57 protein-coding genes (1 of these 57 running past the window's edge) are annotated in these 57,671 nt (G+C 45.2%); 42 read left to right on the top strand and 15 right to left on the bottom strand.

Going from position 1 to position 57,671, the window contains the following annotated elements; genetic code table 11:
* On the bottom strand, positions 1-159 hold the 5' portion of the coding sequence (locus ACE1CM_RS36335) for a hypothetical protein (RefSeq protein ID WP_374883798.1). Its footprint begins 30 nt before the window's first position; the window shows 159 of its 189 coding nt (coding positions 1-159); its start codon is at positions 157-159; its stop codon lies beyond the left edge, outside the window.
* 379 nt (positions 160-538) lie between these two features.
* Here ACE1CM_RS36335 and ACE1CM_RS36330 point away from each other — a divergent pair, with 379 nt between their 5' ends.
* The 8 genes from ACE1CM_RS36330 (at position 539) to ACE1CM_RS36295 (ending at position 4,779) form a co-directional block, all read left to right on the top strand.
* The gene (locus tag ACE1CM_RS36330) at positions 539-796 is read left to right on the top strand and encodes a DUF2281 domain-containing protein (protein WP_374883797.1); all 258 of its coding nucleotides are present in this window, start codon (positions 539-541) and stop codon (positions 794-796) included.
* Complete coding sequence (locus ACE1CM_RS36325) at positions 793-1,206, top strand: type II toxin-antitoxin system VapC family toxin (protein WP_374883796.1); 414 nt, start codon at positions 793-795, stop codon at positions 1,204-1,206. The genes ACE1CM_RS36330 and ACE1CM_RS36325 overlap by 4 nt, the downstream gene beginning before the upstream one ends.
* Before the next feature lie 88 nt (positions 1,207-1,294).
* Positions 1,295-1,678 carry a YkvA family protein gene (locus ACE1CM_RS36320; RefSeq protein WP_374883795.1) on the top strand — a complete coding sequence of 128 codons (384 nt, stop codon included), beginning with the start codon at positions 1,295-1,297 and terminating at the stop codon, positions 1,676-1,678.
* A gap of 21 nt (positions 1,679-1,699) precedes the next feature.
* Positions 1,700-2,593: a phosphotransferase gene (locus tag ACE1CM_RS36315; RefSeq protein WP_374883794.1), complete on the top strand. Its 894-nt coding sequence runs from the start codon at positions 1,700-1,702 to the stop codon at positions 2,591-2,593.
* 195 nt (positions 2,594-2,788) lie between these two features.
* Positions 2,789-2,983, top strand: a complete 195-nt coding sequence (locus ACE1CM_RS36310; protein ID WP_374883793.1) for a hypothetical protein — start codon at positions 2,789-2,791, stop codon at positions 2,981-2,983.
* Between the two features lie 159 nt (positions 2,984-3,142).
* On the top strand, positions 3,143-3,334 hold the full coding sequence (locus ACE1CM_RS36305; RefSeq protein WP_374883792.1) for a hypothetical protein: 192 nt from the start codon (positions 3,143-3,145) through the stop codon (positions 3,332-3,334).
* Positions 3,335-3,849: 515 nt separating this feature from the next.
* A complete protein-coding gene (locus ACE1CM_RS36300) occupies positions 3,850-4,173 on the top strand; it encodes a hypothetical protein (RefSeq protein ID WP_374883791.1) in 324 nt (107 codons plus the stop codon).
* Between the two features lie 54 nt (positions 4,174-4,227).
* On the top strand, positions 4,228-4,779 hold the full coding sequence (locus ACE1CM_RS36295; RefSeq protein ID WP_374883790.1) for a DUF3883 domain-containing protein: 552 nt from the start codon (positions 4,228-4,230) through the stop codon (positions 4,777-4,779).
* Between the two features lie 146 nt (positions 4,780-4,925).
* On the opposite strand, the gene ACE1CM_RS36290 is transcribed toward ACE1CM_RS36295, so the two are convergent.
* Together ACE1CM_RS36290 and ACE1CM_RS36285 are read right to left on the bottom strand one after the other, a co-directional pair.
* Positions 4,926-5,273, bottom strand: coding sequence for a XisI protein (locus ACE1CM_RS36290; protein WP_374883789.1), 348 nt, complete (start codon positions 5,271-5,273; stop codon positions 4,926-4,928).
* Positions 5,249-5,677 carry an element excision factor XisH family protein gene (locus ACE1CM_RS36285; protein ID WP_374883788.1) on the bottom strand — a complete coding sequence of 143 codons (429 nt, stop codon included), beginning with the start codon at positions 5,675-5,677 and terminating at the stop codon, positions 5,249-5,251. Before ACE1CM_RS36285 ends, ACE1CM_RS36290 begins: the two co-directional genes overlap by 25 nt.
* 50 nt (positions 5,678-5,727) lie before the next feature.
* On the opposite strand from ACE1CM_RS36285, the gene ACE1CM_RS36280 reads away from it, so the two are divergent.
* From ACE1CM_RS36280 to ACE1CM_RS36270, 3 genes are read left to right on the top strand one after another with little or no spacing between them, the layout of a single operon-like run.
* Positions 5,728-5,904, top strand: coding sequence for a hypothetical protein (locus tag ACE1CM_RS36280; RefSeq protein WP_374883787.1), 177 nt, complete (start codon positions 5,728-5,730; stop codon positions 5,902-5,904).
* On the top strand, positions 5,901-6,113 hold the full coding sequence (locus ACE1CM_RS36275; RefSeq protein WP_374883786.1) for a hypothetical protein: 213 nt from the start codon (positions 5,901-5,903) through the stop codon (positions 6,111-6,113). Before ACE1CM_RS36280 ends, ACE1CM_RS36275 begins: the two co-directional genes overlap by 4 nt.
* Positions 6,110-6,373, top strand: a complete 264-nt coding sequence (locus ACE1CM_RS36270) for a type II toxin-antitoxin system RelE/ParE family toxin (protein ID WP_374883785.1) — start codon at positions 6,110-6,112, stop codon at positions 6,371-6,373. The genes ACE1CM_RS36275 and ACE1CM_RS36270 overlap by 4 nt, the downstream gene beginning before the upstream one ends.
* Before the next feature lie 91 nt (positions 6,374-6,464).
* Here the strand turns inward: ACE1CM_RS36270 and pyk are convergent, their stop codons facing one another.
* Positions 6,465-7,877, bottom strand: coding sequence for a pyruvate kinase (gene pyk, locus ACE1CM_RS36265; protein WP_374883784.1), 1,413 nt, complete (start codon positions 7,875-7,877; stop codon positions 6,465-6,467).
* 141 nt (positions 7,878-8,018) lie between these two features.
* Here pyk and ACE1CM_RS36260 point away from each other — a divergent pair, with 141 nt between their 5' ends.
* Together ACE1CM_RS36260 and ACE1CM_RS36255 are read left to right on the top strand one after the other, a co-directional pair.
* Complete coding sequence (locus ACE1CM_RS36260; protein ID WP_374883783.1) at positions 8,019-8,324, top strand: DUF1778 domain-containing protein; 306 nt, start codon at positions 8,019-8,021, stop codon at positions 8,322-8,324.
* 6 nt (positions 8,325-8,330) lie between these two features.
* Positions 8,331-8,855, top strand: coding sequence for a GNAT family N-acetyltransferase (locus ACE1CM_RS36255; RefSeq protein ID WP_374883782.1), 525 nt, complete (start codon positions 8,331-8,333; stop codon positions 8,853-8,855).
* 227 nt (positions 8,856-9,082) lie between these two features.
* Here ACE1CM_RS36255 and ACE1CM_RS36250 read toward each other — a convergent pair whose 3' ends face one another.
* Positions 9,083-9,838: a WD40 repeat domain-containing protein gene (locus ACE1CM_RS36250; protein ID WP_374883781.1), complete on the bottom strand. Its 756-nt coding sequence runs from the start codon at positions 9,836-9,838 to the stop codon at positions 9,083-9,085.
* 34 nt (positions 9,839-9,872) lie between these two features.
* Positions 9,873-12,671, bottom strand: a complete 2,799-nt coding sequence (locus tag ACE1CM_RS36245; protein WP_374883780.1) for an NB-ARC domain-containing protein — start codon at positions 12,669-12,671, stop codon at positions 9,873-9,875.
* Positions 12,672-12,858: 187 nt separating this feature from the next.
* Between ACE1CM_RS36245 and ACE1CM_RS36240 the strand changes: the two genes are divergently transcribed.
* From ACE1CM_RS36240 to ACE1CM_RS36220, 5 genes are all read left to right on the top strand, one after another.
* Entirely contained in the window at positions 12,859-13,173 is a 315-nt protein-coding gene (locus ACE1CM_RS36240; RefSeq protein ID WP_374883779.1) for a hypothetical protein, read from the top strand.
* 80 nt (positions 13,174-13,253) lie between these two features.
* Positions 13,254-13,436 (top strand): hypothetical protein, encoded by a 183-nt coding sequence (locus ACE1CM_RS36235; RefSeq protein WP_374883778.1) that lies wholly within the window; start codon positions 13,254-13,256, stop codon positions 13,434-13,436.
* A 217-nt stretch (positions 13,437-13,653) separates the two neighbouring features.
* Entirely contained in the window at positions 13,654-15,228 is a 1,575-nt protein-coding gene (locus tag ACE1CM_RS36230) for a hypothetical protein (protein ID WP_374883777.1), read from the top strand.
* A 116-nt stretch (positions 15,229-15,344) separates the two neighbouring features.
* Positions 15,345-16,307, top strand: a complete 963-nt coding sequence (locus ACE1CM_RS36225) for an alcohol dehydrogenase catalytic domain-containing protein (RefSeq protein ID WP_374883776.1) — start codon at positions 15,345-15,347, stop codon at positions 16,305-16,307.
* Between the two features lie 337 nt (positions 16,308-16,644).
* Complete coding sequence (locus ACE1CM_RS36220; RefSeq protein WP_374883775.1) at positions 16,645-17,229, top strand: Uma2 family endonuclease; 585 nt, start codon at positions 16,645-16,647, stop codon at positions 17,227-17,229.
* Here the strand turns inward: ACE1CM_RS36220 and ACE1CM_RS36215 are convergent.
* The 6 genes from ACE1CM_RS36215 to ACE1CM_RS36190 form a co-directional block, all read right to left on the bottom strand.
* The gene (locus ACE1CM_RS36215; protein WP_374883774.1) at positions 17,218-17,802 is read right to left on the bottom strand and encodes a hypothetical protein; all 585 of its coding nucleotides are present in this window, start codon (positions 17,800-17,802) and stop codon (positions 17,218-17,220) included. The two genes, ACE1CM_RS36220 and ACE1CM_RS36215, sit on opposite strands and share 12 nt — an antisense overlap.
* A gap of 257 nt (positions 17,803-18,059) precedes the next feature.
* Positions 18,060-18,344 (bottom strand): hypothetical protein, encoded by a 285-nt coding sequence (locus ACE1CM_RS36210; protein WP_374883773.1) that lies wholly within the window; start codon positions 18,342-18,344, stop codon positions 18,060-18,062.
* 156 nt (positions 18,345-18,500) lie between these two features.
* Positions 18,501-19,538 carry a chlorophyll synthase ChlG gene (gene chlG / locus ACE1CM_RS36205; RefSeq protein ID WP_374883772.1) on the bottom strand — a complete coding sequence of 346 codons (1,038 nt, stop codon included), beginning with the start codon at positions 19,536-19,538 and terminating at the stop codon, positions 18,501-18,503.
* Positions 19,531-19,686 (bottom strand): hypothetical protein, encoded by a 156-nt coding sequence (locus ACE1CM_RS36200; RefSeq protein WP_374883771.1) that lies wholly within the window; start codon positions 19,684-19,686, stop codon positions 19,531-19,533. Before ACE1CM_RS36200 ends, chlG begins: the two co-directional genes overlap by 8 nt.
* Before the next feature lie 28 nt (positions 19,687-19,714).
* A complete protein-coding gene (locus ACE1CM_RS36195; RefSeq protein ID WP_374883770.1) occupies positions 19,715-20,884 on the bottom strand; it encodes an ArsA family ATPase in 1,170 nt (389 codons plus the stop codon).
* A 10-nt stretch (positions 20,885-20,894) separates the two neighbouring features.
* Positions 20,895-21,152 (bottom strand): DUF2862 domain-containing protein, encoded by a 258-nt coding sequence (locus ACE1CM_RS36190; protein WP_374883769.1) that lies wholly within the window; start codon positions 21,150-21,152, stop codon positions 20,895-20,897.
* Between the two features lie 562 nt (positions 21,153-21,714).
* Here ACE1CM_RS36190 and ACE1CM_RS36185 point away from each other — a divergent pair.
* The 9 genes from ACE1CM_RS36185 (at position 21,715) to ACE1CM_RS36145 (ending at position 36,455) form a co-directional block, all read left to right on the top strand.
* The gene (locus ACE1CM_RS36185) at positions 21,715-22,512 is read left to right on the top strand and encodes an ABC transporter permease (protein ID WP_374883806.1); all 798 of its coding nucleotides are present in this window, start codon (positions 21,715-21,717) and stop codon (positions 22,510-22,512) included.
* Positions 22,513-22,562: 50 nt separating this feature from the next.
* A complete protein-coding gene (locus tag ACE1CM_RS36180) occupies positions 22,563-23,963 on the top strand; it encodes an ABC transporter ATP-binding protein (RefSeq protein ID WP_374883768.1) in 1,401 nt (466 codons plus the stop codon).
* Positions 23,964-24,015: 52 nt separating this feature from the next.
* Positions 24,016-25,140 (top strand): class I SAM-dependent methyltransferase, encoded by a 1,125-nt coding sequence (locus ACE1CM_RS36175; RefSeq protein ID WP_374883767.1) that lies wholly within the window; start codon positions 24,016-24,018, stop codon positions 25,138-25,140.
* 72 nt (positions 25,141-25,212) lie between these two features.
* Positions 25,213-26,199: a phytanoyl-CoA dioxygenase family protein gene (locus tag ACE1CM_RS36170; protein ID WP_374883766.1), complete on the top strand. Its 987-nt coding sequence runs from the start codon at positions 25,213-25,215 to the stop codon at positions 26,197-26,199.
* 45 nt (positions 26,200-26,244) lie between these two features.
* Positions 26,245-31,191: a glycosyltransferase gene (locus ACE1CM_RS36165; protein WP_374883805.1), complete on the top strand. Its 4,947-nt coding sequence runs from the start codon at positions 26,245-26,247 to the stop codon at positions 31,189-31,191.
* Between the two features lie 94 nt (positions 31,192-31,285).
* On the top strand, positions 31,286-32,419 hold the full coding sequence (locus ACE1CM_RS36160; protein ID WP_374883765.1) for a class I SAM-dependent methyltransferase: 1,134 nt from the start codon (positions 31,286-31,288) through the stop codon (positions 32,417-32,419).
* The gene (locus ACE1CM_RS36155; protein ID WP_374883764.1) at positions 32,419-33,171 is read left to right on the top strand and encodes a sulfotransferase domain-containing protein; all 753 of its coding nucleotides are present in this window, start codon (positions 32,419-32,421) and stop codon (positions 33,169-33,171) included. The genes ACE1CM_RS36160 and ACE1CM_RS36155 overlap by 1 nt, the downstream gene beginning before the upstream one ends.
* A gap of 97 nt (positions 33,172-33,268) precedes the next feature.
* The gene (locus ACE1CM_RS36150; RefSeq protein WP_374883763.1) at positions 33,269-34,549 is read left to right on the top strand and encodes a glycosyltransferase family 4 protein; all 1,281 of its coding nucleotides are present in this window, start codon (positions 33,269-33,271) and stop codon (positions 34,547-34,549) included.
* 427 nt (positions 34,550-34,976) lie between these two features.
* Positions 34,977-36,455: a calcium-binding protein gene (locus ACE1CM_RS36145; RefSeq protein ID WP_374883762.1), complete on the top strand. Its 1,479-nt coding sequence runs from the start codon at positions 34,977-34,979 to the stop codon at positions 36,453-36,455.
* A 317-nt stretch (positions 36,456-36,772) separates the two neighbouring features.
* Here the strand turns inward: ACE1CM_RS36145 and ACE1CM_RS36140 are convergent, their stop codons facing one another.
* On the bottom strand, positions 36,773-39,478 hold the full coding sequence (locus ACE1CM_RS36140) for a methyltransferase domain-containing protein (RefSeq protein ID WP_374883761.1): 2,706 nt from the start codon (positions 39,476-39,478) through the stop codon (positions 36,773-36,775).
* Between the two features lie 472 nt (positions 39,479-39,950).
* Between ACE1CM_RS36140 and ACE1CM_RS36135 the strand changes: the two genes are divergently transcribed.
* The 3 genes from ACE1CM_RS36135 (at position 39,951) to ACE1CM_RS36125 (ending at position 46,052) form a co-directional block, all read left to right on the top strand.
* Complete coding sequence (locus ACE1CM_RS36135; protein ID WP_374883760.1) at positions 39,951-40,694, top strand: peptidylprolyl isomerase; 744 nt, start codon at positions 39,951-39,953, stop codon at positions 40,692-40,694.
* A 91-nt stretch (positions 40,695-40,785) separates the two neighbouring features.
* Positions 40,786-43,776 (top strand): peptidase domain-containing ABC transporter, encoded by a 2,991-nt coding sequence (locus tag ACE1CM_RS36130; RefSeq protein ID WP_374883759.1) that lies wholly within the window; start codon positions 40,786-40,788, stop codon positions 43,774-43,776.
* A 113-nt stretch (positions 43,777-43,889) separates the two neighbouring features.
* Entirely contained in the window at positions 43,890-46,052 is a 2,163-nt protein-coding gene (locus ACE1CM_RS36125) for an HlyD family efflux transporter periplasmic adaptor subunit (RefSeq protein ID WP_374883758.1), read from the top strand.
* 332 nt (positions 46,053-46,384) lie between these two features.
* Here the strand turns inward: ACE1CM_RS36125 and ACE1CM_RS36120 are convergent, their stop codons facing one another.
* On the bottom strand, positions 46,385-46,573 hold the full coding sequence (locus tag ACE1CM_RS36120) for a hypothetical protein (RefSeq protein ID WP_374883757.1): 189 nt from the start codon (positions 46,571-46,573) through the stop codon (positions 46,385-46,387).
* Between the two features lie 45 nt (positions 46,574-46,618).
* On the opposite strand from ACE1CM_RS36120, the gene ACE1CM_RS36115 reads away from it, so the two are divergent.
* The 11 genes from ACE1CM_RS36115 to ACE1CM_RS36065 all read left to right on the top strand — a co-directional run bounded on the left by ACE1CM_RS36115 (position 46,619) and on the right by ACE1CM_RS36065 (position 56,061).
* Positions 46,619-47,161, top strand: a complete 543-nt coding sequence (locus ACE1CM_RS36115; RefSeq protein ID WP_374883756.1) for a glycosyltransferase — start codon at positions 46,619-46,621, stop codon at positions 47,159-47,161.
* 35 nt (positions 47,162-47,196) lie between these two features.
* Positions 47,197-48,960, top strand: a complete 1,764-nt coding sequence (locus ACE1CM_RS36110; protein ID WP_374883755.1) for a hypothetical protein — start codon at positions 47,197-47,199, stop codon at positions 48,958-48,960.
* A gap of 43 nt (positions 48,961-49,003) precedes the next feature.
* Positions 49,004-49,549 (top strand): dTDP-4-dehydrorhamnose 3,5-epimerase, encoded by a 546-nt coding sequence (rfbC, locus tag ACE1CM_RS36105; RefSeq protein ID WP_374883754.1) that lies wholly within the window; start codon positions 49,004-49,006, stop codon positions 49,547-49,549.
* Positions 49,550-49,626: 77 nt separating this feature from the next.
* Positions 49,627-50,502 (top strand): dTDP-4-dehydrorhamnose reductase, encoded by an 876-nt coding sequence (rfbD, locus tag ACE1CM_RS36100; RefSeq protein ID WP_374883753.1) that lies wholly within the window; start codon positions 49,627-49,629, stop codon positions 50,500-50,502.
* Between the two features lie 7 nt (positions 50,503-50,509).
* A complete protein-coding gene (locus tag ACE1CM_RS36095) occupies positions 50,510-51,583 on the top strand; it encodes a glucose-1-phosphate thymidylyltransferase (RefSeq protein WP_374883752.1) in 1,074 nt (357 codons plus the stop codon).
* The gene (locus ACE1CM_RS36090; protein WP_374883751.1) at positions 51,580-52,431 is read left to right on the top strand and encodes a glycosyltransferase; all 852 of its coding nucleotides are present in this window, start codon (positions 51,580-51,582) and stop codon (positions 52,429-52,431) included. The genes ACE1CM_RS36095 and ACE1CM_RS36090 overlap by 4 nt, the downstream gene beginning before the upstream one ends.
* Positions 52,432-52,520: 89 nt before the next feature.
* A complete protein-coding gene (locus ACE1CM_RS36085) occupies positions 52,521-53,591 on the top strand; it encodes a glycosyltransferase family 4 protein (RefSeq protein WP_374883804.1) in 1,071 nt (356 codons plus the stop codon).
* 6 nt (positions 53,592-53,597) lie between these two features.
* Complete coding sequence (locus ACE1CM_RS36080) at positions 53,598-53,726, top strand: hypothetical protein (protein WP_374883750.1); 129 nt, start codon at positions 53,598-53,600, stop codon at positions 53,724-53,726.
* Positions 53,727-53,965: 239 nt separating this feature from the next.
* Complete coding sequence (locus tag ACE1CM_RS36075) at positions 53,966-54,163, top strand: DUF2283 domain-containing protein (RefSeq protein ID WP_374883749.1); 198 nt, start codon at positions 53,966-53,968, stop codon at positions 54,161-54,163.
* Positions 54,164-54,382: 219 nt separating this feature from the next.
* Positions 54,383-54,763, top strand: a complete 381-nt coding sequence (locus ACE1CM_RS36070) for a hypothetical protein (protein WP_374883748.1) — start codon at positions 54,383-54,385, stop codon at positions 54,761-54,763.
* An 8-nt stretch (positions 54,764-54,771) separates the two neighbouring features.
* Positions 54,772-56,061 carry a caspase domain-containing protein gene (locus tag ACE1CM_RS36065; RefSeq protein WP_374883747.1) on the top strand — a complete coding sequence of 430 codons (1,290 nt, stop codon included), beginning with the start codon at positions 54,772-54,774 and terminating at the stop codon, positions 56,059-56,061.
* 322 nt (positions 56,062-56,383) lie between these two features.
* On the opposite strand, the gene ACE1CM_RS36060 is transcribed toward ACE1CM_RS36065, so the two are convergent.
* On the bottom strand, positions 56,384-56,737 hold the full coding sequence (locus ACE1CM_RS36060) for a hypothetical protein (protein ID WP_374883746.1): 354 nt from the start codon (positions 56,735-56,737) through the stop codon (positions 56,384-56,386).
* A gap of 240 nt (positions 56,738-56,977) precedes the next feature.
* Here ACE1CM_RS36060 and ACE1CM_RS36055 point away from each other — a divergent pair, with 240 nt between their 5' ends.
* Entirely contained in the window at positions 56,978-57,481 is a 504-nt protein-coding gene (locus ACE1CM_RS36055) for a hypothetical protein (protein ID WP_374883745.1), read from the top strand.
* Positions 57,482-57,671 lie beyond the last annotated feature (190 nt).

Genomic DNA, 57,671 nt, shown 5'->3' with positions numbered 1-57,671 from the left:
AAAGTAAAAGTCTACTAACAACAGCTTTGTATAACTGCTTGTGCTGGCTTCGGGTTGATTCCGGTGGAAAAGGCTTTGAGTCAGCAGGTCGCTTGTGACCCATAGGGTCGTTGCTTCCAACGTCAAGTTTTCGGCGATTCTTACGGTCGGTGCTTCCAAGGGTGGATTCCGTATAGGTCTCCTGCAAACAATGGGTCATCGGAAGCGAGTACCTGTGCAATGGCAGCATCAGGAAATCAACTTGCCCAACTAATGGTTGCTGGTCAATGGATTGACTGTCGAAGGTACAGGTATCCTGACGTTCGTAGAGAGGGGCAAATGTTACAGCAGCGACTTAACAATACCATTAACAATCTTCGACAACCTTAGCTATAAATTTAAATAGCTGGTTTCTGGTGTTAACAATTGTTATCCCTTTTTCCTGAGAATACCAGGGAGAGCGGTGCTTGCCCCGTAGCGATCGCTATTGCCTTCCCTTAGAATGTAAAAAGACTATTATCACAGCAAGTCGAAACATTCCGATTGCGATGTTATTCATATGACTATTCTCGAATCAGCGATCGCCAAATTGCAGCAACTTCCAGAGTCAGCTTTGCCTGAAGTCAGCGACTTCATCGACTTTTTGATGCACAAGCATCAATCTAGAATAGCTGATGGCATCCAAGACGATATTGCTAAAGCTTGGGCAAAATGGTTCGAGGGGGTAGATCTTTTGGAAGTAACGACTACTGAGCAAAACAGCGAATATCAGCAACTGCTACTCAACAAGTATCGGCAACAAGGTCTAGAACTATGATCCTATGCGATGCAGGGGTTTTATTTTGTCTGGTAGATCGCACTCAGCCTCAGCACGTTGCTTACCAAAATGCGGTTATGCGTTTGGCAAAGCCTCTCCTTACAACCTGGTCATGCCTGACAGAAGCTATGTATCTTTCTCTGCATCGAGGCGGATGGATGATGCAAAAACAGTTGGGTCAGATTCTTTTAGATCAACTGCTAACAATTTACCATATTCAGGAAGGTGAATACAGCCGTTTACTGGAACTGATGGAACAGTACCGCGATCGACCAATGGATTTGGCTGATGCCACCCTAGTTTTGACGGCTGAAAAAACAGGGTATCGTCAAATTCTCACGCTTGATGCTGATTTCTTATTTTATCGTATTGGCAATCGGGATACCTTTGACATCATTCAAGTTCGCTGAAAACATTTCAATCCTTGCGGTTACCATTGTTTTTCATAGAAAGAAACCCGGTTTCTTGGCGTCAGTCCTGACTCAGATAAATTAACCCATGCAAGCATTAAAACAACAAGCGAGGAAACTTAAAAAAGAAACATATGCGATTTATTTAGCTTGTAAAGACCCCAGAGTTCCCTGGTATGCAAGGTTGTTGGCTGGGTGCGTTGTTGCCTATGCTTTTAGTCCGATTGACTTGATTCCAGATTTTATTCCAATCATTGGTTATTTAGACGATTTAATTATAGTGCCGCTCTTGATTTGGCTGGTATTAAAGATGATTCCCGCTGCTGTTTTAAACGAGTGCCGCCAGAAAGCAGAAGCAGCTATGAGCGCAGGTAAGCCTACCAGTAAGATAGCAGCGGTTATTATTGTTTTGATTTGGATAGGTTTGGGGATTTTAATTGTTGTTTGGATGGGGCGAATTTTGAAAGGTTGATTTGTCAAGATTGCAGAAAATATGAAGATACCAGACGATTACATTGAAAAAATTCGCGCTGTTTATCCCAACTCTTCATTAGAGCGCGTGGAGTTTAACCAGGATGGAATGAACAATGATGTAATTATCATTGACCAGCAATTAGTGTGTCGATTCCCTAAAACAAAGTGGGCAAAACAAACCTTGGCGATAGAAGTCAAGATTTTGCAGTTGGTACAATCGTTTATTGACCTACCTATTCCGCAGATCGAGCTTGTGGAAGAGGATTTTGTCAGCTATCCCTTTATTGAGGGTGAGCCACTTTCTCGAAATAAGTTACTGAGGTTAGAATCATCCGCTCAGGAAAAAGTAATTGCACAGTTAGGTGAGTTTTATCAGCAACTACACAGCATTCCCAACGATGTTCTCGAAACATCTGGAATTGCGGCTTCAGTTGCCGAACGCACTCGCGAAGATATGTTGCATCTTTATCAAAAAACTCAGGAAATTCTTTTCCCATATCTATGGAAACACCAACGCACTTGGGTTCACGAACACTTTGAGCCGCTGGTCGAGGGCAATTTAACGCTAGAGGCTTCTCCTGTTTTAATTCACGGCGATCTAGGGTGCTACCATATTCTGTTTAATTCAGAACAACAGAGGATTAGCGGCATTATTGATTTTGGCACAGCAGGTTTGGGGAATCCAGCGATTGATTTTGCCAGTTTACTGGATAATTATGGCGAACCTGTCGTGAAGCGGATGGCGCCATACTATTCAGATTTAGAGAGTTTGATCGATCAAGCTCGTTTCAGAGCTGGAACAGTTTGGTTACAGTGGGCGCTGATGGGGGTTCAACAGCAAGATACTGAGTTGCTATTAGCCCACATTGGCAGTTCGGCTAGAGATATACAGCCTTTAGGCGTTCCGTGGTGAACGGTGGCGCAATCATACCTTGAGCAGAGATGCTTGCAGAGGCAGCGATCGCTTTTCTTATTTTATCGTATTGGCAATCAAGATACCTTTGACATCATTCAAGTTCGCTGAAAACATTTCAATCCTTGCGGTTACCATTGTTTTTCATAAAAACCCGGTTTCTTGGCGTCAGTCCTGACTCAGATAAATTAACCCATGCAGGCATTAAAGTTTGGTGTCTGCGGCGGGTATCCTGTTGACGATGTTAGGTGTGGGTGGTTTGATGGGATGGATGGGTTAACAGAGAATCAAGAGTTACCAGGGAAAACATGGGTATCAAACAGAAGGCAGACGACGCGAGGAAGAAGGCATACCAGAAAGTTATTGCCACTAAGCTTCTTGATGGAATAGATCAGTTTCTTTTGTTAATAAATTTTTACCTTCTTAAAACAAGAATAAAAATCGACACTCTACAGTAAGAATAAAAATTTTTACAATCAGGAAGGCATATTCAAAAAAGAGGAATAACTTTATATTGACAACAATATTCCAGAATAATTAAAGGATGTTTTGTCAGCTTTAGATCGCGGTGGCAGAGGAAAGCTTTTGGATGTTGGAATTCGAGGTTTTGAGAATAATAGTAATCAGTTTACCGTCAAACAGGTTTCAGATATTATTAAAAAGCGTCTTCAAGAAGCAAAGGATAAGCAAGATTTAACGGAGTATTGGAGTTTCAGCGCTCCTATCTATAATATTTTCTAAATTCAGAACCAAACAATTCAAAAAAACTAGATATTTGGGCATTCGCAGATCGGTTTTACCCAGGCCAAATTCCACCTAAAAAATATCTACCTAATCTACAATAATTTTCATGGGATGCTTGTAATGAATGGCTGCTAAACTCGATAGCCAAGAATATCGATCATCTGGAAAAACTAGCAGATTTTATTAAATATATTAACTCCGAGGAAAATACAGCAATTGAATGGCTTGATAACTTTAGCTATTTTGTAGCCAACCAGTATGAGAAAATCCTTGAATTGTCTGCTATTCTACCTAATCAATCTGGGTTATTCATGCACAGGAAAGCTCTGAAAAAGGATGGCGTTATTCCAGAATATTTGAAGTAAATTATTGAGATTTTAACTTCTAATTACTCGAATTATTTTCGGATTGATAGAAGTTTGAAAAGAGTTGAATAGTTATTTGATAAAGAAGAAACAAAAACGATTGAAGACATCGCTATAGAAATTGACAAAGCCATAAAAGAGTGGGAAATGGAAGATAAAACAGGCGAGCCAAAATTTACCAAAGTCATTACTGGCATGATTGAATGGTCTAAAAATAAAACAGATAGGGAAGTTGAAAAACTATTTAGTTACTTTTATAGCCATAAAGCCGAACTTCTACTGAAGACATTGGATGATAGCGAAGTCAGTAGTGGAATTTTCACGATTCTTAATCATCGGGAGAAACTATCAGTTTTAACCTCTTTAGCAGAGAATCCTGACATATCAGAACAAGATTTGCAATACTTTGCTCAAAATCCGGCACAATTCAAAGAGTTTAAAGAATTTCGAGAACTGATTTATCAGGAATAATTTCAGGCTTTTAATGTTTTGAAACAATAATTTTACTGACAATAGATTAGTGAATTGGTAGAAAATAAGGATAAATTGGATGTCTTAAAACATTTACAGGATTCTGCTGAGGCTGGTGATATGTCAGCGTTGATTTGGGCGGAGGAATTGGGGGTTTATGAGGCGGTTGCCAACCTATTTAGGAGTACCACGAACAATGAAGTGGCAAGGGTTGTGAGTAAAAATGTAAGGGTAAACATATCTGAAAGGACGATCTACAAACAAGATATTGCAAATATTGGTCGGGAAGGAGAAGCATTTGTTTACCAGAAACTGGTTGATAAATTTGGTGAAAATCGCGTAATCTGGCTCAATAAAGATGGTGAGACTCGGAGTCCTTATGACTTTGTTGTTATCGATAATGATGGCGCAGAATCTCTCTATATTGACGCAAAAACAACTTTAACTGACGAGTATAACGCTGATAGGATTCCCTTCTATGTCGGCCTAACTGAGTGGGAATTTTCCGCAAACAACGATCGTTATTATTTAGCAAGGGTATTTAAAATTAGGAGTACAATGCCTACAGTTAAGTTTCTTAAATTTGTGCGATTGCTAGACGGTTGATGGTGAAAATTAGCCTAGCAAATATGGTATAAATTCGACGCGGCGCGAGATAACTTAACCGTCAGATATAGAATCTATGATTGCCAAATTGCAGCAACTTCCTCAGTTTTGCCTAAAGTCATTACAAGATTTTGCCAGAGCTTTCGCTATGCGATCGCATATCCAGTATGCTGTCGTAATTGGGGAGGATGGAAGGCAAGGACAATCCGATCTTTGGGAACTCCAGCGGCGACAAGTTCATCAGTGATACCGTCTTCAATCCCATCGTAGTGAATCCAGATTTTGTCGTTGCGAAGTTCAGCATGGACGATCAAGCCATGAACTCGTCGGTTATTTTCCCAGCCTTCGTGTACCAGCATAAAGTGGTTGTAATCGCGGCTGACAATAACATAGGTAATCACATCACCATAACGGTAAGGAAGAGCCGCATAATATTGCATAATTTTCTCCAAAATATCACGCCATTGCTCTAGGGGTTGATTCGAGGTTGCCATTCGACGATCTCCTCAATATTTGGGTCAAAAACTATGATGCGAAAACCAGGTTCTTCTAGTAGCAGTTTTCCGGCTTCCTCTTTGAACAAAGTCTCAAAGGTGTTGCGACTGACGGCTAGGTAAAGACGACGATCTGGATCTATTCTTTGGATCGCTCTGGTGTACATAAAGAATTGCCCCCATGCATTTTCGAGGTCTTTGATGGGAGAAGGACTCAGAAAGCTTTTAATTTCGACAGCTATTTTTTCAGAATCTCGTTCAGCAGCAATGAGTTTTTCAGCCCCCAGATCTACAAAGGCGGAGCGTTCCCCTATCTTGAGGATGAGGGGGTCATCAGTAATTGTCCAACCGTCTTTGATCGGGGCGGTGCGGACGGTATCGTGATACAGATCTTTGGCGGGCATTAAGGTTGTTCTGTTTACGCTCCATCTGTTTCTATTTTAGGCGATGGAACATGCGATCGCTGGCTCATGGACGGGTAGATTGGTTGCGAGGCTTCATTTTCCACAGAATTTCTCAAGAGAATCACTACATTGAAAAAGGATGGCTTCCCTTGGAGCGATCGCTCAACTTCGTTACCATAAAGTTAGAGCCTCGGATTTGGCAAAGCAAGAGTAGAAGACTACCATGACCATCAAAGAGCAATTCCTGCAAACGATCGAACAAGCCCCAGAACCTATTCTCAAAGAAGCTCTAAACTACCTGCATTACCTGATTGACAAATACAAGGACGAACAGGAAGAACAGCAAGACCTGGAAGACCTAAAGTTAGCCAGAGAAGACCTGCAAAACAACCGCACGATTTCTCTGGAACAACTCAGACAGGAATTGGGGCTGTGAACTACACTGTCGAAATTTCGTCCCTGGCTGCTCGCCAGATCAAAAAGCTGCCTCCAGAAACTCAAATACAGGTGCTTGCTCAACTTGCGGCTTTAGCCCAACAACCCCGACCTGATGGTGTCACCAAAATGAAAGGAGAGGAAAACACCTACAGATTGCGTGTGAAAAATTACCGCATCCTTTACGAGATTCTCGATCAACAGCTGATTGTTCTAATTGTCAAAGTGGGTCATCGCCGTGAGGGGTATCGCAAAAGTTAGCGAAGTGGCTTTAATGTCAGGAATTTCCTGCAAGGTATGGAAAAGGCGATCGCTCACACCATAACTTAGTTGAGTCGATCGCGATTCAATGCTAAATCGTGTGAATTTTCAGGAAATTAGTCCCGCCAGATTTTTGGGTGGGAATTCCTCCTACAATTAAAATGCGATCGCCGGGAGCAGCTAAATTGCGATCAACTAAAATAGTCTCGGCTTGCTGCACCAGATCCTCAAAAGATTCGACTTGAAAATCGAGTAACAGCGGCTTCACCCCCCAAACTAAATTTAAGCGGTGGTAAACTCGGATATTATCTGTTAAAGCAATCACAGGTGCTTTCGGTCGTTCTGCTGACGCCAGTCGCGCTGTATAACCCGAACTGGTAAAAGCAACAATACAGCGCAAATCGACAATTTTATCAATCGCGTTAAGTGCTTCGCTGAGGGCATGAGTTTCATCGCTATCCATCGGTGGATGGTTGACAAATTGGATATCTTTCTCCACTTCTTGTGCAATTCGCGCCATCATTTCCACCGCTTGAACTGGATATGCACCCACCGCTGACTCTCCCGAAAGCATTACCGCATCGGTGCCATCGATGATAGCATTGGCGACATCATTGGCTTCCGCACGGGTGGGGCGGGGATTTTGGATCATGCTTTCTAACATTTGGGTAGCGGTAATAACGGGAATTCCCTTTTGATTGCACAATCGAATAATTTGCTTTTGCAACATCGGTACTTTTTCCGGACTCATTTCTACTCCCAAGTCTCCCCGCGCTACCATTAAGCCATCGCATTCGTTGACAATTGCTTGCAGGTTGGCAATAGCTTGGGGGCGTTCAATTTTAGCGATCACCGGGATATCGACGCCTTTAGCAGCTAGCAGTTGTTTGAGGGAGTAGATATCTTCAGCGCGACGCACAAAGCTGAGGGAAACCCAGTCTATTCCTTGGGAAATGCCAAAGTCTAAATCTTTGATATCTTTTTCGGTGAGGGAAGGCAGTCGCAGGTTTAAACTGGGAAAGTTTACCCCTTTGCGACTTTTGAGAATGCCGCCTTTGATGACTTTACAGCGGACAGCTTTAGATGCGATCGCTTCCACCCTAAGTTCCAACAATCCATCATCCAACAGCACCTGCGCCCCTTTTTTGGCTTCATCCGCCAGATAGGGATAATCAATCGGTATTGTATCCGCTTGCTCCTTAAATTCGGCGATGGGTACTAAAGAGACGCTTTCTCCCGAATTTAAAGTTATCGCTTCTGTTAACTGCCCCACCCGAATCTTCGGGCCTTGCAAGTCTTGTAGGATGGTGACGGGGGTATCTAATTCCTGGGAGAGCGATCGCAGCAACGAGACAGTATGGGCATGATCTTCGTAGCTACCGTGAGAAAAGTTTAGCCTCGCTACGCTCATACCTGCTTGCACTAGATTGGCGATCGCTTCTTTAGTATTGCTTGCAGGACCAAGGGTTGCAACGATTTTCGTCCGGTGGAGTAGGTTTAGCATCACTAGCGTCTGTTCACACCTCTTGTACTTTAACCTCACCCAGTCCTGATTTTTGTGTGTACATTTGCCGGAAACGATGGTAATATAGTGTATATTGGAGTAAGCGATCGCCAAGCAATAGCTTGGAGTTGAAGGTTGATTATGGCGACCACTGCAACCAAAAAAGCAGCAACCAAAAAGCGAAAATACAGCAGAATTGACCTAAGAGTTACGCCCGAACAAAAAGATTTATTGGAGAAAGCGGCATCATTAGCAGGGCTGAGTTTGAGTGCTTATATGCTTTCCCAATGCCTAAAAGTTGCCAGGGAAAATATTGAAGCTCATCAGAGGTTAGTTCTGAGCGATCGCGATCGGGAACTGTTTTTATCATTGATGGAAAACCCACCAGAGCCATGCCAAGCTCTGAAGTCAGCTATGAGTAAATTTCAAGATGAATACGAAAACTAATAATCCGTGAAATGGCATATATCACCCCTAGACGAAAGTTTTCAGAAAGATGATTTTGACTGTGGAAAACCGCAGTTAAATGAGTACCTGAAGCAAATAGCTGGACAAGACGCAAGACGAGGGTATTCCAAGACTTTTGTTGCAACTACTGACTCAGAAAGTAAGGAAGTTGTTGGATATTACTGTACAAGTGCATCTACCATTGAATTCGAGAACATTCCAAAGCATGAGGATATCCCAAAACGCTTACCCAAGTATCCCGCTCCTGCTATGCTGATTGGCAGGCTGGCAGTAGACAAGCGGATGCAAGGTGAAGGATTGGGAGCAATACTCTTAATGCACGCCCTAAGTCTGGCGGTTCGAGTAAATTCGGAAATGGCTATTTTTGCAGTTAGAGTTGATCCACTTGATGAGGAAGCCAAAAGGTTTTATCTGCATTATGGTTTTGTGCCATTGCAAGATAAAGAACTCTCGCTTTTGCTCCCTATGGCAACAATCTTAAAGAGTCGCCGAGAGCATCAAGGAAGTTGAAGCAACATCAGTCTTGAAATAAATTTTAATACCAATTTCCGGGGATAATGCTACACATCAACAGATACGGATTGTAGGGGTGGGTTTTACCAATAACGGGGACACTTTCAAACAATTGAACTAAACCCGCCCCTTGTTTGGCGCATTGATGGGAAAATGGTATAAGCTGTAGAGGCGTTTTTGAGAAGTTGGGGATCTGGGTGTTATGTTTATTGCTACCCACTTACTTATTCCTGATTTTCCACTGCACCTAATGCCTTCAGAGTTGTTTTCTGAACCCCAGTCACGCCTGTAATATTCATTCCTTCATAAAGACGTTTAGCTTTAAGGGTTTTAATGCAGACACCTGTTTCAATATTCCACAGTTTAATTGTCTCATCTTCACTCCCACTTGCAAGCATTAATCCGTCAGGACTAAAAGCAACGGAGCGAACTCGATTTTCATGTTCTGTAAAAGTTTTGAGGCACTCACCACTTTTTACATCCCACAGCTTGATTGTACAGTCATCACTGCCGCTAGCAAGAAGATTACTGTTAGGACTAAACACAACCGATCTGATTTGATCTGTATGCTTTTTGAAAATATGCAGACATTCATGTGTTTGACTATCCCATAGCTTGATTGTGAGGTCATCACTTCCACTGGCTAGAATTTCACCATTAGGACTCCATGCAACTGAACGTATCAGTTTTTGATGTTCTCCTAAGTTGATTAGGTTTCCTGTTTCAATATTCAATAATTGTAATATTTTAGAATCGCTGGCGATCGCTATATTCTCGCTATCAGGACTCAGAGCAACTGACCAAATCCAATCTGGATAATCGTTTAATAAAATTTTCAAGCATTGTCTTGTATTAACATCCCATAATTTGATACTGCGATCGTCGCCAGCACTAATCAGTTTTGTTCCTTCCCGATTGAAAGCAACTAACCAAATCCAATCTCTGTGTTTTTGCGGTAAAGTTACGCAATTACCATCCATCTCCCATAACTTTACCCAACCATCGTTACCACTGCTAGCTATTTTCCCCTTTAGGATCGAAGGAAACTGACTGCACGCGCTTTGCATGTTTTCCCAAGATTTTGCATGTCTCTTTCTCAATATTCCAAAGTTTTACTGTGCGATCGTCGCTCCCACTAACAATGGTTTTTCCATCAGGTGAAAAAGCAATTGACCATACTCGTTGAGTATAGCCATAGATGGTCTTCAAAGATTCACCTTTGCAGAGATACCACAATCTGACACTTTGATCGTCACTACCAGTAATTAAAGTTTCACCATCAGGACTAAAAGCTATAGCTCGAATTCGGCGATCGCTTTCTGGTAAAGTAAGTAATAATTCACCAGTTTCAATGTTCCATAACTTCACAGTTTGATCGTCTCCACTAGCCAGAGTTTTACCGTCAGGACTAAAAGCAACTGACCAAACTCGTCCATCATGTCCTGAAAAAGTCTTGCGGCATTTACCAGTCTTAATATCGGACAATCTGACAAGTTTGTCATCGCTACCAGTTGCTAGAGTTTCACCATCAGAACTAAAGGCTATTGAGCGAACTATATGCTCAACGTTTTGCCAAGTGATGCGACATTGACCTGTCTTAACATCCCATAATTTCACAGTTTGATCGACACTCCCACTGGCTAAAGTTGTTCCTTGAGCATTGAAAGCAACTTTGAATACCCAGCAACTATGTTCCTGTAAAATGCGACAGCATTGATGAGAGTCAACATCCCACAATCTTACGGTGCCATCGCGACCAGCACTCGCTAAAATATTACCATCAGGATGGAAAGCAACTGACCAAACTTCATGAGTGTGTCCCTCTAATATGGCAAGACATTCACCTGTATTAATATTCCATAACCTAACAGTGCCATCGTTACTAGCACTGGCTAAAATTTGTTTTTGAGGATGAAAGGCAATAGACCTTATCCAATTAGTATGACCTACACAAGTAGTTACGAGTTGACCATCGGCTACTCGCCAAATATAAAGATTTTTATCGGCATCGCCTGTCGCCCATAATTTGCCATCATGGCTAAATGCTACTGAGAGAATGCTGCCTAATGGTTCAGAAAAAACCGATTTAGATAAGTCAGAGTAGGCCAAATTAACTTGATGTAAATTAACTCCCTGAAGATAAGCTTGACGAATGGTTAAATCTGAAAAGTCATAGTTGCTTAAATCTGTATTTAGCTGGCACAAAATGTTGAGGATATTGCCTGCTAAATACCCTGGAGCTAGAGGATATTGTTGTTGCCAGCTTAAGATAATTTGTTTAAGTTTATTTTCGACATTTCTGTTACCGCCAAGTTCCTGACGCAATCTTTCCAACAATGGCTGTAAGATGAGGCGAACTTGAGTTTCTCTGATATAGTCTATGGATGTTGCTTTGCTGAGAGAGTAGCTGTTCAAAAATGCTATTTGCCCTGTCTTAATTTCTTGGCAGACTTCATCTATTAATCGATTGATAATGTATTCCCTCAATACTGGTAGTTGTGTATATCCCAATTGGGTGTTTTTGATAAGCGCTCGCCGATTCAAAGATGCCAGCGATTGGACTAATTCTTGTTTAGCTTGCCATGAAATAATATCTTTTTTTAGTTGCCAGTCTGAAACTGGCTCATAATTAATTGCCAGCCAGTACATAATTTCTTGCGCTGAGGGAGATAGACGGTCAAACTGACGTTTTAATAAATCGTTAATTCCATTAAAAATTAATTGACCTTGCGTTAAATGATTTTTGACTAAAATAGATAAATTTCCGCCTAATGACTCTTGTGTTCCTGCTGCTACTACTTTTAAAGCAAAAGGATTACCTGCATAGTGTTCAATAACCAATTGCCATTCATCTTCCGATGCGGAAAATTTTCCGTATTCGGTAAATATTTTTCTACCATCTTCTACCTTTAACCCATCTAAGACTAATGATTCTATAGGTTGAGTTTTATTTGCCATTAAGTCAATTGCTTCTGGTTTCTCTTTGCTGATAATTACTAAACAGCTTTGATGAGATGATTGAGCTACTCGTTTTAGCAAATCACCATAGTCTTGATATCCTTCCAGATATTTATCTAGATGATTACCACTTTGAAGAATTGACTCTGCATTATCTAGTATGAGCAAAGAGCGTGAAGATTCTAAGTAATGAATCAGTCTCTCTATTTGCTCCTCTAAATTATCTGGTAGTATAGTTTCTTGCTGATTAGATAATAATTTGATGGTATCTGCTAGGATTTTTTCTAATGCTGGAGATTTCTCAAGACTTCGCCAGATTATATAGTCAAAATGATGCTGAATCTCTTTTGCTAATTCTCTTGATAGAGTAGTTTTACCTATACCGCCTTGCCCCAGTAGCAGAATTAACTGACATTTATCCTGAAAAATCCATTTTTTTAGTGTATCTAGTTCCTGAGTGCGTCCGTAGCAATAGGAGACGGGTAGTGCTAGTGCTTCTCCCCAGTCTCGGTACGGGGTGACGACTAGCTGTTCGCATTGTTCTCGAACTTGGGACTGCGGAACTTCGTGTGACTGCGGAACTTCGTGTGACTGCGATCGCCTCTCCAATTCCGCCCGGAAGGTTTTTTTGCTAACTGGGACTTCTAAAACTTCTGAAAGTAGCTTAAACAATAGTGAAGCTTCATTTTTTATATACTCCTCTTTGTATGGATATCTATAGTTTTCAAGCAGCTGTTTGTATGTCCAGTTTTCCCAAGATGCCTGAATTATTGCCTTTTCCAGGCCACTAAGATGTTCTCCTCTGGCGTCAAAAACTAAATCATCAGCGATTTTTAGGGCTTCCTCAAATTCCATAGCTTACGGAAGAGTCAGGTTTTATCCTCCAGTTTACCGCAATGTGACTTTTGTGACTAATCTGGGCATTAAAACACTTACTTTTGTGACTTTTATTACTGTACAGATTTCAGTGGTCAAGATTATCTTGTAAATGTCCCCGCAAATCAGAGGTTTGCTAAGACTTTGTAAAATTCTTGGAGGATTTATGATCGACCCGATTAGCATTTTTGTAATTTCAAGTATTGTAGGTGCTATTTCTGGCGCTGTTGCTGCTGGAGATGAACCCAAAAAAAGCGTGCGAATTGGTAAGAGTTTAACAGGTGGATTGGGTGCAGCGGCAGCTACAAGCGCTCTGCTTAATGCAGCTAACGCAGCTCAACAAAATCAACAAGCGTCCAATCCCACATCTTCTCTGCCGCCTAGCTTATCAAATTTGCCCAATATCAATAGTGGCAGTCTTGGCAACTTTAACAACCTTGGTGGCGGTGGATTTGGTGGCTTTGGTGGAGGAGGTTGCTAGTTGAGTAGGGTGCGTCAGACCTCAAAGTTAGGCGTTAAATAATTCACTTTAACATCTGACGCACCCTACACTTCTGCACAATGCTTGGTGCTGCTGCTGTTGGTGCAGCAGGCTATGGAGTCTGGTGGTTGGCAACCAAAGAAGAGCGAGATCAAAAGAGGCGAGAAGAAGAAAGAAGGGATCAGCAAGAACGGGAGCGCCGGGAACGGGAAGTTAAAGAACAGGTGAAACAGAAAGTTGAAGCACTTCTATATCGCATGTGAGCTTCCTAACGTTTGAAGATTACAGAGGATTGCCAGCGAGTGAGCTACAGCCAAAAGGCTGAGTTTGTCAAGCGCGCACCCTTAAGGGTGCGCGCTTGACAAACCTTCGGTGTACCTCATACGGCTGCAATCCGCTATAAACCGTTTCCCTCTCAAAAGTAAGCAAAGTTAATTAGCTTAGTTCAACGAAACTTTTCACATAAATAAGGAGAAACCTATGGCGAGTTCCTTTTCTGGCTTTAACATGACTTCCTCAGTCAGTAATTCTTCTACTTTGGGAGGCATGAATATGAATAACAATCTCTCGCTCACTACCTCTTCAAGTCTGCCAGGAATGAATGGCAATTTATCCATTGATATGTCTTCCTTTATGGATATGGGAAGCATGAATATGAATACCACTCTGAACGCCAATTCATTGATGAATAATATGTCTTCTTCCACTTCTTCTACTGGCGTTTCTGGAGTCAATTTTAATATTTGGGGTAACGGTTCGATCAACCGTTCCGGGCGCATCAATACTGACGCACCAACCTATGTCATCATACATGGCTGGAATAACACAGGTGGCAATGCTGGTAACAACTACAAGCCTGCCGACTGGATGGCTAACCAAGCCCAAACCCTTCGGCAGCGGGAGTCTAACGCTAATATCATTCTGGTGGATTGGGAAGATGGAGCGCGTAATCCCTTGTATCTCCCTTCTGTTGGTAAAACAGACGTTGTTGGTAATCAATTAGCTGCTTACTTGAGAAATAGCGGCGTAGATCCTAACTACACCAATATAATCGGACACAGCCTGGGAGCGCATATCGCTGGATTTGCTGGCTCTGCCTATCGTCAATCCACCGGACGCTCTATATCGCAAATTGTGGGACTAGACCCTGCTGGACCTGCATTTGAAGGTAAACCTGCTAAGGATCGCCTAGATCCGACTGACGCTACTCGCGTTGTAAGTTTTCATACCAGTCAGACATTGGGTTACGACGATCGGTTAGCTACTCTCGATGTCTACGCCAACTGGAACGACTTGTTCCAACCCGGACAGATTAGTTTTATCGGCAACCACACTTATGCCACGACTCTATTTACAGAATTGCTCCAAGGCAACAGTTTTACCCAGTCCAATGGGTCTCTCCTCAACCTCAACACGGTAGTTAACGCGGGATTTTCTGGGCAGAACAATGCTAGGACTAAAAACAATAAATCCGTTGTTGCCCTCAATTTGTCGGGTACTGCTAACAACGATAACCTGGCAGGTGGCGCAACCAATGACACCATCCGTGGCGGCGCCGGAAATGACTACATTACTGGTGGCGACGGCAACGATGCCCTGTTTGGGGATAGTAGCAACGATATCCTTAATGGTGGACGCGGTAATGATTCTGTCTTCGGTGGCGCTGGTGGCGATCGCATATTTGGAGATGATGGCGACGACGTGCTGACGGGCGCAGATGCCGCAGCAGGCAGAGGTTTTGGCGAAATTGACCGCTTTACAGGTGGTGCTGGGGGCGATCGCTTTGTGCTAGGCGCTACTGGGGGAGCCTTCTACAGCGATGGTAATACTAGCACTTCCGGCATCAGCGATTATGCTCTGATTGCTGACTTCAATGCCTTGGAGGACACGATCCAACTGTCTGGTGCCAAATCGAGATATAGTTTGGGAGCGTCACCGACTGGTTTAGCTGCGGGTACAGCGATTTTCCTGAATGAAAGCCGTCTGGAACTGATTGCGATCGTTCAAGGTTCTACTAATATCAACCTCAACGCTAACTATTTCGTCAGTGTCTAGTAGGAGGAATCTTTTTACCTGAATGCCCCGACGCCTGAAGGCGCGGCTACACAAACAAAGCCTGCCTACGCAGGCTTTAACCATAAAATATTCCTAAACTCCCGACAAAACCAACTATGAAAGCTATCTGGTTAGAAAACAACCAACTGCAACTCCGCACCGATGTCCCCATTCCTGAAGCGCCACCAGGGGAAGCACTCGTCCGCGTTGTGCGTGCGGGTATTTGCAATACCGACTTGGAACTAATTCGCGGCTACTATCCTTACACAGGCATTTTAGGTCATGAATTTGTCGGCATCGTCGAACAAGGGTCATCTGGGTTACTCGGTAAGCGAGTCGTGGGAGAAATTAACGCCGCTTGCGGTCAATGCCGCTTTTGCAAGAGCCAACAACCTACCCACTGCGAAAACCGTACCGTACTTGGTATCGTTAATCGCAACGGTGCGTTTGCCGAATATCTCACCTTACCAGAACAGAACTTGCATCCCGTACCGGATAGCGTTCCCACCGATGTCGCAACTTTTACCGAGCCTGTAGCGGCGGCTTTGGAAATTCAGCAACAAGTCTCGATTCGCCCCGAAGACCGAGTTTTGGTAGTGGGAGATGGCAAGTTAGGGCAACTCGTAGCGCAGACACTGGCGCTGACTGGCTGCGATTTATTGGCTGTGGGGCGACATGAGCATAAATTGGCTAATTTGGCGGCGCGGGGTATTAAAACGGGGCTGGCAGATGCTGTGACTGACCGCGCTTTTGACCTATCTGTGGAGTGTACCGGAAATCAGGAAGGGTTTGCGATCGCGCGCCGCGCCCTCCGTCCTCGCGGTACCTTGGTACTCAAAAGCACCTACGCCGGTCACCTCACCTTCGATGCCTCGTCTTTAGTCGTAGACGAAATTACCCTCATCGGTTCCCGTTGTGGCCCCTTTGCCGCCGCCCTAGAAGTGCTAGCCGCAGGCAAGGTGGATGTAGAACCGCTAATTCAAGCCCGCTATCCCTTATCTGAAGGACTGACGGCGTTTGCACGCGCCCAAGAACGGGGTGTTTTAAAAGTTTTGCTAGAAATAGATGCCAAGTCTTGATTAAACTTTTGGCAAAAGTCAGAAAGGAAATTAACTTCACAACTTTCTAAAACCCGTTTAAACTGGTTTTAGCTTTTAGCCTGAAATTTATTTCAAGGCATTGATGCTGGCAAAATTACCTGTCATATCATCTCCTTAAGCAAAGGTTGTGTATGGTAGGGGCGGGTTTTACGAGAGATATTTGCTACCAGCGCTATGGTTAAATAAACCCTTCCTTAGCAAAGGCTACCGATGCCTAAGGACATGATATCAGAGATCGTGTTTTCTAGTAACCTATTTATCAAACAGAGGTTACAATCGGATAAATTGAAATAACTATAGTAATCGAGCGATCGCTATGACGGTAGCCACCAAGAAACTAACCTTTGCAGAGTATCTCAAGTATGACGATGGTACGGATACCCGTTACGAACTTGTGGATGGAGAATTAATCCCCATGAGTCTAGGTACTGGTAAGCATGGTGCAGTCACTAAGTTCTTAGAATTCACATTTGATGGAGAAATCGCCAAATTAGGAACTGCTTGGACAGCACAAAGGTTTTCCGTAGGTATTCGTTCCCCTCGCGCTGGGCGTTGGGATACTTCACGCATTCCCGATGTCACTGTTTTAACGATAGAACAGTGGGAATCTCTAGCTAACCGAGAAGCGGTAATTGAACTTTCCGATCCGCCCCCAATTTTAGTCGTGGAAGTCGTCAGCGAGTCTACCAAAACCACCGACTACCGCAGCAAACGTTCTGAATATGCCGTACTCAATATTCCTGAATTCTGGATTGTCGATCCACTCTCGGATTTGGTAACAGTATGCACCCTAGCAGAAGGCTTCTACGATGCTGTGGAATTCCGAGAAAGCGATCGCATCGTTTCTCCCACTTTTCCCCAGCTAGAATTAACAGCCGCCCAAGTATTACTACAAATCTGATTCCCCGCTTTCTAGTCGCTTCATTTCCCCTTGTACAGCTTGTGCTGCTTCTAATGCTTCGTTCAGCAACTTTGTATATTCTCGTGCCTCATAACTGATTTGTAACGCTTGCACAGCCGCCAAGTTAGTGGCTAAAAGTTCTTTGTTGCGGGCAATAAATGCGCGATTTTCTCGCAAAATTCGCTCTGTTTTTAAGGCGCAAATTAAATTTTCTCTAGTTGTTTCCAGAGTTGAAATCAGTTTTTCTCTATCCGTTAAACTGGCTGATTTATTTCCGGCGGCTACTAGCTGGTCGTTAATTTCTATGCCTTGAATAACTGTATTATATTTATCAATTTCTTCCAACAGGCTTTTCTGCCGCTTTCTTAACCATTTCCACTTAATTAAATATCCCAGGGGAATCAATCCCCAGCCTAACAGCAAGATGCGTTCTACGTAACTGCCGATTGTCATTAATAAGGCTAAGCGGGGATATTTTAATTGTTCGTAGGCTTTCAAATCTCTCTGACTAACTGCCGCTATTGTTTTTAAGTCTTCTGGGGTAATATATAATTTTTGCAAGTTCGATTGCATTGGTTTGAGGTTTAGAGGCGCAAGACTATTCTATTTTACTCGCTTTGTGCTAGAAGAGTAGGTAATTAATGAACCACAGAGGCACAGAGTACGCAGAGGTAAGAGAAAAGAAGAGATATGTAATCAAGTTATGAGAGGGCGACAACAGCGTCTGGCGTTCGCGCCCGTCACAGAGACCCAATTTTAGATTTTAGATTTTAGATTTTAGATTTTATTTTATTTTTATCTGCAATCTGCAATCTGCCATCTAACTTGAGTTAATACAATAGATTTGTTTTCGAGCAATAATCTGGACAATTAATTGCTGCTTCAGAATTGGCTATTCGGGGATGTACGGTACATTTAAGCCGATGGTCGTTGGTGAAAAATTGACAGTTAGAACAGGGAATTTCGTGCATCACTTTTGCCCTGGTGGCGGTTTCGGCGATCGCTGACCAAATCCCCCAAGTTAAAACCGCTACAAATGCCCAGGCAAAGAAAAAGCAAACCGGCGCTAAAAACGGTTGAATTGCACGCACTAAAGGATACAGGAGTTCAAACACGGCTATTTTCCGAACAAAATGGAACTAATAGGTTAAATGTAAAGAAATATAATCGGCTATTTTGTCTATCTAACGATAGATTGATTGGCAAATGGTAATGAGTACTAGGAAATAAATTTACCAATTACCCATTACCAATTACCAATTACCGATTACCTAAACACCAGCATGACCCAAAGCCAAACCTGCCACCAGCATTCCTAAAACTAGGAAAGGCTGGGCGCTTGCTTGATACTTTACGTCATTTTTCAGCGGGTCGCGCAGGAAGTACATATCTTGAAACACAATTTGAGGAATCACTAACAGCACCAGGATTGTCGCGTAAAGATTTTGGTGAATGTAGACTAGGTAACCAGCGATCGCTCCTTGAAATATATCGATCATCAGCACGCAAATCCAAGCGGCTGTGGTGACGCCAAACATCACCGGCATCGACTTCAAGCCTAATTGTCTGTCTCCTTCGATACTCTTGAAGTCGTTAACAATCGCAATCCCCAATCCGGAGAAACTGTAGAACAGAGTGAGAACGACAATTGTCAGATTGAGGTCGCCAAATAAAGCATGACCAGTCCACCAAGGGAGGGCGATGTAGCTGGAACCCAAAGCATAAGTACCCAGCCAGCCGTTTTGCTTTAATTTCAACGGCGGTGCAGAGTAAATATAGGCGAGGAATGCACCGCCGATGGCGATACAAGTAATAGTGGGAAATTCGTGTCCTGCCCATTGGTCTAGAACAAATGCCAAACCAATTCCAGCGAGTAACAGTACCCAAACTTGAGCAATGACTTGGGGAAGGGAAATTGCTCCCGATGGGATGGGGCGATAGGGTTCGTTAATCGCATCGATCTCGCGATCGTAGTACTCATTCACCACTTGGGTATAACCTGTCATTAACGGCCCCGACAGCAACATGCACGCCGCCGATATCAGCACGTTTTCTAACGTCCAAGTATAGTTACCTGAAGAAGCCGCACCGCAGATCACGCCCCACATCAGGGGTATCCAGGTGATCGGCTTCATTAATTGCAGGCGAATTTTCCAGATATTGGTTTCCTTTGCTGCCCCTTTCATCCCTAGCATTTGCCGCATCTTGGCATTGCCACTGGCATCGAGGGGCGCTGCGGTATTCGGTTGTACATCCACCTCAGCCGTTGTGGCGTCCGTGGGAAGTTGCGAGGAAGGCGAATCAGACATAGGGATTTTGGATTTGAGATGAGAGGATTTGGGATTGAACGCTTTTATCGTTTACTCGCTGCGGTGCCAGAACACTACCTATCTCTTCCTTCTCCTCTTCCTTGGCGTCCTTGGCTTCTTGGCGGTTAAATAAGTATTCTTCAGTCACCGAAACGAGTAGGGGGATCGCTGCCTTGCTAGAACGAAATCGTCAAATAATTATTTTGGAACTTGGCGCCTTTGACAGGTTGCCCGCTGAGTTGGGGGGGTAGAAAGATATTGCGGCGTTGGTCGCCAGCTTCGATGGTGACTTCTGGGCCGTACTGAGTAAGTTTGACCTGTTTTTTGTCAAATCCGGGTAAGAACAGGCGCACTTGACGCCCAGCGATGTCGATCTCGATGGGTTTGGGGGCGCCCGCTGCTTTGAGAAAATCGGGTAGGGCGTCGATTAGGGGTTGCCAATCGTCGCCGATGCGAACGGGAACGGTACTAACCGCGAGGGGTGAAAACTCTGAGTTGGCGATGTCGGTTGCCGATGTTTCCCGGTCGTAAGTCGCGTAGACTTGTTCCAGGGTTTGAGCTTGCTGTGCGGCAAAGGTATCCGCCATCACGGTCTGGTTGAGAATCACCCCGGAAACGGTCAGACCGATTTGTTGGGCGCTACCCCAAAGGTATTTGGCTGTTGCGATTGCATTTGGGTCGCCTGTCGTCACCAAATAAGCCGCTACCCGCTTGGGGTCGGACATTGCTGCCTTTCCCTGGTCGAGTAAGTTATTCACCTGGTTGGTGGGTTGAGCAAAGTTATCCCCGATTAAGTTGACATTCAAGATGGCGCTGGTGACGGGTTGAATGAACGGCGACAGGGTTTTGCCCAGATCCGAATTGATAAAAACATCCCGAAATCGGCGGATATACCAGCTCATAATTTCCGGGGTTCCCAGCATCCGCAGCAAAGCTTTGTCTCCCGTCCCGTCGTAGACGATCGCGTCGTATTTGCCTGAAGCTTCGTACTCGCGCAGGGCGTTCAGCGCTAACGCACTGTCCATCCCCGGCAATACTCCTAGTTCTTGACCGTAGACTTCTTTTATGATAGGCGTTCGCAGGTATTGCGCTTCCAAATCTTTCACTTGTTCCCAGCTGCGTTCTAGCAGGACGGTAGTCTGAAACTGCACCGCCTGTAAGTTAGCAGCCAGTTGTTGGGGATCTGGACCAATTGTCGCACCTAAGAGCGAACTGGATACTGGTTCGGTGTCGCCAAAAGCCAGCAGGACTCGCGCACCAGAGGCGGCAAGTCGTTTAGCTGTTGCAATGGCGATCGTCGTGCGGCCCACGCCACCTTTACCTAAAAATGTCAAAATCAGGGACATCGTTGCTTCCTTATGCTTTGAGGAGTTCTATTTCGTCTTCAAAGAACCAGGTGGAAAATTTGTCATCAAACTGTACAACAACACCCACTCCGCTGGCATCTACCATTTTGAAGGCTTGAATGATGCCGGTTTGACCTAACCGTTTGACCACCTCCGCAGATGAGCGATCCCGCAGACGACGCACGCGCACTTTTTGACCGATTTCCATTTGAACTCCAACTAGATAAACCACTCCACAGCGTGGAGAACCGCTATTGACGCTTTGCATACAATACCGGCTTCTGCGCTTCACAAGCTAGCGCCTCCCCCACCGCCGTGGGGCAATAGAGATTGAAATGCGGGTGTTATTAGCCCCACATTACAGTTTACGGAATTCTCGATCCGGCGCTGACTCGCAGCGAAGGCAGAAAATCACACCTTGGGCACTTGACTAAGAAGACGCTCCCGACACGGGGACGCTCCCGACGCGGGGAATACAACAAGAACTCGACCCGTCCTCTTCAACAATGTTTTGCCCAAATTGCAGAAATTTGAATAAAATCTTAACCTGAGACTGGAAAACTCAGGGAGTAGGTTATGAACTGTTTGGGAGCTCTGGAGTGTCTTTGACGCCCTTTGCCCCAAGCGATCGCATTCATGGAGAACTAAAGTACCATCTAACAAAGAAAAAACGTTTCCGTCTCTCAAGTGCAGCTAACCGTGCTGCATATCCCGATCTGATTTATTTTTTGTGTGTGGTGGTGTGTTGATAGTGAGCGAGGAAACAGAAATTGCTGAGATCGGTCAAAGGAGTTGAAAGAAAAACCCAAAGGGTGAGTCACTCTAATCAAGTGCAGCACCCTTTTGTGGCGAAGTTAGACCTCCTGAAAACATTGGTAGTAAGAGATTTAGAAGCTCGACATAAAGGTTCGGTGTTGGGCAATTTGTGGCCTTTGCTAAATCAGCTATCCCAATTGCTGATTTACACCTATGTTTTTTCGATTGTTTTGCAGGTCAAACTTAGCCTCCAAGGGTTACCAGCAAATAACTTAACCTTTGGTTTGTGGATTTTTGCCGGATTGTTATCTTGGAATGCTTTTACCATGGCCTTGGTAGCAGCATCTGTATCGGTAATTAACCAAACTAACTTGGTAAAAAAGGTAGTATTTCCACTTGCATTGTTACCTTTAGTGCCGGTTTTTAGCGCCTTTGTGGAAAGCTCTTTCGGGTTAATTGCGTTGATTGTAATGGTAGGGTTTCTCGCCGGGACGGTGAAAATTACCCTATTGCTGCTACCGCTGATTTGGTTGCCTCAGTTGCTGCTAACAATTGGCTTGAGTTATCTGGTAGCTGGGTTAACGGTATTTCTGCGGGATGTTCCTCAAACTTTGGGGGTTTTACTCAATTTGTGGTTCTACCTCACCCCACTTGTTTATCCCGCCTCGGTGATTCCAGAAAAATGGCAAAGTTGGGTATTTGTATTAAACCCAATGGCAGCGATCGCCGAAACTTATCGCGACTTAATTTTAGTCGGAGAAGTCAGGCATGGGCAGGCATGGGGAATTGTTTCCCTCGTTTCTGTCGTTGTCTGTTACGGAGGTTTCTGGGTATATCAGCGCTTGCGGAAAGCATTTGCTGATGTACTTTGAACTTGTCATCGATTAACTCTCAAAGAAAGCCGTTTATTTTCAGCAGTACCATGACTGAGATAGCAATTGCCATCAACAACGTTTCCAAGTGCTTTAAGCGTTATGCAAATCCGGCAGATCGCTTGAAAGAATTATTACTTCCTGGCAGAGTTAAAGCCAAGGAATTTTGGGCTTTGCGCGATGTTAGCTTAGAAATTCCCAAAGGAAAAACTATTGGGATTGTCGGACGCAATGGGTCGGGGAAAAGTACGCTCCTGCAAATTATTGCCGGAACTCTCACGCCTACCAGCGGCGAGGTGCAAGCTAAGGGCAGAATCGCGGCATTATTAGAACTGGGGAGCGGTTTTAATCCCGAATTCACCGGCAGGCAAAATGTATTTTTTAACGGTCAATTGTTGGGGTTAAGTTACCAAGAAATAGAAGCAAGGTATGATGCGATCGCCGCCTTTGCAGACATTGGCGATTTTATCGACCAACCCGTCAAAACCTACTCCAGCGGGATGTTTGTCCGCTTAGCTTTTGCCGTCGCTACCAGCGTCGATCCCGATATTTTAGTCGTAGACGAAGCCCTGTCAGTCGGAGATGAAGCTTTCCAACGCAAATGTTTTGCTCGCATTCAAGCTATTAAAGATAAAGGCGGCACGATTCTGTTTGTTTCCCATTCTCCCACCTCAGTCGTATCGCTTTGCGACTCGGCTATATTAATGGATCGAGGAGAATTATTACTCGTCGATAGCCCCAAATTAGTCATCGCCAAATACCAAGAACTAATTTACGCTCCCGCCGACAAAGCTCAGGCAATTCGCGAAGAAATCTGCACCCTACATAAATCAAGCCAGCCCGATAATGTTTTACCGCTGAACCGGACTAAGGGACAAAATAAAGTTGTTGTAAATCAATCGATCAAACTCCCAGAAATCCGCGAGTTTTACGAGCCAGAAATGATACCTTGTACAACCATTTCTTATAAATCTAGGGGAGCCAAAATAATCGACCCCCGCATTACAACCCTGGATGGAACCGTTGTCAATCACTTAATCAATCGCAGAGAATATATCTACACCTACTCGGTGATTTTCTCTAAACCCGCTGACAAAGTTCGTTTCGGTATGCTAATTAAAAATCCCAGCGGAATAGAAATTGGCGGGGCATCTTTTGCCACCCAATCTCAGTCTATCGATCGGATCGAATCGGAAACTTTGGTAGTAATGCAATTTCGGTTTAAATGTTTGCTTCACCCCGGTTTATACTTTTTAAATGCCGGAGTTTCTGGCATCGTCGATGGAGATTTTACCTACTTAGCCCGTTGTATCGATGCTGCGATGTTCAGAGTTAAACCCGAAACCGACTCTTGCGGCACCGGCGCAGTTGACTTTTTGATCGAACCAAGTATTAGAATTACCTACGACTTGGTGAAAGCCGAACCAGAACAAGAAATGAAAGTCATCTAAATTTATCAGAATTTAGAAACAGCTTCGAGAGTGGAAAATGTGAGGAAAACCTGTGGAAACAACCTTAGAAACATTAAAAACCAATCCAATTATCCAGAATTTTATTCAGGATAGGGTGAAATTTCCTCACAAATTCCCTACGGCAATTCACCCAGATGACGAAATGTACCTCTTTAGCCTGAAAAACTTAAACGGCGATAAACAGGCAGCTTGCATTCGCTACTACTCCCTAGGTCAACGCATCTTTGATGCCGTCAAACAAATTGTTGAATGGCAATTTCAGAACTTTGATAATAATGTATCGTCTTTTTTAGATTTTGCCTGTGGCTACGGACGTTTTAGTCGCTACTTGCTACAGGAATTGTCACCGCAGCAAATTTGGGTTTCTGATATTTCTGCCAACGCTGTTAAATTCCAAACCGAACAGTTTAATGTCAACGGCATTGTTTCAACAAACTATCCAAAAGATTATCCTGGCGAAGGAAAGTTTGATTGTATTTTAGCGGCTTCTTTTTTCAGCCACGTTCCCAAAAACACCTTTGCCGACTGGGTGGAAAAGCTTTATAGTTTACTCTCACCTCAAGGGATTTTGATTTTTAGCGTTCACGATCTCACGCTTTTACCCGCTGATGTGGCCCAAAAGTCAGAGGGTTTTTATTTTGTACCAGAAAGCGAAAACACAACCCTCGATCGACAACTTTACGGAACCACCTATGTCAGCGAGGCATTTGTTAGTCAAGTTTTGGCCGAAAAGCTGGGTGCGGCAGTTACTTATTACAGAATTGAAAAAGGGCTTTGTAGGCATCAAGATATTTACATCGCAGTCAAGCATCCGGTGCAAGAATTTTCTAGTTTGAATTTTAGCCATCATCCTGAAGGAGGTTTGGAAACCTGCCAAATTACCACCGACGGCAAAATTTATCTGGCAGGTTGGGCATTAGACTTTAATCGGGATAGTAAAGTTGAGCAAATTCAAATCATCGTTAATGGTAAGCTTGTTCAAAGCTGTATTCCAGATTGCGATCGCAACAAAACTACAGATCTCCGTTCGGGCTGGACTTGTTACTCGGAAACAGATACAATTCGTCCCGATGATGTTTTAATCGTCAAAGCGATTAATAGCCGCGAACTTGAACGGGTACTAGCAGCAAATAAATTGGCAGCGATGTTCTGCTAACAGCCAAGATAATGATATAATTTCAGCCAGCAGGCTCCCTTGGACAAATCCATAACTATCTGTCAACGATTTATGAATTTATTAAACTCAATCAAATCCGTACAACATAGGTTTAAACAGTTACTAAGTAATTCCGAACCAGCCCAAGCAATTGAGGAAAGCAAATGGGCAATCCAACCTCAAGATATGCCTTGGCTAGATCGCCCCAATGCTAAAAAATTACTCGATGCCAAATACAAGTCTAAAGAAATATCATCTCAAGAATACGAATGGTTGCGGCAGTGGATAGATGAGGGATATTTTGTAGTCGATGATGCAATAGATCAAAACCTTCTCAATCCCATGATCGCAGATTTGGATAACCTGTGGTATGCGGACAAACCAATTCCTGGAGTAATAATCCACAATCTAGGATTAGATAAGGATAGTTGTAGAGACTACACCCACGCCGAAGTTCTCGATCTCGATCAAAGCGTCCGCGAACAAATGCGCGACAATTCAAATTGGAGAATCCACGAGTTATATAAAATTTCGGAAAACGCGCGCCAAATTTTTTACAGTCCAACTTTAGCCCATTTAGCCAGCTTGGTTTTGGGTAAAGAATCCCAACCCAAATACAGCATTAGCTTTCACTGGGGAAGCGGACAGTTTTTACATCAAGACATGGCGGTGTTTCATATTTTCCCAGTTAATTATCTTTTAGGCGTGTGGATAGCAGCCGAAGATATTTCGCCCGATAGCGGTCCGTTAGTATTTTATCCAGGTTCCCATAAAGAGAAAATGTATGAAAAATTTGATAATTACCCGCAAAATAACCTGAGAACAGCAAACAAAGAAACATTCCACACTTATCTCGATAGCGTCAACCAAGTCGCAGAAAAATACGAGAGAAAAGAATTTATTGATAAAAAAGGAAAAGCGCTTTTTTGGCATGGAATGCTGATTCACGGGGGAGGATGGATTAAGAATCCCAGCTTAACCAGAAGATCGTTTGTCATCCACTATACTCCAGAAGGAGTTGACAGAGCCACTGAAGTTGAAGCGCCTTTTAATTGGTAATAGACTGTGAATAAGGATACATCGTATATTTTCCCAATTGCCGGAATGCATCGATCCGGAACTTCATTAACAGCGTCTCTCCTGCAAAGCGTGGGAGTGGACATCGGCAAGAATTTAGTAGGCGCTGCTGACGGGAATATTAAAGGTCATTTTGAGAATATTGATTTTGTCGATTTTCACAAAGAGGTCTTGCGATCGCATAAACTTGACCAACAAGGTTTTACCCTCAAATCTGAAATTCCAGTCGCCGAATCCTTTATAGAAAAAGCTCAAAACATTATCCGCCAAAATTCCCAGATTCCTGTTTGGGGATGGAAAGATCCGCGCACCACTCTGTTCTTAGATTTTTGGATAAAATTATTGCCAAATGCTAATTTTATCTTCGTCTATCGTTCCCCTTGGGAAGTCGTTGACTCACTTTATCGCCGGGGAACCGATGAAATTTTATTAAGTAAACCCCAGTTAGCGCTTTTAGCCTGGATTCATTATAACAAGAAAGTTTTAGAATTTTCGGAAAAATATCCGAAAAATTCTCTCATAGTTAATATCAATACAATCGCCCAAGATTACTTAGCTTTTGTTCAAGGAATTAATGAAAAATTTAAGGTTAATTTAAAATTAACAGGTACAGAAATATTCGATCCGTCTTTATTGGTTGATAAAATTTACCAAACCCATCGACCAAGTTTAATAGAGAAATGCTTTCCAGAAGCGGTGGAGATTTATCAAGAATTGAACTCAAAAGCGCTGGGATTAGTAGAAAAACCCTCAATTTTTGGCAAAAGATCTTCAGTGCTTTGGGAGTTTCAAGATTGGTTAACCATCCGCCTGTTAGAAAAGAAGCGAAAAGGATTGCAGACTGAACTGAAGCAGTGGCAAGATCAATTTCAAGAGTCTCAAGCTAAAGTATTGGAATTAGAAACCACATTGGGGAAAACCCAAGGGCAATTAGACCAAAGGGAAATAAAATTGCAGGAAGCTTTGGCGAAACTGCTGGAATTAGAAACCACATTGGGGAAAACCCAAGGGCAATTAGATGGTACGCAGAATCAATTAAATAGCGTACAGGTAGAATTATCTCACACCCGCACTGAGAACGCAGCACTCGCAGGCGAAATTGCTGCCATGAAATATTCTAAATTATGGCAGTTGCGACAAAAATACTTGGCATTAAAACGCCGCCTGCGCTACCTAATCAAACCCTTTATATTTGCCATCGACTTTCCCACCAGTTGGAATATCGCCAATGGGAATTTTCAAATATGCGGTTGGTGCTGCAATACCCAATCTCACATCCAAACCATCCGCGCCAGAGTGGGAGAGCAAATTTTCCCAGGAAATTATGGCATGGCGCGGTCAGATGTCGCCGCCGCGTATAGGGAAATTAAAGGTGCAGAAGCATCCGGATTTGCTATTCCAGTTTCTCTTAATTCCGGACGCCACAACCTGGTACTAGAAGCGTTAACCGAACCGGGAAAATGGCAACGATTCGCCTCCTATTCCTTGGTAATTTCACCATTGGAAGCAGCAATTGACGCGCCAAAAGATTGGGAACAGAAAAGTGGCACTATATTATTTTCAGGTTGGTGCTGCCATCCGCAGCAGAAAATTGAACAGCTAGTCCTTTGCATCGGCGATATTTCTTTTGAATGCGCCTATGGAAATTACCGTCCAGATGTGGGGAAAGCTTACCCAGATTGGAAAGATAGCGCCGCCAGCGGATGGGAAGCAACCGTCGCCATTGGGGCGGGAAATTGGCAAGTTTTCCTCAAAGCAACTTTGGAGAATGGAGAAGTAGCATTATTTCAAGCACCGCTACCTTTAATTGTGCGGCGAGACTTGGCGCTTGGGAATTGGAAAAACCAATTGCAGACAGCGACAAGATTTGTAGAAGTCGTCAGGAAAAAAATCTACGAAAGGCGCATCCGACTTGGGGGAAGGTTGCTACCAAATCCGGGAGAAATACCCCGCTTGGTGGGAAAAATTATTAGTCTTTATCGGGAACAACAGTCAAAAACAGAATTAGCGACCCCTGGGTTTAATATTCCTCAACCCATAGAACCATACTCAGCTTGGTTGCAGGTTAACCAGTGGAATCAAAAAGCAGAAGCATATCTGCTGGCGCGGTTAAATACCTGTCGGGGAACCTTGGCGAAAATATCGGTAGTGATGCCAGTTTACAATACGCCGGTCGAGTTTTTGGAGCGAGCGATCGCCAGCGTCACCAACCAAGTCTACCAAAACTGGGAACTCTGCATCGCCGACGACTATAGCACCAACCCCGACATCCCAAAAACCTTACAAAAGTGGTTGGTGTTGGTCAAAGATAACCGCATCCGCGTTATTTATCTGCCAAAAAACGGCAACATCAGCGCCGCCACCAACAGCGCCGCCAGCTTAGCAACCGGGGACTATTTGGTATTCTTAGACCACGACGACGAACTCACACCCGATGCATTAGGGGAAGTCGCCTTATACTTAGCAGAAAATCCCGAAACCGACTTTCTTTATTCCGACGACGACAAAATCGACATTAACGGACAACGCTACGCACCTCAATTTAAACCCGATTGGTCGCCAGAGTTGCTACTTTCCTACATGTACTTTAGCCACCTGTGCGCCGTCAAACGAAACTTATTTGAAACCCTGGGCGGAATGCGAGTCGGGTTTGAAGGTTCCCAAGATTACGACTTCGCGTTAAGGGTAACCGAAAAAACCAATAAAATCGCTCATTTACCTTTAGTCCTTTATCACTGGCGCGCCACACCCGGATCGACCGCTATCACCGGCGCTGCTAAACCAAAAAGCTTCATCGCTGGAGAAAAAGCAGTGCAAGAAGCATTGCAGCGACGCGGTATAAAAGGAACCGCTTATCAACCCGAATGGGCGCTGAGATTGGGATTAGGATTATATTCCCATAAATTCCCAGACACCGGCCCCTCGGTTGCAATTGTTATTCCCACCAAAAACCAGGTAAGCTTACTGCAAAATTGCCTAACTTCCCTGGAAAAAACCACCTACCAAAATTACCAAGTCCTCGTCGTTGACAACGAAAGCGACGAAGCGGAAACCTTAGCATATCTAGAACAAATTCCCCATCGCGTCTTAAAAGTGAAAAATCCCGATGGGAAATTCAACTTCGCCGCCATTAACAACCGCGCCGCCGAACAAGTCGAAACCGACTATCTGCTATTCCTCAACAACGACACCCAAGTCATATCCCCAGATTGGTTATCTCAAATGATAGGATACGCGCAAATCGAAGGCGTCGGCGCCGTCGGTGCGAGATTGCTTTTTCCCGATGGTAGAGTGCAACATGCAGGCGTAATTCACGGGATGCATCACGGGTTAGCGGGACATGCATTTAAACTAATAAATAAAGACGATGGCGGATATCTTTCTTACGCCAAAGTGACGCGAAATTACTCCGCCGTCACCGCAGCTTGTCTGCTGACGCCGCGACAGTTATTCCTAGAATTAGGCGGATTTGACGAGATAGAATTCGCCGTCGCTTACAACGATGCAGATTACGGTTATCGATTGTTAGAAAAAGGGTATCGCTCCGTTTATTGTACCACGGCAGAATTTATTCATTACGAGGGGAGTACAAGAGGATTTAGCGATAACCCCAAAGAAAGAGCAAACTATCGGCAAAAGTATGGAAAAAAAGTAGACTGCTTCTACAGTCCGCATCTTTCCTTAGAAAACGAACAGGTACAAATCCAAGCGCGACGCATTTTCCTACCTGTAGGGGCGGGTTTTACCAACCAACTCGCCGAATCACAAGACATCTCGTTAAACCCGCCCCTACTCGTTAAACCCGCCTTTACACCCCTAAAAATATTGATGTGCAGCAACGATTTAAACTTCACAGGTGCGCCGCTGCATCAATACGAAATTGCCGTAAATCTTGCCAAAAAAGGAGCGATCAAACCCATCGCTTTCTGCGTCAATGAAGGACCATTGCGAGAAGTATACCAACAGCAGGGAATTGAAGTCATCGTGCGGGAACATCCCCTGGCGAATATTTATACCCGAGGTGCATACGACGAAGCACTGGAAAAGCTGGGAGAAGAAATTAAGCAACTCGATATCGATCTAATATATGCCAATACCCTGAATAACTTTTTCATGGTAGATTGCGCCAAGAAAATCGGCATTCCTTGCGTTTGGAACTTGCACGAAAGCGAACCTTGGCAAACATATTTCAACCATTTCGGCGCAGAAATAGCATCCCGCGCCTTAGAATGCTTCGCTTATCCTTACCAGATCGTTTTTGTCGCCGATGCGACGCGGGAGAGTTATTTACCGCTGAATACTCAGCATAATTTTACCGTGATTCATAACGGTTTAGATATAGAACGATTGGATGCAGCAGCGCCAGGGTGGACGAAATCAGATGCGAGAAAATCTTTGGGAGTGGAACCGGAAGAAGTGGTAATTTTGCTATTGGGGACAGTATGCGATCGCAAAGGACAACAAGACCTAGTTCGCGCCCTCTCCCACCTACCCAAACAACACCATACCAACATTCGCTGCTTCATCGTCGGCGATCGCCCAAATTACTACAGTCGCCAACTGGCAAAATTAGCAGCAGAACTACCATCATCCTTACAACAGCGATTAACAATCGTACCAGAAACCGCAGATACAGCCAGATATTACCAAGCCGCCGATATCTTTGTCTGCACTTCCCGCATCGAAAGCTATCCCAGAGTGATTTTAGAAGCAATGGCGTATAACCTACCCATCATCACCACCCCCGTATTCGGGATTAAAGAACAAGTCCTTCTTGGAATCAACGGGATATTTTACACCCCAGGAAATGCGGCAGAATTGGCAAATGGGATCGCCTCCCTCCTAGATAATAAATCCCTGCGCCAACAAATGGCACAAAACTCCCGTTACGTCCTCCAATCTTTAACCACCTTTGACGAAATGACCCAAGCTTATGCCCAAATTTTCCGCGAAGCTTATCTTAGCCAAAAATAGGTTATCAAAAATAATCCATCCTGACCTCAAAATTAAAATTAGACAGATGAAAAAAAAAATAATATATATATCCCGATTATATGGAATAGCAAAAATGTTTAACCTCGATACCCCAACCAATACAACAATAAGCTATATAACAAAATTTTCCGGTTGGTTCATACCTGAAGAAAAAACAGAAGTACGGCTGAATGTATCGCTGAACGGTCAATCCTATGTTACTCTATCTCATGGCCTACTCCGCCCCGATGTAGCAGCAGCTTTTCCCCAAAAAGAAAATGCATTAAACAGCGGTTTATCAGGCGATATTCTAATTCCCCATACAATCAAACCAGGGGAAATTATAGAAATTGAAATATCCGAGAAAAATCAAAATATTTCATTATTTAAAGAAGAATTTACCTTGGGTGCTAATGAAAGCCAACAACTGCAAACCAGAACCAGAAAATTTGAACTAAAACAATTGCTATATTGCCCAGAATGTGGAAGCAAACTAAATCAAATAGATCGGTCGTGCGAAGTTTGCAATTATCCAGTTTATACCAGAGGCAATACCCCCCACATCCTGCAAAAAGGAGATTTGCCATTTCTCAGGCTAACAGAAACCGAAAAAACCCATCCCTATTCGCTCTATGTTATTGAACTTTTGACTAAAATAGAAGATGGACTCGTTCTAGACTTTGGTGCAGGAAACACCCCCGAAGGCGACCTAAGACCGAACATTTGCTATCTTGACGTGCAGCAATATCCCCACACCGATATTGTATGCAACACAACCAAATTACCTTTCCCAGATGCCATCTTTGACGCAGTTATCAGTCAAGCAGTATTTGAACACATACCAAATCCATTCCTCACCGCTAAAGAATTACATCGAATTTTAAAGCCAGGGGGTATAATCTTTATCGATACAGCTTTTATGCAGCCACTACACGGCGATCCGAGTCACTACTTTAACATGACACTGCACGGCCTTCGTTTAGTAATGTCTGATTTTGAAGAATTACGCAGTGGAATTAGACCTTATCAGTATCCTTCCTTTGGATTTATCATGCAAATCGAAGCCGTTTTACCATATATTACTCAAGAATTGTGGAAAAATAAATTACAAGATTGGCGTGAATTCCTTTTAAAAGAAGGTAATAATCTAGATATAGCCCTGGAACAAAAAGGTCGAGAAATTTTGGCAGCGGGAGTATTTTTTGAGGGGATAAAAGCAGTAAGATAATGGGATGTGAAATAGATTTTCTGATAATAGGCGCGCAAAAAAGCGGGACAACATCCCTGTACAACTATCTAATTAAACATCCGCAAATTGTACCAGCGCGCACAAAAGAAGTGCATTATTTTGACCTAAACTTTGACAAAGGAATCTCATGGTATCAAGACCAATTTCACCCCTTCGATAGGCAAAATAAACTCATCACCGGAGAAGCAAGCCCCTACTACATCTTTCATCCATTAGTGGCGAAAAGAGTACAACAAATATTGCCAAAAGTCAAGTTAATTATATTATTGAGAAACCCAGTAGAGCGAGCAATTTCCCATTATTATCACGAAGTAAGATTGGGAGTAGAAGACAAAGCGATAGAGGAAGCGATTGCATCCGAACCCACCCGCCTAGCAGGCGAAACCGAAAAAATCCTAGAAAACCCCAACTATTACAGCTTCAACCACCAACACTACACCTACCTTTCCAGAGGCATATACCTAGACCAGATCAAAAACTGGATGAACTTCTTCCCCAAAGAACAACTTTTAATCCTCAAAAGCGAAGACCTATACAACCACCCCCCAACCATCCTAAATCAAGTCTGTAACTTCTTAGAAATACCTCCATATCAACTCCCAGACTATGTTAAATATAATGCAGGAGAATACCCCCCCATCCACCCAGCAATATACCAACAACTAACCGCCTACTTCCAACCTCACAATCAAAACCTAGAAAACTACTTAGGCAGAAACCTCAACTGGTAACAGGACTAAAGTCCTTACTACAAACCTCTTCCTTCCTCTTCCCTCTGCGTCCTCTGCGTCTCTGCGGTTCCATAAATACCGACCCACCCAAACCCCAATGAAAATCTTATTTTTACATCCCAACTTTCCCGCCCAATTTCGCCACGTCGCCGCATTATTAGGTCAAGACCCCAACAACGAAGTAGTCTTTGCTACCAAAGTCGAAAACCCAGAATGGCAAATACCCGGAGTCCGCAAAGTCATGTTTCAACCGAGTCGCACCCCCCGCGCCGAAACCCACCACTACGTGCGATTCCTAGAAAGCGGCGTCCTCCACGGACAAGCAGTATTCCGAGTAGCAGAACAACTCAAATCAGAAGGATTTGTCCCCGACATCGTCTACGGACATTCCGGGTGGGGACCCACCTTATTCGTCAAAGACGCCTTCCCAAACGCCGTCCTGCTATGCTACTTCGAGTGGTTTTATCACTCCATCGGTTCCGACGCCGACTTTGACCCCGCCGACCCCCTCACAGTCGATGACATGGCGCGCATCAGAATCAAAAACGCCCCCATATTAATCGACTTATACAGCTGCGACTGGGGCATCTCCCCCACCCACTGGCAACAATCCCAATTTCCCAAAGAATTCCATAGTAAAATCAGCGTCCTCCACGACGGCGTCGATACCGACTACTTCCAACCCAACCCAGACGCCAAACTCATCCTACCCAACCTCGACCTATCAGACGTAGACGAAATTGTCACCTACGTAGGACGAGGCATGGAACCCTATCGCGGCTTTCCCGAATTTATCGAATCCCTCGCCTACCTGCAAGAACGCCGTCCCAACTGCCACGTAGTAATAGTAGGCGCAGATCGCGTCTGCTACGGCAAATCCCTACCCAACGGCGAAACCTACAAACAGCAGATGCTGAAAAAAGTCCCCTTAGACTTATCCCGCGTTCACTTCGTCGGCACCTTACCCTACGGACTTTACCTGAAAGTAATTCAAGCATCCTCGGTTCACGTTTATTTAACCCGACCTTTTGTATTATCTTGGTCAATGATTGAATCCATGTCCACCGGGTGTTTAGTCGTGGGATCGGACACCCCACCCGTGCGCGAAGTGATTCAGGATGGAGAAAATGGCTTGCTAGTAGATTTCTTCTCCCCCAAGCAAATAGCCGACCGCATTTGCGAAGTATTAGACCATCCTACCCGCATGGCAGAAATCCGCGCCAAAGCAAGGCAAACCGTCGTAGAAAAATATGCCCACCAACAGTTACTACCCCGCCACATCCAACTGATTAAAGATGTGGCAAATCGCTCCTTCCCACCCGACCTCAGCAAAACCAGTTACCAATTGACACAGGGTCAGGATTTAGCGGTGCGGTAGGGGAACTTAACCAAATCTTGCAGCAGAAGGTTCACAAACTCCGGTATGATAACCATCGTTGTTAAAAATTTCCTATAGAAGGGGAACTATAACAGCAGTGCCACAGTCATGAAAGCTTACGCAAAAAACTAAAGAAACTGGGTTGCTAGCCAAGTCCGGCGTTGCTGAAAAGATTTATTCTCGTTTGAGAAACCCGGTTTGAAGCGTCAGTATTATTCATGAAGCGGCAACAATCTTTAGCTGGGGCGCTGTCTAAGTAATTGGAGAGAATCAATGATGCAAGCTATACTACTGGAGGCTCTGCCAGCGAAACCAACCAGGAAATCTGCCTGGTCAGCTCAATCGGCAAGCAGCCATTGTAGAAACTTTGTCGGATATATCATCAACATATCCAGTACACGACTACAAAATGAGGAGTGAACGATAAATGGCTGAAATTATACTTACGCCGGGACCCGACAACACGATAGTCGGTGCTGCTGGCGATACAATTTATGGACTGCAAGGGGATGACACCATCAGAGCCTTGTCGGGAAACGTCATACTTTATGGCGGTAAAGACAACGATAGCCTACTCGGCAGTGGCCCCAACAGTACGCTTTATGGCGACAAAGGTAGTGATTACCTCACCAGCGTCAGCCAAAGTTTTTTGATCGGCGGTGATGATAACGACACCCTGAAAGCAACTTTTTCCGATACCTTGTACGGCAATGTAGGCAACGACAGCTTGATCGGCGCTCAAAGCAGTATTCTGTTTGGCGGCAAGGGTAAAGATATCCTGGTCGGCGCGGCGGGTTCGACGCTGTACGGTGACGCCGATGATGACAATCTCGTTGGTGCAGGCGGCGGTTTGTTGTACGGCGATGATGCCTTGGGAGAGCAGTCTGGTAACGATACTATCACCGCTCTGGGGGGAGATACCGTGTATGGCGGTAAAGGCGACGACAACATCACAGTCAAGGCATCAGGAGCAATCATTTTCGCTGGTCAGGGTGCTGACACCATCACGCTTGACGCTGCGGTGCAAGGCAACGTCACCGTTTTAGGTGGTCAAGACGATGACATCATCATTGGTAAAGGCGGTCGCAGCGTCCTGAAAGGCGACAAGGGCAACGACTCCCTGGTTGGGTCAGAGGGTGCCACTGGTACTAATAGCGACTCCCTCTATGGTGGTGCCGGTGCCGACACCCTTGTAGGTACTGCTCAGAAGGACTTTTTTGTCGGTGGCGATACTACAAGTACTAACGACACCGCACCTGGTGCCGACTTTATCGACTGCAAAGCTGGCGAAGACACCGTCTACGGTGGGGGTGGTAATGACAATATAAACGCTGGCAGCGAAAACGATATCGTCTATGGCGGTGGCGGCGGTGACACCATAATAGCTGGGACAGGTGACGACAAAATGTTTGGTGGTGCTGGTAATGACAGCATCTTCGGTGGCGATGGCAAGGACAGCTTGATTGGGGATGATGGCAACGACACCTTGATTGGTGGCAGGGAAAACGACGTCATCACTGGTGGTGGTGGAGCCGACTTCTTTGTTTACACCAAAATTGAGCTTCCTGACGGCAATCCATTAGGGGCAAGCAAAGTCACCAACTTAACCGAACTTGGGCTAGACACCATCCTAGACTTTCAGTCAGGTGTAGACAAGATAGTTCTAGGAAAAGACTTGTTTGGCGATCCGTTAAACGATCCAACCAAGACACCAGGAGTTGCAGTCGTTACATCCGTCGATGCGGCTAAGCTTGCCGTTGCACCCCTGGTTTTAGACAAGAGTACTGGTTTCCTCTACTTCAATCAAAATCTTGGTCAGCCAGACTTTGGTACTTTTGCAGAGGGCAAGTTCCTCTTTTTACAAAATGCTACCACTCTCACCAACACCGACTTCATCATCGTTTAGTAGGTTGTACAAGTAGGTAGTAGGTTGGGTTGAACCCAGTGAACCCCGATATAAACCAAGAATCCCGGTTTCTTCAAGAAACCGGGATTTTTAATCGCCCAATTATTAACTTTCTGAAGTTGGGTTTCCTTACCTCAACCCAACCTACAATTCTAATTAACCCAAGTTGCTAGTTATAACTATCCTGGGTTGCTCGCATTGCTAATCGCTAATTGCTAATTGCTGATGGGAATATTTTTCGGTTCTACCAGCCATTAGCTATTAGCCATTAGCCTGTCTTGGGCCCTCAAAAGATAACTAGCAACTTGCGTTAATTATCAGCCAAACAATTCTGGCACCCGACTTCGCAACTCCTCATTCAACCTGGGTAATTCATCTCGCATTTGCAAATACCAATCCCGCCGCTGTTGATAGTGCTGGGACAGCAAGCGATTTTCTTTCACCCACTCATAGGCATTTGCTGCTAACTGATGCCGGAATTGCGTATCCTCAATCAATTGCCGCAACTTCGCCTCGAATTCATCTACCGAACGATAGATTAATCCAGTTTCCCCTTCTACAATCGATCCCTCATATACCGTAGGACTCGACAACACCGCCACCCCATGTCCCGCACATTCAATAAACTTGAGGTCGGATTTCATGTTATTAAAACGGGTAGGATTGAGCGGCAACAAACCAATATCGCAAGCGTGCAAAATTTCCTGATACCGTTCGTAAGGACAAAACGGTTCTAACTCCTTGTGCGGCGTTTCCAATGCTGCAAAAAACTGCTTATCGTAAATTACCTGCACCCGCACTTTTTCCCCATAATCTGCCAACACCCGATTCAAAGCAGGCATGATCGCAGCCCAATCTTCCTCGCGATTCAGCGCCCCAAAAAATATTTTTATCTCTCCATCTTCACCGTACTGCCTCTTTTCTGGTAGATAAGCAAGCTGATTTTGAAATACCTTCACATTAGGATTAATTTGCCGCAAAAACTCTGCCAAAGGTTCCGTAGAAGTTTGCACGCAGTGACAAACGCGGTAGGTAAAAAATTGATTTTCTGCGTGAGCGGGCCAACGCATGGGATCGTCATCAATTTCTGCTATAATTAAATATCCCCGTCGCAACAATTCTTGTATTTTGGGAATATCATCGGGCGCTTGCAAAAAGCCCCGCTGCCAAATCAATACCTTTTCTTCTCCAGGCTGGGCTATGCTCAAATCGGCGGTTTTCACCGCCGCCACCGTCCGCACCCCTGGAATCGTAGAACTGAGGCGGTCTGGCTCCAAAACTCGCACTCTGTCGCAAGCCAAAGGCGCCATCATCATCGTTTGAATCAGCAGACGCCTGGGTTGTACTGAAGATTTAATTGCGCGCACCACATACTGAAAAGCACCCGTTTGGAGAGCAAATTGAGCCTGCGCGACACCCAAAGCTTGGAGTACCGGCGCTATCACCTGCTGGAACTTTTCATAATCGGCTCCTTTATTTCCCCGCGTTTGAATTTCATACACTTGTAACTTTGCAGCGGCAAATAGTTGCTTGATGCTATCTAAGGTAAAAAAGCGCAAGTGAGTGCGGTCGAGCAAGCCTTCATCTTCGTAATTCCAATTGCCCCGCAACAGCTTGACGAGCAGACTCCAGTGCTGCACGTTGGGGATACATGCCAAAACTTGACCTTCCGGTTTTAACCAGGCTGCGTGGCGCTGTAGCGCTGCCCAAGGGTCGTACATGTGTTCCAGCACGTCGCCATAAACCAGGCAATCTATCGTCCCCTCTGGGATATCTAGCGCTAGGTTTGGGTCTTCGGCACTTCCCACGATTACATTGTCTAGTCTAGTTGCGGCGATTTGTGCGGCTTGTGGGTTCAATTCCAAGCCGATGTATTTGCAGTGGGGATTGATGCGCTTGTACTGTTCTGCCAAAGCACCCGCTCCGCAGCCAATCTCAACAATGACCTTAGCCTCAGCGGGCAATAACCTGAGCAAATCTAGATTAATGCGATTGTAATAGTCTGGTAAGGGTTGGGAATGGGTAATTGGTAATTGGTAATTGGTCATGGGGGAGCCAAGAGAGGCGGGTTTAGTTAAATTATCTGTTTGAGTTGTACCTTTCTGGGTAAAACCCGCCCCTACAGCGCTCTCCTGATCCTGCGATCCAGAGCTTCCTTGCTTTGCAGCGCCGCTACAAAAACTTAATACTTTCTCACCCCAGCCGCAAGCAAAATGCTCGATTTCCAAAAAATTGGCATTTTCGGGGGCTGATTTGTAAGTGCGAAAAGTCCGCATAATTCCCAGGGTAGCGGCACTTTCTAATGGACCGAACCAACTGGTATCTCGGTCTAAAAAGTGAGGCTGTCGCACCCAGTGGTTCATTTGGGCGACATTCAAGAAATAGCAAGCTGCATGGGGATTGGATGTCCGCAGGAAGCGAACGCTGTTGCCCATAATTTGACCTTTCAATTCTGGCTGGTCTTGCAGGTCTTGATATTTAGCGGTAAATTCAGGTGCTAGGTTGGGATCGATGTAGGTTTTGCAGTTGGGGCCATCGAGGGATACTTCGTAGCGATGGGGCATAAGTAAGCACATATTCCCCGCTTGCTGGGTAAACCAGTTGAGTTTATTAAACAACCAGGGGTCGTGCAAAATCCCGTCGTCTTCCAGAAAGCAGAAATATTCGTAACTGCCCAAACAGTCCCGCAGTAGCGCCTGACACTCAAACCCCAACATCATCGGTTCAACGCGGGTTGGATAATGTTTGTAGAGATGGGAAGGCAAGGGTAGTCGATCCAATAGGTGGCTACCCTGAGTTGTGCAAATTACAATATCAATTTGATGCGCTTGGGGCTGATTTGCCGGAATTGTTTTGCGTTGGTCAAAGTCCGCCACCAGCTGGGAGTTGCCAAATAACTGGTGCAACGCCGTGACGCAAGCCGTTAGCGCCTCGATGCGCGGTTGGGGGTCTTTTCCCAGGGAAGCGTACCGCCCATCGCCAAGAGGTTTAAAGTAGTGGGGGATGGTGAATAAAATCCGCATAGACAGCTTCAGGAGAGGGTATTCGCCGCTTTTTTACAATTCTTTAAAAATTCTCCCGGTTTTCCAGATTTGCAATGGTATATTAAAGGGTTAAAGTCGATTCGATCGCATTTTGCTAAAAGTCTGGGAAAAATATCCGAGGTTTGGTAATAAATCATAGGCGATTCGGTGCCGCTATTGCAGTTGCCATCCGTTTGGCAGCTTTTCGGGAATTTGACGGTTTTCGATTGTATATCAAGGTCAAAGGGGGCGGATATCCGTTCGGGGAAAAAACCTGGCGCTCCCGCTCCGTTCGTAGTAGGCGCTTGAGCGCCGTTGGGCGTCCTTGGGCGCCGTTCCTAGTAGGCGATGGCAGCGCCGTTGGGCGCCCTTGGGCGCCGTCGAATGGTAAAATCCCCACAGAATCAGGTTAACTTAGTATCAGGGTCCAATCTAAATCGGCAACCGTAAAAACTTCTATCAGTAGTAACTAATGGCACAAGTGTTTCAAGCTGGCAATAAAATAATTCAAGCAGAGGAAATGCTGGTATTATTAGGTAGGTATCAAATGATGCCGCAGTTTTTACGCGGGCTGATAATAGATGAAGCGATCGCTGATATCAATTGTACAGAAGAAGAAAAGGCGGCAGCGCTCGGGCAGTTGGAAGCCCAATATCAGCTGACCACCCCGGAAGCGAAAGAAGCTTGGCTAACGAGTCAAAACTTGACACCAGAACACCTAGAAGAAATCGCCACGCGACCCCTGAGGCTGGAAAAATATAAGCAAGAAACTTGGGGACATAAGGTCGAGTCTTATTTCCTCGCACGCAAACCCTATCTCGACCAAGTGAGATATTCCCTGCTCCGCACCAAAGACCTGGGTTTGGCGAACGAGTTATACTTTCGCATCCAAGGAGGGGAACAGTCCTTCGCCGAAATCGCCAAAGAATACTCTCAAGGGGTAGAAGCGAATACGGGGGGTTTATTGGGACCAGTTCCCATCCGTCAACCCCATCCCCTGATTAGTCAACTACTATCAGTAAGCAAACCGGGTCAACTTTGGCCTCCGCGCGCCCTAGCGGAATGGTTTGTCATAGTCAGATTAGAACAATTGATTCCCGCCCAACTCGATGATGCCATGCGCCGCCGCTTAATCGACGAAATGTTTGAAACTTGGATGAACGAGCAGATAAAACAAATGGGACCATTGCAGCTGGTAGAAACGCAACCAGAATAAGCAGTAGTAGGATAGGCGATCTGGAGCAGGTGAGCATGACCAATTAGCAATTAGCAATTAGCAATTAGCAATTACCGAATCTAAAATTACTATGACCCAAGCAGTTTCTCGAACCGAAATACAAGCTTTTCTCGCCAAGACAGAGCCGTTCTCGCAACTGGGAAGCGCCGCATTACAAAAGCTGGCAGGGGAATGCGAAATGCTGCGCTATCGCATTGGACAAACGATCCTGCAAAGAGAGGCGCTGCCTGCGAATATATCGATAATATACATCGGACAGGTGCGGCTGTTGGGACAAGACCATCGCACGCAAATGCCCGTAAGCTTAAAGTTAGCAGGGCCGGGTGAAGTGCTGGGGTGGGGCTCGCTGGTGCGGGGAGTGGGTTGTGAAACAGCGATCGCATCCACCGAATCGATCTGCATTACCGTTCCGGCAGGGGTATTTCTGGCCTACGTGGAGAAAGAAGAGGCATTAAAGAGGGCATTTCGGGCTCGCGCCAATGCCTGCGAAGTTGCTGCACTGCTGAGTGTGGAATTGCAGCGCCGCGCCCTGGGGGACGCCAATCTGAAAGAATTAACCGTCCAGGTGCTGCCCGGTGTAGAAGTGCTGAATTTCCCATCCGGCACGCCGCAAATCCCCGCATTAGATGGGGGAAAACTATGGCTGGTCAGCAGCGGCACGATCGGTGCCTTCTCAGAGGGTAGCCGATTTCCGACAGAAGAATCTGGCAAATGGCAGCCAGTTCGAGGCAAACAAGGGGTGAGATTGCTGGGGTTGCCAATAATCAGCGAACCCGCACCAGAGAATCCCAGCGAACCCGTACAAACTCAAAGCCAACCCGTCCCCGACAGCGGGGAATCACCCTATGAAGCAATACCGATCGCGCCTGATATCCCAGTAGCGCTTGCTGAACCAAAAAAAGAAGAACGAGAAAACTTCCCCTTTGTGCGAGGTAGGGGACAAATTGAAGCACCTTTAGCTTGCTTCAAAATGCTGAGCCAGCATTTTGACGTGCGATTTCGCCGCGACATCCTGCGCAAAATATTAGACAACCAACTCAAATCCACGGGCAACATTACGCTGATGACCTGCGGGGCGGTAGCCGAAACAATGGGTTTAAAAGCCCGACTGGTAGAAGTCCCCGCCCAAGCTCTCTTCAGATTATCAGCACCAGCATTAATTCAATGGCAAGATAGCTTTGCCGTCGTTTATAAAATAACCGAAAAAGAACTGGTTTTAGGCGTACCGCAAGAAGGAATTCGCCGCCGCAGTCCCAGGGACTTTACCGAAACTTGGGGAGCAAAGGGACAGGTGCTGTTGCTGGAAGCTCGTCTTGAAGGAGTTAAAGAAGATTTCAGCCTCCGCTGGTTTTTACCATCTATTTCCAAATATCGCAAAGTCCTGATCGAAGTATTTATCGCCTCGTTCTTTGTCCAGCTGTTTGGACTTGCCAACCCGCTGATCACCCAGGTGATTATCGATAAAGTGCTGGTGCAGCGCAGCATCGATACCCTGCACGTGTTGGGAGTCTTTTTGTTAGGCGTAGGGGTGTTTGAAGGGTTGCTCACCCACCTGCGGACGGTTTTATTTGTAGATACCACCAACCGGATTGACGTCACCCTGGGTTCGGAGGTAATCGATCGCTTGCTGACCCTGCCCTTAAATTATTTCGACCATCGACGGGTGGGGGAACTAGCAGGACGGATAAACGAATTGGAAAATATTCGCTCGTTTCTGACCGGGACAGCACTCACCGTCGTGCTGGACTCGGTATTCTCGGTGATTTATATCATCGTGATGATAATTTACAGCGTGCCCCTGACGGTTGTCGCCTTATTAACCATCCCGTTATTCGCCATCTTGACTTTAATTGTCGCCCCGATCGTACAGCGACAGTTACGCACCAAAGCCGAACGCTTGGCGGATAGTCAGTCGTATTTAGTCGAAGTGCTTTCGGGTATCCAAACCGTCAAGGCACAGACAATCGAGCTAAAATCTCGCTGGAACTGGCAAGAAAAATATACCCGCTACATATCGGCGGGGTTTAAGACAGTGCTGACGTTTAGTACCGCCAGTTCGCTGTCGGGGTTTTTCAACAAGCTATCGGGACTGCTGCTGTTGTGGGTGGGCGCTTATTTGGTTTTAGACAATAAGATGACCCTGGGGCAGTTAATTGCGTTCCGGATTATTGCTGGTTACGTTACTAGCCCCTTGTTGCGCCTGGTGCAACTGTGGCAAAACTTCCAAGAAACTGCTCTATCTATCGAACGGCTGAGCGATGTAATGAATGCCACTCCAGAGGCAGACGAAACCAATCGCAGCAATATCACCATGCCGCCGATTGAGGGAACAGTCAAGTACGAGAACTTATCGTTTGGGTTTAATCCAGGCGGAACGCTGCAACTGGTGAATGTGAATGTAGAATTCCCAGTGGGAACCTTTGCCGGAATTGTCGGACAAAGCGGTTCGGGAAAAAGCACGCTGATGAAGTTGCTGGCAAGGCTTTACGAACCAACCTCAGGGCGAATTCAAGTCGATCAATACGATATTGCCAAAGTCGAACTTTACTCGCTGCGGCGGCAAATCGGGATGGTGTTACAGGATACGCTGTTATTTAACGGCACCGTGCGGGAAAATATTGCCTTAACAAATCCTGAAGCCAGCGATGAAGAAATTATCCAGGCCGCTAAAATAGCAGTCGCCCACGATTTTATTATGTCTTTGCCCCAAGGGTATAACACGATAGTGGGGGAAAGGGGGTCATCCCTATCTGGGGGACAAAGACAGCGGATTGCGATCGCGCGCACCGTGCTGCAAAATCCCAAAATGCTAATCTTAGACGAAGCCACCAGCGCCCTAGATTACCACTCAGAACACCAAGTCTGCGAAAACCTAGCAGCAGCCTTTAGCCATCGCACTGTATTTTTCATCACCCACCGACTCAGTACCGTGAGAAATGCCGATGTGATCTTGATGATGGATCAGGGGAGCGTGGTCGAACAAGGAACGCACAAAGAATTAATGGCACTCAAAGGCCGATACTACTGCCTCTACCAACAACAAGAATCGGGACTTTCTTAAATCGGATGGCGTTCCCAGGCGACCGCCTGGGGAACGAGGATAATAGGTAATAAGAAAGCTTGTTACCAATTACCAATCACCAATCACCAATTACCAATTACCAATTACCAACTATGACCAACAAACAATTACTAGATCATGCCAACGGCAATGGCAACGGCAATGGTAAGCACAATGGGGCTACCACTGTCAAGGACTTTAAACCGATTTATTTGCCCAGCCCAGAACCCATTGTCCCCAAAGTAGTCGAATTTAAACCCAGCGAACAACCCGTCCTGATAGGACGACCAGGTTGGTGGTCCCACGCCTTTGTTTGGGTAATTGTGGGGATTACGGGTTCTGGGATTGCTTGGGCGTGCCTTGCCCCCATCGAGCAAGCCGTACCCGCCATGGGTAAATTAGAAGCCGTGGGGGCTGCTAGAGAAGTGCGGGCGCCCAACGGCGGTGTCGTGCGGGAAATTTTCGTGAAAGACGGTCAAAAGGTGAAAAAAGGCGACCTGCTGCTCACCTTTGACCCCAGAGCGCCCCAAGCCGATTTAGAATCCTTGAAAAAACTGCGGGAGACGCTGTTAAAGGAAAATCAGTTTTATAACGATGCCAAAAATGGCAATATGGCGGGAGGGACGCCAGAGTGGCGCAGTCTGATGGAGTCGCGCAACGCCCTCCTATCAGAAAACGAGTACTTGAGGGCGCAGCTTTCCGGCGGCAAAACGGCGGGAAGTGGCAGTGGGGAATTCAACGCCAACCAACAAAGACTGTTAGTAGCCAGTCGCGCCGAAATACAGTCTCGCGTAGCCGCAGCCAGATTGCAAGTCCAGGAATTAGGAACGCAACTAGGCCAGGTGCGGGGACTCCTAGAAGCTTCTAGGAAACAATTACCCATGCAACAGGCGCAATTAGAAACAGCGAAGCAGCGATTGCTCACCGCCAGAGATCAGCTAACCACAGCCCAGGCGCAATTACCCAGGGCAGTTGAGCAACTGCAAACCTCTAGGGCGCAATTAAACAGGTCCGTTGAGCAATTGGAAACCGCTAAGGCGCAATTACCCAAAGCACTTGAGCAGTGGGAAGTAGCTAAAGCCCAATTACCCAGGGCAGCTGAGCAGTTATTAGTGGCAAGGGCGCAAGTACCCAAGGCAGCTGAGCGAATTGAAACGGCAAGGCAGTTGCTCGAGACGGATCAAGCTTTGTATAACAAAATCAAACCCGTCGTAGATGCAGGAGCGCTGTCCGAACTGCAAGCTCAACGGCAACAACAACAAATTTTGACGCGCCGTCAGGAAGTCGCAGCAAGCGAAGCGGACATTTTGACCCGCAGAAATGAAGTGGTGGCAAGGGAATCGGAAATCCTGCGCCGCCGTCAGGAAATTACTGCCGGGGAATCGGAAATCCTGCGCCGCCGTCAGGAAATTACTGCCGGGGAATCGGAAATCCTGCGCCGCCGTCAGGAAATCACTGCCGGGGAATCGGAAATTCTGCGCCGCCGTCAGGAAATTACCGCCAGTTATGGTGAAATTGCCAATCGCCAAGGCGAAGTCGCGGGGCGGGAAGCGGAATTGTTGAAAACTCAAGCCGAAATCGACCGCTTAGTCAAGGAAGAACAACGCATCCAAGTAGCGATTAATCGGGCGCAGGAACAGTTGCAAAATACGGTAGCCCTATCGGCGAGAGATATCTTGACGAAAATTGCCGATAATCAAAAACGGGTGGCAGAAATTGATAGCCAACTCGCTCGCATCCGCTTGGAAAATCAGAAAAAACTCGATGAAATTTCCAGCCAAATTGTGAAAGCGGAACAAGCAGTTCAATACCAAGAATTGCGCGCGCCAGAAGATGGGATAGTGTTCGATTTAAAACCGAATTCACCAGGACATGTTGTCAGAGCAATTGATAACGAACCAGTGCTGAAAATTGTACCAAACGATAAGTTAGTGGCAGCCGTTCACCTGCAAAACAAAGATATCGGACATGTCCAAGAAGGAATGGATGTAGATATCAGCGTTGAATCGTTCCCTGCTACGGAATTTGGCACGCTTAATGGCAAATTAATTTCGATTGGTTCCGATGCCTTGCCGCCGACCCAGGAACGTCCTTTCTATGCGTTCCCAGCTAAAATTGAGATGGAGCGCCAGACAATTAACGTCAACGGTAAGGAATATAATCTCCAATCCGGGATGGCGATTAATGCCACAATTAAAGTGCGTAAGCGCAAGGTGATCGATATCTTTACAGAGTTGTTCCAGAAGTCAACCGATAGCCTCAAGACTGTCAGGTAATCAGCTAACGCCTGTTGCTAGTTATCCCGTTGCTCATTGCTCATTGCTCATTGCTGATATAGTATTTTTCCTTCCATTAGCCCCACTTTACGTTTGAGATAACTAACAACTTGAGTTAATCAGCTAAAAAAAAGCACCATCTTGGACTGTGGGGATAATTGCTGTCTCCACAGTTTTGTTTTATATCATGTCCTTAGGCATCGGTAGTTGAGGCTAACAGGTAAGCAGGTGAGAGCAAGAGCAGGTGAGATCTTGAGCTGGTGGGAGGAAAAAAAACAGCTTTTCCCACAATCAACTATATACAACCGATACCTAAAAACATGATATAAGTCCTAAGCAGAAAGAAAAACGATCGGGGTTCTAGATGGCGCGATCGCTTGTAAAATTAACCCAAAGCGATTCGCCGCGTGGATACCCTGGGCGAAGGCTGCCAACGGTTGCGATCGCTCTGATTTAATGGTATAGATGTCACCAGAAAAATTACAGGGATTGATGGAGCGATTCTCCCCGTGGAGACGCAACGAAGTGAGTTGAGGTTTCTGTATTAGTGGTGGGAGAGGAAGTCAATGACAAATGCAGATTATTCCGTTGTGATTCCAATCTATAACGAGGCAGAAACGATGGGGGAGTTATGGAAACGACTGTCTAAGGTTTTCAAACAACTCGATGGCGATACCAAGGTGATTTTTATTAACGATGGCAGTTATATTAGCGGTTTAAGATCCTATGCAGGATTTAAACAAACAGGTATTGTGGTAGAACGGGGTCCGCGATATAAAGGTGAACCAAGGGTGACGGTACTCAAGCTGTTTAAACTCGCGTTTGATGGCATATTTTCCTGTGACACAATTCCTTGGAAAATTTCTACTTTCTTGGGATTTGTATTGGCGATCGCTTCCTTTATCATCGGCCTGATTGGACTGGATTACAAGTTAATTTTGGGTCAAGAGTTTTTAGAGTGGAATCAAGGATTGACGACCGCTTTGTTTCTCGGCGGCATTCAACTCATTTCTTTGGGCATTATTGGAGAATACATCGGGCGCATCTACGAGCGGGTGAAGCAGCGCCCTTACTATATAATTAGAGAGCAAATTGGATTTGAAGAGTAAATAGCAGATTAAGGAATTACAAAAAATAGAACGACATGAATGCCATCAAATTTCCTGTTAAACAAGTAGGGGAAAAACTGGCTTTTTTACTAGCAATTATTCCCGCAGTTTTGACGGGAATCCTCATCATAAAGTACGGTGTCAACGTTTTGTTTTGGGATCAGTGGCCTTTGGCCTCGATGTTTGAGAAAATTTATGCGGGCAATCTGACATTCCAAGACTTGATTTCCCAGCACAACGAAAGCCGGAAATTCTTTCCGCGGCTGCTGTTTATAGGGATGGCTTATCTGACGGGGTGGGATGTGAGATATGAGATGTTAGTTATCTTTATTTTGGCTTGCCTAGTCTCGTTTAATATTTACCGTTTAAGCTTACTCACAGTTGGGGGTAGCAGGGTAACATTGCTGATGCTAGCATGTTTGTCAAATCTGTTAATATTTTCACCGATTCAGTGGGAAAATTGGCTGTTTGGCATACAAGTAGTCGTATTCGTTCCCATTGCCTGTCTCACGAGCTGTATATTAGTGGCATACTCTAATTTATCCTTAAGAATTAAGATTTTAATCGGCATTGTTATAGCAACAATTTCAACTTTTTCTTATGCCAACGGTTTGCTATGCTGGGTGTTGGTTTTTCCAGCAATTGCTTTGGCTAAACCAAAGGCGTCCCAAGAATTGCTGAAGCAAAAATGGTTAATCGTAGCCTGGTTAGTTGGATTTATATCCAATGTAGTTCTGTACTTTTATGACTATAAAAAACCTCCCTATCACCCCAGCTTTAGCGAGGCGCTGCTGCACCCAATTAAAGCGTTAAATTACTTTTTAGCATTTTTGGGAGCGCCCTTGGCTCAAAATAAATTAACCGTCGCTACGATAGTTGGTACAATTTTAATAGTGAGTTTTATTGGATTGGTTCTGTACCTGCTAAAATTTTGGCATCAAAACAACTTACTACATCGCACGACAGGGTGGTTAATTATCGCTGGGTATACCCTGATAAGTGCAGCGATTACAACTTCAGGAAGAGTTGGGTTTGGGGTCAAACAGTCCCTGTCTTCTAGATACGCAACTTTTGCGGTATATTTAGCAATTCCTCTGATTTATCTGACCGCAATTATTCTGGAAGATGCCAGCGTCAGAAAAATTATATCTCGACCAAGTTTAACAGCGAATCGCATTGTCTCATCGGTGCTAACAATCCTGATATTCTTGCACTCTATAACGGCAGCATACGGGATTGAAAAAATGGAGGAAAGCCAGGTTAATCGGTATCGAGGCAAAGCTTGTTTGCTGTTGATAAACGTCGTCAAAGATGATGATTGCCTGAAGCGAATTTGGGGCGATACCAACGAGGCAAAAGTCAAAGCAAACGTTTTGAATAACCAGGGATTTTTAAAGCCAAAATTGTGGAATAGTAATAAAATTGAAAAGAGCGAGGGGAAGCAAGTATCTGGGTTGGATTATGGACGGTTAGATGGAATAGAACAAGTCGGTAAAGATAAGTATATAGCAAGGGGATGGGCGGGTTTACCGGAAAAACAAAAGCCAGCCGATGGGGTTGTTTTGACTTATGAGAATAACCAAGGGGAAGCGATCGCATTTGCCGTGGCTTCCCCAGGAATTAAAAGAAAAGATGTGGCGAAAAGTTTAAAGAACAACGCTTATCGGAATTCGGGGTGGGCAAAAATAATACAATTGAATAAAATTCCGAAAGCAGCAGGGAAAATCAAGGCTTGGGCTTTAGATGCGGATACGGGGAAAGCTTACCAGTTGAATGGCTATCGCCGGATAGCAAAATAATATAGATTGGGATAGTATCGCCAAAGATAGGGGAGGATTGAAAGTGAACGTTGTCACGACAAAAATAAATGATGTTCTGCTAATAGAACCTAAAGTGTTTGGAGATAGTCGGGGATTTTTTTACGAAAGCTACAACGAGAAAGCGTTTGCAGAAAAAACAGGCGCAACCGTCCACTTCGTCCAAGATAACCACTCGCGATCTGCTAAAAATGTCCTGAGAGGGTTGCACTATCAAGTGCAACAACCCCAAGGAAAGTTAGTGCGGGTAGTTGTAGGAGAAGTGTTTGATGTAGCGGTGGATATTAGAAAAAGTTCGCCAACGTTTGGGCAGTGGGTGGGTTACCATTTGAGTGGGGAAAATAAACGGCAACTGTGGATTCCCGCCGGATTTGCCCACGGATTTTTAGTCGTTTCCGAAGTGGCGGAGGTGTTGTATAAAACCGATGAATACTATGCACCGCAGCACGAAAGGTGTATCCTGTGGAACGATCCGGATTTAGCGATCGCTTGGCCTTTTGATGAATCTCCCATATTATCCGCTAAAGACGAAGCGGGTAAATTGTTTAAGGAAGCTGAAGTGTTTGAATAAGTCAAGCCTCATGGTTAATTCAGCAAGTCCTGCCTGCTGAAACCACGAGGAATTACCCATTAGCTATTAGCAATACAATGAAGCGAATTTTAGTTACTGGTATTAACGGTCAGCTAGGGCAAGAATTACAACAAACTTTGGCATCTTCTGCCGAAGTTATCGGTGTGGGACGAGAAAGGGTAGACTTTTCCCAACCTGAGAGTCTGCGTCAGATAATTGCCGAAGTGAAACCGGATGCGGTTGTTAATGCAGCAGCTTACACGGCGGTGGATAAAGCGGAAAGCGAATTCGACTTGGCGATGGCGGTGAATGGGACGGCGCCGGGTATCCTCGCAGAAGAATGCCAAAAACTGGGGATTCGCCTGATTCACATTTCTACCGATTATGTGTTTGATGGCACTAAAAGCTATCCCTATCAAGATACCGATCCTACCAATCCGTTGAGTGCCTATGGGAAATCTAAACTCGCAGGCGAATTGGCGATTGGCAAAAATTGCGAAGATAGCGTTATCATCAGAACCGCTTGGGTTTATGGTGTGGGTGGGAAAGGTAATTTTGTCAAAACGATGCTAAGGTTGGGAAGCGACAAGGAAGAAATTCGCGTCGTTGCCGATCAAATTGGCAGTCCGACTTGGACGGGAGATTTAGCCAATGCCATTGCCAATGTAATTGATAAAACCCCTCCCGGAACTTATCATTACACCAACAGCGGCGTCGCCAGCTGGTACGATTTTGCCGTGGCGATCTTTGAAGAAGCATCGCAACTTGGCTGGAATTTAAAAGTGCAACGGGTAATTCCCATTACTACCCCCGAATATCCCACCCCGGCAAAAAGACCTGCCTATTCTGTCTTATCTTGTGCCAAAATAGCAGCAGTTTTAGGAACTTATCCCCCGCACTGGCGTCAAGGACTGCGACAGATGCTAAGGGATTTTAGCCAATCTAAACTCTAAAATTGACATGAAAGCACTGATTCTATCCGGCGGTAAAGGTACGCGGTTGCGCCCTCTGACTTATACTGGGGCAAAACAATTAGTTCCCGTTGCCAATAAGCCGATTCTGTGGTACGGAATTGAAGGCATTGTCGCAGCTGGTATTACCGATATTGGAATTATTATCAGCCCCGAAACCGGCGAGGAAGTGAAAGCGAAAACAGGTAATGGCGATCGCTTCGGTGCCAAAATTACTTATATCCTGCAAGAACAACCCGCTGGTTTAGCCCACGCCGTTAAAGTCGCCCAACCTTTTTTAGGGGATTCCCCATTTATTATGTATTTGGGCGATAACCTGATTCAAAGCGACTTGGGCTTATTTTTAGAGAAATTTAGCGATCAAGCGGTAGATGCTTTAATATTACTGCGAAAAGTTGCCAATCCTAGCGCGTTTGGCGTCGCAACGGTGGACGAAAACGGACGAGTGTTGCAACTGATAGAAAAACCCAAAGTCCCCCCATCGAATCTGGCGCTGGTGGGGATTTATTATTTTGCTCACACGATTCACAATGCGATCGCTAATATCCAACCCTCCCCCCGTGGCGAACTCGAAATTACTGATGCGATTCAATACCTGATTAACGATCAAAAACGAGTCGAAGCTTGTCAATTAGAAGGTTGGTGGCTAGATACAGGTAAAAAAGATGACCTGCTAGAAGCCAATCGCATTATCTTAGATACCTGTCTCACCTCGGATATCAAAGGTGAAATAGACGAGAAAAGTCAAGTAATTGGACGAGTGCAAATTGGTTCTGGAACTAAAATAATTAATTGCACGATTCGCGGCCCTGTCAATATCGGTAGCGACTGCCATATCGAAAACTGCTATATCGGCCCTTATAGCAGTATCGCTGCTCAAGTTAAACTGGTTGATGTTGACTTAGACCATAGCGTGATTTTACAAGGGGCTAAAGTTGTAGGGATTCATCAACGAATTGTAGATAGCGTGATTGGACAACGCGCACAGTTAACCGTTGCGCCACAGCGCCCGAAAGCATTGCGGTTTATGATCGGGGATGACAGCCAAATTGAGCTAGCGTGATTTACTTTGTTACTGTTAACTATTACTCAACCGATGCCATCGCCCAATTAATCCAATCGATTCAATCGAACAATGGCGGCGACTATACATTTATTATAGTCAATAATTCCGCCGATGATGCCGCCATTCATCATCTAAAAACCGACAAGATAATTATTATTGAATCGGGAGAAAATTTAGGTTTTGGTCGAGGCTGCAACAGGGGATTAAATTGGATTTATGCCAAAGATACGCAAGCAATCGTCTGGATAATCAATCCAGACGCTTACTTTATAGATAATTCCGTCCAGGCAGCCAAAAAATTTTTTTCAACTTATCCAGAAATATCAATTTTAGGGACAATAGTTTGCCAACCACCGGGTAAAATTTGGTTTAGTGGGGGTGAATTTATCCCAAAAAATGGCGAAATCATTGCTACAAAACTTCCTATATCCTCACCAGAAAGACCCTACGCACATACACAATGGGTAACGGGATGCAGTCTGCTGATTAACTTCAAACAATTTAAGGAGTGTCCGCAATTTGACCCGGATTACTTTTTGTACTACGAAGACTGCGATTTTTGTCTGCGCTATGCTAAACAGGGACATATTATAGCTATAACGGAGCAAATTAAAGTCTTTCACCAACCTTCTTCGATTACAAATAGAAACATCAACTTAAAAATCCAACACACCATTTATAGCTATTTATTGACCCTGGAAAAGCACGGGAGCAACCTAGTTTTATTGTACCGCATTGCGAGAATTACTTTATCGGCGCTGATTTCGTTACCCTTTCAGCGTAAAATAGCGACGAGTGAGATCAAAGGAGTTTTGAAATATTGCGAGAGAACGATCAAAATATGACGCGGGGACACGGGGATGGGGAGACGCGGGGAATTTGTAGAAGGAATCTCTGCGTTAATCCCAACAAAGTACTTATGACCACACCCGATATAGGGGAATCGCTGTTAATAAATTTATCGTGCTTGACGGCTAAGCCTACGGGTTTAGCCACTTATGCTATGAATATATTTCCCGAACTACAGCAGCTGAATCCAACTTTATTGGTTCCCCAATCTATCCCGCCTTATAAATGTTACCCCGTTCCGACCAACCTCAGTTCAGACCAAGGAACCAAGGGACATATCCGCCGTTTAGCTTGGACGCAGTTGCGACTTCCTCAAATTTGTCATCAGCTGCGATCGCGTCTATTATTCTCCCCGATTCCAGAAGCACCTTTATTCTCTCGCTGTCGTTATGTCGTCACGGTTCACGACTTAATTCCCCTACGCTTCCCGGTAAAATTATCGCGCTTAACCGCCTACTTTCGCTACTACGTACCCAGGGTTTTAGAACAATCAGAACATATTATTTGCGACTCAGAATCAACCGCAAAAGATATTACTAATTTTTTCAAGATAGCTTATAATAAAATTACCCCTGTTTTACTCGCACACGACGCCAATAACTTTCGATTTTTAGATTTACCTACAAGCAATTATTTCCTTTATATAGGCAGACACGACCCTTATAAAAATTTGCACAGATTAATTTTGGCGTTGGCGGCTTTACCCAAATGTAGGGAGTATGAATTGTGGATTGCGGGGCCAAGCGATCGCCGCTACACTTCTATTATAAAAGCATTTGTAGAAGAGAAAAATTTGACGAATGTAAAGTTTTTGGATTACGTGGCTTATAGTGAATTGCCGGTGTTGATAAATCGCGCGATCGCATTAGTTTTTCCCAGTCTTTGGGAAGGGTTTGGTTTGCCAGTTTTAGAAGCAATGGCTTGCGGTACTCCTGTGATTACTTCCAATCTATCTTCATTACCAGAAGTTGCAGGAGATGCGGCGATTTTAATTAACCCTTATAACGTGGAAGAGATTGCAGAAGCGATGCGAGTGATGGTGGAGGATGGAAGTTTGCGAAATAATTTGCGTCAAGCTGGACTTGCTAGATCTAAACAGTTTAGTTGGACAAAAACGGGACAGGCTACCGCCGATGTACTGCAACGCTATCTTTGAATAAGGATGATGGAATTTTACATTTCTCGCCATGCAGAAAACGAACGAGAACGCCGAGGCATTCCCAGGGAGTTTCTAGAGTCAGATCTTGCACCTACCCGCTTACCCGCCAGCGATTCAAATCGCGCAGCTTAAGCGAAAGTCCTCTGAAGAGGACTAAATAATTCGCCAAGAATTTCAGTCCATTTCAATGGACTTTTGCTATTAGTCGTGGAATTGATTCCACGGCGGGTGAGTGGACTGGTGCAATATCTGAGGTAGAGTCAGTTTGGCAAAATCTATTTAGTGCGAGCAATCGTAGCCGATAATACAAGACCTGCCATTGTCGTTACCGTTTATCGAACCAGTCAGATTGCCAGATATTGGAGAGAGTAATGAAAGTAATTTATGACCCGGAAGTCGATGTGCTGCGGATTGTTTTTAACGATACCCCAATTGAAGAAAGTAACGAAGATAAGCCAGGAGTGATTCTAGACTATGATGCAGCAGGCAATATTGTGGGGATAGAAATCTTAGATGCTTCAAAACACGTGAACAATCCCCGGTTGCTGGAACATATTGTAATGGCATAAAGATTTGCCTGCCTACCTGGACTGCAAACCTTTAATTGTCCAAAGTCCGCGCAGGCGGACGCAAGTTTGTGTAGCCACAGGCTTCAGCCTGTCGGCGTCTGTGTGTCGGCTTCTTGTCAGCGCCCGGTGCTGGGGTAAAAAATCCGATCAAGATTTACCGGATTTACACAAAAATTTGTTGTATCGCTAATATTAGCAGTTCTCAATAGATTTACCGAAATGACAAGCACATCGAAGGTTCAGATAACGATTTCTCTGCAAGATCCAAGTTTAGACGACGATGAATTACAAGCAGAAGTGGAGAACTTACTACCCCAGATCAAAGACGTGGATGGGGTAGAAAATGTAGACTTAGTGCCAGTTACAGAAGCCCCCAAAGGTTCAAAAGCTTTAGGGGGCTTTTTGTTAGGAATGTTACAAGCTGAGGTGAGTGTCGCCAATATCAAGGCTTTGTTTGGGTTTTTGAGCGATCGCTTAGGCGGTCAACCGATTAAAATGAACGTCAAAGCAAGCGATGGCAGAGAACTGAACATCGAAGCCAGCAGCCAAGCCGAGTTTGACTACGCATATCAAAAAGCACAAGAATTTCTCAAAGGCTAGGGGGCAACATGGCGAAGGTGGCATTGCTAATCGGGGTTAGCGAGTACGAACCTGGATTAAATCCGCTACCGGCGGCTGTTAAAGATGTCGAGGCTATGCGGCGAGTCTTGGCAAACCCAGAAATGGGAGGCTTTGCCGAGGCGGATATTATCGTGCTGAAAAATCCCCAGCGGCAAGAGATGGAAGAAGCTATATATCGCCTCTTTGCCCATCGCCAAAGGGATGACTTGCTGCTATTTTACTTTTCTGGTCACGGGGTGAAAGATGAAAGCGGCAAGCTTTATCTTTCTACCCGTGCCACTCGCAAAGATAATGGAAGATTGGTTAAGCCATCAGCAGTAGCGGCTAGTTTTTTGCATGAAAGTATTAACGACAGCAAATCCCAGAGACAGGTCTTGATTCTAGATTGTTGCTTTAGTGGAGCGATCGCTCAAGGGCTGACTGTCAAAGATGATGGTGCGGTGGATATCAAAACTCAGCTAGGTGGTAAAGGGCGGGCAATCCTCACATCTTCCACATCCACCCAGTATTCCTTTGAGCAGGAAGGGACTGAACTTTCCATCTATACCCGTTACCTAGTGGAGGGGATTGAAAAAGGCGCGGCAGATACAGACGGGGATGGTTGGATTTCCGTTGATGAGTTGCACGAGTATGCCAGCGGCAAAGTGCAAGAAGCAGCACCAGCTATGACGCCTAAATTCTATCCCGTCGAGGAAGGCTACAGGATTCGGCTGGCGACAGCACCCGTTGATGACCCAAAGGTGAAGTATCGCAAAGAAGTTGAGGGAATTGCCCGTGAGGATGAAGGAGAAATTTCTTCCATCAACCGCAGTTCCCTGGAAGAGTTGCGAAACACTTTGAAGTTGCCACAAGAAGAGGCGAACAGGATCGAGTCTGAAGTTTTAGAGCCTTACCACCAGCGCAAAGCAAAGTTGCAGCGTTATGAGCAGGTTTTCACCGAGGCGATTGGGCAGCAGTATCCCTTGAGTGAGAGGAACCGTAACGGACTGAAACGGTTGCAGCACACTTTGAGACTCAGAGATGAAGATGTTGCGCTAATTGAAAGAAGGGTTCTTCGACAAAGGATAATATTCTCGACAGGGCAATTATTGACGCGAAAACAATTCCTCAAGCTGGCAGGGCTTGGAGGTGCGGGAGTCGTGGTGGCGGTAGTTTTTCGGACATGCCAGAGTAATTCACCCCAACCCACGCCCTCACCTGAACCTACCCAACCCGCTTACACTCCGACACGCCCACCTTCAGCACTCCCAAGGGAACCCAAGGGGAAAGAGCCCTAATGAGAAGCTGGGGAAGCTGGGGGAGTTGGGGAAGCCAATTACGCAATTTAAACGCATACCATCATTAGATCTTGCACCAGTCGCAACTTCCGCCAGGGAATCAATTCCCACAGCGAGTAGCGAAAGTCCTCTTCAGAGGACTAAATACTGATCGAAAGCTTTCAGTCCACTTGAGTGGACTTTCGCTATTAGCCCGGAAATTGATTTCCGGGCGGGCTAAAACGGCAGGCGCAAGATGTGAGTTTCATTATTCACAACATCCACTTGCACGCTCATAAACGGTTTGCCGCAATGCTGACGGAACATAAGTCTTGCTCATTAATCAACCTGCTTTGAGCTTGATATAGGCTTTAGCTTTGGTAATTCGTACTAGGTGTTCTAAATACTGATATTGTTCCCAAGCCAATTCTTCATTAGGTGTTAAACCTTTGCTTCTGTTTTTATCCAATAAAGCAGTAATTTGCGATCGCAGTGTTTCTGATGGACGCAATGCCAAGATTTCTTCTGGTGCTGGTAGTTTAGCTAAAAATTCTAGCACCTCAGCAATACCTGCAAAACCAGTTTGAGAGCTAGCACTCAGTTCCCGCAGTCCTAACTCTAAAATTTGCGGCAGTTGATCTTTGAGGGGAGTCAGTCGTAGCGCTAATTCTTCTGGGATATCTAAAGTCACCAACATTGTTTTTCTGTTCCTCAGGCCGCGCCAACTATTATAACAGCGACGATGATGTTTTTTCCATGCGTAGGGTGCTTTTGCGATCGCCTACTACCCCACGCCTTCGGGGTTGTTTGCGATCGCAATGCCTTATATCCACCGAAAGTTACAGAAAAGCGTAAGTTACATTCTTTCCCAAGGGGGAAGATAGCTCGAAGCGTTAGCAGTAATTTAGCTAAAGATGTAGTAAAGGAAACAAATTTTATGAACAACGAACCTGATGCAAACCGCGATCCGATTTCTGGTGAAACAGGAGCGCATCCAGTTGGTACGGGAATTGGTGCTGGTGCAGCTGGTGCAGTGGGTGCAGCCATCGGCGGTGCGATTGGCGGTCCAGTAGGCGCAGCAATTGGCATAGCGGTGGGTGCATTCGCTGGCGGTTTGGCTGGAAAAAGCGTCGCCGAAACCATTGATCCCACCCAAGAGGATGCATACTGGCGCAATAACTATTCCTCCGAACCTTATATAGATCCGGATACAAGTTATGATGACTACGCACCTGCTTACCGGACTGGGTACGAAGCGTTTCCCCGCTACTACGAAAGTGGCAAAAGCTACGATGAATTAGAGCCAGATCTACAGCGGGAATACGAAGCGAATCGTGGCAATTCAAACTTAACTTGGGAAAAAGCGAAACACGCTACGAAGGCTGCATGGGACAAAGTTGAACGCGCAATTCCCGGCGACATCGATAAAGACGGACGATAATTACAGCGGATTGAAAGCTCGTCTAGGGAAAGCGTTATCGCTTCGTTTGTGTAGCGGGACCCAGAAGGGTGGCCGGACACAAACCTAGCGAGAACGCGTTACCTAGGCGAGCGTTCCATACAGGGGAATTATAGTCCGTCGTTATGGATGGCGCCGGGAATTGAGCGGTAAACATTTTGCCAATCAGGCA

The organism is Microseira sp. BLCC-F43, assembly GCF_041929235.1.
Classification (GTDB): domain Bacteria; phylum Cyanobacteriota; class Cyanobacteriia; order Cyanobacteriales; family Aerosakkonemataceae; genus Microseira.
Note: the sequence above shows the minus strand (reverse complement) of the source record. Positions and strands in the feature narration are given on the sequence as shown.

What these genes read in the sequence shown, in the direction of transcription:
- ACE1CM_RS36330 (WP_374883797.1), top strand. Translation starts at nt 539, where the DNA reads ATGACTATTCTCGAATCAGCGATCGCCAAATTGCAGCAACTTCCAGAG.
- ACE1CM_RS36325 (WP_374883796.1), top strand. Translation starts at nt 793, where the DNA reads ATGATCCTATGCGATGCAGGGGTTTTATTTTGTCTGGTAGATCGCACT.
- ACE1CM_RS36320 (WP_374883795.1), top strand. Translation starts at nt 1,295, where the DNA reads ATGCAAGCATTAAAACAACAAGCGAGGAAACTTAAAAAAGAAACATAT.
- ACE1CM_RS36315 (WP_374883794.1), top strand. Translation starts at nt 1,700, where the DNA reads ATGAAGATACCAGACGATTACATTGAAAAAATTCGCGCTGTTTATCCC.
- ACE1CM_RS36310 (WP_374883793.1), top strand. Translation starts at nt 2,789, where the DNA reads ATGCAGGCATTAAAGTTTGGTGTCTGCGGCGGGTATCCTGTTGACGAT.
- ACE1CM_RS36300 (WP_374883791.1), top strand. Translation starts at nt 3,850, where the DNA reads ATGGAAGATAAAACAGGCGAGCCAAAATTTACCAAAGTCATTACTGGC.
- ACE1CM_RS36290 (WP_374883789.1), bottom strand. Translation starts at nt 5,273, where the DNA reads ATGGCAACCTCGAATCAACCCCTAGAGCAATGGCGTGATATTTTGGAG.
- ACE1CM_RS36285 (WP_374883788.1), bottom strand. Translation starts at nt 5,677, where the DNA reads ATGCCCGCCAAAGATCTGTATCACGATACCGTCCGCACCGCCCCGATC.
- ACE1CM_RS36280 (WP_374883787.1), top strand. Translation starts at nt 5,728, where the DNA reads ATGCGATCGCTGGCTCATGGACGGGTAGATTGGTTGCGAGGCTTCATT.
- ACE1CM_RS36275 (WP_374883786.1), top strand. Translation starts at nt 5,901, where the DNA reads ATGACCATCAAAGAGCAATTCCTGCAAACGATCGAACAAGCCCCAGAA.
- pyk (WP_374883784.1), bottom strand. Translation starts at nt 7,877, where the DNA reads ATGCTAAACCTACTCCACCGGACGAAAATCGTTGCAACCCTTGGTCCT.
- ACE1CM_RS36260 (WP_374883783.1), top strand. Translation starts at nt 8,019, where the DNA reads ATGGCGACCACTGCAACCAAAAAAGCAGCAACCAAAAAGCGAAAATAC.
- ACE1CM_RS36250 (WP_374883781.1), bottom strand. Translation starts at nt 9,838, where the DNA reads ATGGATGGTAATTGCGTAACTTTACCGCAAAAACACAGAGATTGGATT.
- ACE1CM_RS36245 (WP_374883780.1), bottom strand. Translation starts at nt 12,671, where the DNA reads ATGGAATTTGAGGAAGCCCTAAAAATCGCTGATGATTTAGTTTTTGAC.
- ACE1CM_RS36240 (WP_374883779.1), top strand. Translation starts at nt 12,859, where the DNA reads ATGATCGACCCGATTAGCATTTTTGTAATTTCAAGTATTGTAGGTGCT.
- ACE1CM_RS36235 (WP_374883778.1), top strand. Translation starts at nt 13,254, where the DNA reads ATGCTTGGTGCTGCTGCTGTTGGTGCAGCAGGCTATGGAGTCTGGTGG.
- ACE1CM_RS36230 (WP_374883777.1), top strand. Translation starts at nt 13,654, where the DNA reads ATGGCGAGTTCCTTTTCTGGCTTTAACATGACTTCCTCAGTCAGTAAT.
- ACE1CM_RS36225 (WP_374883776.1), top strand. Translation starts at nt 15,345, where the DNA reads ATGAAAGCTATCTGGTTAGAAAACAACCAACTGCAACTCCGCACCGAT.
- ACE1CM_RS36220 (WP_374883775.1), top strand. Translation starts at nt 16,645, where the DNA reads ATGACGGTAGCCACCAAGAAACTAACCTTTGCAGAGTATCTCAAGTAT.
- ACE1CM_RS36215 (WP_374883774.1), bottom strand. Translation starts at nt 17,802, where the DNA reads ATGCAATCGAACTTGCAAAAATTATATATTACCCCAGAAGACTTAAAA.
- chlG (WP_374883772.1), bottom strand. Translation starts at nt 19,538, where the DNA reads ATGTCTGATTCGCCTTCCTCGCAACTTCCCACGGACGCCACAACGGCT.
- ACE1CM_RS36195 (WP_374883770.1), bottom strand. Translation starts at nt 20,884, where the DNA reads ATGTCCCTGATTTTGACATTTTTAGGTAAAGGTGGCGTGGGCCGCACG.
- ACE1CM_RS36190 (WP_374883769.1), bottom strand. Translation starts at nt 21,152, where the DNA reads ATGCAAAGCGTCAATAGCGGTTCTCCACGCTGTGGAGTGGTTTATCTA.
- ACE1CM_RS36180 (WP_374883768.1), top strand. Translation starts at nt 22,563, where the DNA reads ATGACTGAGATAGCAATTGCCATCAACAACGTTTCCAAGTGCTTTAAG.
- ACE1CM_RS36170 (WP_374883766.1), top strand. Translation starts at nt 25,213, where the DNA reads ATGAATTTATTAAACTCAATCAAATCCGTACAACATAGGTTTAAACAG.
- ACE1CM_RS36165 (WP_374883805.1), top strand. Translation starts at nt 26,245, where the DNA reads ATGCATCGATCCGGAACTTCATTAACAGCGTCTCTCCTGCAAAGCGTG.
- ACE1CM_RS36160 (WP_374883765.1), top strand. Translation starts at nt 31,286, where the DNA reads ATGTTTAACCTCGATACCCCAACCAATACAACAATAAGCTATATAACA.
- ACE1CM_RS36155 (WP_374883764.1), top strand. Translation starts at nt 32,419, where the DNA reads ATGGGATGTGAAATAGATTTTCTGATAATAGGCGCGCAAAAAAGCGGG.
- ACE1CM_RS36150 (WP_374883763.1), top strand. Translation starts at nt 33,269, where the DNA reads ATGAAAATCTTATTTTTACATCCCAACTTTCCCGCCCAATTTCGCCAC.
- ACE1CM_RS36145 (WP_374883762.1), top strand. Translation starts at nt 34,977, where the DNA reads ATGGCTGAAATTATACTTACGCCGGGACCCGACAACACGATAGTCGGT.
- ACE1CM_RS36140 (WP_374883761.1), bottom strand. Translation starts at nt 39,478, where the DNA reads ATGCGGATTTTATTCACCATCCCCCACTACTTTAAACCTCTTGGCGAT.
- ACE1CM_RS36135 (WP_374883760.1), top strand. Translation starts at nt 39,951, where the DNA reads ATGGCACAAGTGTTTCAAGCTGGCAATAAAATAATTCAAGCAGAGGAA.
- ACE1CM_RS36130 (WP_374883759.1), top strand. Translation starts at nt 40,786, where the DNA reads ATGACCCAAGCAGTTTCTCGAACCGAAATACAAGCTTTTCTCGCCAAG.
- ACE1CM_RS36125 (WP_374883758.1), top strand. Translation starts at nt 43,890, where the DNA reads ATGACCAACAAACAATTACTAGATCATGCCAACGGCAATGGCAACGGC.
- ACE1CM_RS36115 (WP_374883756.1), top strand. Translation starts at nt 46,619, where the DNA reads ATGACAAATGCAGATTATTCCGTTGTGATTCCAATCTATAACGAGGCA.
- ACE1CM_RS36110 (WP_374883755.1), top strand. Translation starts at nt 47,197, where the DNA reads ATGAATGCCATCAAATTTCCTGTTAAACAAGTAGGGGAAAAACTGGCT.
- rfbD (WP_374883753.1), top strand. Translation starts at nt 49,627, where the DNA reads ATGAAGCGAATTTTAGTTACTGGTATTAACGGTCAGCTAGGGCAAGAA.
- ACE1CM_RS36095 (WP_374883752.1), top strand. Translation starts at nt 50,510, where the DNA reads ATGAAAGCACTGATTCTATCCGGCGGTAAAGGTACGCGGTTGCGCCCT.
- ACE1CM_RS36080 (WP_374883750.1), top strand. Translation starts at nt 53,598, where the DNA reads ATGATGGAATTTTACATTTCTCGCCATGCAGAAAACGAACGAGAACGC.
- ACE1CM_RS36075 (WP_374883749.1), top strand. Translation starts at nt 53,966, where the DNA reads ATGAAAGTAATTTATGACCCGGAAGTCGATGTGCTGCGGATTGTTTTT.
- ACE1CM_RS36070 (WP_374883748.1), top strand. Translation starts at nt 54,383, where the DNA reads ATGACAAGCACATCGAAGGTTCAGATAACGATTTCTCTGCAAGATCCA.
- ACE1CM_RS36065 (WP_374883747.1), top strand. Translation starts at nt 54,772, where the DNA reads ATGGCGAAGGTGGCATTGCTAATCGGGGTTAGCGAGTACGAACCTGGA.
- ACE1CM_RS36060 (WP_374883746.1), bottom strand. Translation starts at nt 56,737, where the DNA reads ATGTTGGTGACTTTAGATATCCCAGAAGAATTAGCGCTACGACTGACT.
- ACE1CM_RS36055 (WP_374883745.1), top strand. Translation starts at nt 56,978, where the DNA reads ATGAACAACGAACCTGATGCAAACCGCGATCCGATTTCTGGTGAAACA.